Annotated in this window: 49 protein-coding genes, 1 tRNA gene and 9 pseudogenes (1 of these 59 only partly in view); 25 read left to right on the top strand and 34 right to left on the bottom strand. The window is 60.5% G+C overall.

Annotated features, from left to right (window positions below):
- Window positions 1-29 precede the first annotated feature (29 nt).
- The 4 genes from JWR98_RS05685 to minC all read right to left on the bottom strand — a co-directional run bounded on the left by JWR98_RS05685 (window position 30) and on the right by minC (window position 2,770).
- Complete coding sequence (locus tag JWR98_RS05685; RefSeq protein ID WP_205489496.1) at window positions 30-665, bottom strand: RluA family pseudouridine synthase; 636 nt, start codon at window positions 663-665, stop codon at window positions 30-32.
- A 96-nt stretch (window positions 666-761) separates the two neighbouring features.
- A complete protein-coding gene (minE, locus tag JWR98_RS05690; protein WP_003175252.1) occupies window positions 762-1,016 on the bottom strand; it encodes a cell division topological specificity factor MinE in 255 nt (84 codons plus the stop codon).
- Between the two features lie 3 nt (window positions 1,017-1,019).
- Complete coding sequence (gene minD, locus JWR98_RS05695; RefSeq protein WP_003209098.1) at window positions 1,020-1,832, bottom strand: septum site-determining protein MinD; 813 nt, start codon at window positions 1,830-1,832, stop codon at window positions 1,020-1,022.
- A gap of 200 nt (window positions 1,833-2,032) precedes the next feature.
- Window positions 2,033-2,770: a septum site-determining protein MinC gene (gene minC / locus JWR98_RS05700; RefSeq protein WP_078734088.1), complete on the bottom strand. Its 738-nt coding sequence runs from the start codon at window positions 2,768-2,770 to the stop codon at window positions 2,033-2,035.
- Between the two features lie 119 nt (window positions 2,771-2,889).
- Between minC and JWR98_RS05705 the strand changes: the two genes are divergently transcribed.
- Together JWR98_RS05705 and JWR98_RS05710 are read left to right on the top strand one after the other, a co-directional pair.
- The gene (locus tag JWR98_RS05705; RefSeq protein ID WP_205489497.1) at window positions 2,890-3,822 is read left to right on the top strand and encodes a lipid A biosynthesis lauroyl acyltransferase; all 933 of its coding nucleotides are present in this window, start codon (window positions 2,890-2,892) and stop codon (window positions 3,820-3,822) included.
- Window positions 3,823-3,857: 35 nt separating this feature from the next.
- Window positions 3,858-5,005 (top strand): annotated as a pseudogene (locus JWR98_RS05710) (patatin-like phospholipase family protein).
- Between the two features lie 46 nt (window positions 5,006-5,051).
- On the opposite strand, the gene JWR98_RS05715 reads toward JWR98_RS05710, so the two are convergent.
- From JWR98_RS05715 to puuE, 6 genes and pseudogenes are all read right to left on the bottom strand, one after another.
- Window positions 5,052-5,837 carry an outer membrane protein OmpK gene (locus tag JWR98_RS05715; protein ID WP_078734056.1) on the bottom strand — a complete coding sequence of 262 codons (786 nt, stop codon included), beginning with the start codon at window positions 5,835-5,837 and terminating at the stop codon, window positions 5,052-5,054.
- 296 nt (window positions 5,838-6,133) lie between these two features.
- A pseudogene (locus JWR98_RS05720) lies at window positions 6,134-7,412 on the bottom strand (urate hydroxylase PuuD).
- Window positions 7,413-7,463: 51 nt separating this feature from the next.
- Entirely contained in the window at window positions 7,464-7,967 is a 504-nt protein-coding gene (locus tag JWR98_RS05725; protein WP_003175245.1) for an ureidoglycolate lyase, read from the bottom strand.
- 141 nt (window positions 7,968-8,108) lie between these two features.
- The gene (gene alc / locus JWR98_RS05730) at window positions 8,109-9,104 is read right to left on the bottom strand and encodes an allantoicase (RefSeq protein ID WP_078734054.1); all 996 of its coding nucleotides are present in this window, start codon (window positions 9,102-9,104) and stop codon (window positions 8,109-8,111) included.
- Window positions 9,105-9,146: 42 nt separating this feature from the next.
- Complete coding sequence (uraD, locus tag JWR98_RS05735) at window positions 9,147-9,662, bottom strand: 2-oxo-4-hydroxy-4-carboxy-5-ureidoimidazoline decarboxylase (RefSeq protein ID WP_078734053.1); 516 nt, start codon at window positions 9,660-9,662, stop codon at window positions 9,147-9,149.
- Complete coding sequence (puuE, locus tag JWR98_RS05740) at window positions 9,659-10,585, bottom strand: allantoinase PuuE (protein ID WP_078734052.1); 927 nt, start codon at window positions 10,583-10,585, stop codon at window positions 9,659-9,661. Before puuE ends, uraD begins: the two co-directional genes overlap by 4 nt.
- A 384-nt stretch (window positions 10,586-10,969) precedes the next feature.
- Between puuE and uraH the strand changes: the two genes are divergently transcribed.
- The 3 genes from uraH to JWR98_RS29315 all read left to right on the top strand — a co-directional run bounded on the left by uraH (window position 10,970) and on the right by JWR98_RS29315 (window position 13,971).
- Window positions 10,970-11,323 carry a hydroxyisourate hydrolase gene (gene uraH / locus JWR98_RS05745; RefSeq protein ID WP_205489498.1) on the top strand — a complete coding sequence of 118 codons (354 nt, stop codon included), beginning with the start codon at window positions 10,970-10,972 and terminating at the stop codon, window positions 11,321-11,323.
- A gap of 148 nt (window positions 11,324-11,471) precedes the next feature.
- On the top strand, window positions 11,472-12,659 hold the full coding sequence (locus JWR98_RS29310; RefSeq protein ID WP_225908598.1) for a dermonecrotic toxin domain-containing protein: 1,188 nt from the start codon (window positions 11,472-11,474) through the stop codon (window positions 12,657-12,659).
- On the top strand, window positions 12,646-13,971 hold the full coding sequence (locus JWR98_RS29315) for a hypothetical protein (protein ID WP_225908599.1): 1,326 nt from the start codon (window positions 12,646-12,648) through the stop codon (window positions 13,969-13,971). Before JWR98_RS29310 ends, JWR98_RS29315 begins: the two co-directional genes overlap by 14 nt.
- 337 nt (window positions 13,972-14,308) lie before the next feature.
- Here JWR98_RS29315 and JWR98_RS05755 read toward each other — a convergent pair whose 3' ends face one another.
- From JWR98_RS05755 to JWR98_RS05765, 3 genes are all read right to left on the bottom strand, one after another.
- Complete coding sequence (locus tag JWR98_RS05755; protein ID WP_078734050.1) at window positions 14,309-14,947, bottom strand: LysE family translocator; 639 nt, start codon at window positions 14,945-14,947, stop codon at window positions 14,309-14,311.
- A gap of 66 nt (window positions 14,948-15,013) precedes the next feature.
- On the bottom strand, window positions 15,014-16,276 hold the full coding sequence (locus JWR98_RS05760) for an NCS2 family permease (protein WP_225908604.1): 1,263 nt from the start codon (window positions 16,274-16,276) through the stop codon (window positions 15,014-15,016).
- 254 nt (window positions 16,277-16,530) lie between these two features.
- The gene (locus JWR98_RS05765; protein WP_205489499.1) at window positions 16,531-16,965 is read right to left on the bottom strand and encodes a MarR family winged helix-turn-helix transcriptional regulator; all 435 of its coding nucleotides are present in this window, start codon (window positions 16,963-16,965) and stop codon (window positions 16,531-16,533) included.
- 82 nt (window positions 16,966-17,047) lie between these two features.
- Here JWR98_RS05765 and JWR98_RS05770 point away from each other — a divergent pair, with 82 nt between their 5' ends.
- On the top strand, window positions 17,048-18,214 hold the full coding sequence (locus JWR98_RS05770) for an aminotransferase-like domain-containing protein (protein ID WP_078734048.1): 1,167 nt from the start codon (window positions 17,048-17,050) through the stop codon (window positions 18,212-18,214).
- A 10-nt stretch (window positions 18,215-18,224) separates the two neighbouring features.
- Window positions 18,225-18,827: a glutathione S-transferase family protein gene (locus JWR98_RS05775; protein ID WP_078734047.1), complete on the top strand. Its 603-nt coding sequence runs from the start codon at window positions 18,225-18,227 to the stop codon at window positions 18,825-18,827.
- A gap of 9 nt (window positions 18,828-18,836) precedes the next feature.
- On the opposite strand, the gene JWR98_RS05780 is transcribed toward JWR98_RS05775, so the two are convergent.
- Window positions 18,837-19,745, bottom strand: a complete 909-nt coding sequence (locus JWR98_RS05780) for a LysR family transcriptional regulator (protein ID WP_078734046.1) — start codon at window positions 19,743-19,745, stop codon at window positions 18,837-18,839.
- A 125-nt stretch (window positions 19,746-19,870) separates the two neighbouring features.
- Between JWR98_RS05780 and JWR98_RS05785 the strand changes: the two are divergent.
- The 3 genes and pseudogenes from JWR98_RS05785 (at window position 19,871) to JWR98_RS05795 (ending at window position 22,804) form a co-directional block, all read left to right on the top strand.
- Window positions 19,871-21,162 (top strand): annotated as a pseudogene (locus JWR98_RS05785) (CitMHS family transporter).
- A pseudogene (locus JWR98_RS05790) lies at window positions 21,163-22,487 on the top strand (acyclic terpene utilization AtuA family protein). It begins immediately after the preceding pseudogene.
- Window positions 22,484-22,804 (top strand): AtuA-related protein, encoded by a 321-nt coding sequence (locus JWR98_RS05795; protein ID WP_205489500.1) that lies wholly within the window; start codon window positions 22,484-22,486, stop codon window positions 22,802-22,804. Before JWR98_RS05790 ends, JWR98_RS05795 begins: the two are co-directional and overlap by 4 nt.
- Before the next feature lie 43 nt (window positions 22,805-22,847).
- On the opposite strand, the gene JWR98_RS05800 is transcribed toward JWR98_RS05795, so the two are convergent.
- The 7 genes and pseudogenes from JWR98_RS05800 to JWR98_RS05825 all read right to left on the bottom strand — a co-directional run bounded on the left by JWR98_RS05800 (window position 22,848) and on the right by JWR98_RS05825 (window position 27,231).
- On the bottom strand, window positions 22,848-23,219 hold the full coding sequence (locus tag JWR98_RS05800) for a glutathione S-transferase N-terminal domain-containing protein (protein ID WP_078734042.1): 372 nt from the start codon (window positions 23,217-23,219) through the stop codon (window positions 22,848-22,850).
- Window positions 23,220-23,321: 102 nt separating this feature from the next.
- Window positions 23,322-23,867, bottom strand: a complete 546-nt coding sequence (gene folE, locus JWR98_RS05805) for a GTP cyclohydrolase I FolE (protein WP_003175229.1) — start codon at window positions 23,865-23,867, stop codon at window positions 23,322-23,324.
- Between the two features lie 227 nt (window positions 23,868-24,094).
- The gene (locus JWR98_RS29320; RefSeq protein ID WP_341869725.1) at window positions 24,095-24,862 is read right to left on the bottom strand and encodes an MFS transporter; all 768 of its coding nucleotides are present in this window, start codon (window positions 24,860-24,862) and stop codon (window positions 24,095-24,097) included.
- Window positions 24,856-25,305 carry an MFS transporter gene (locus tag JWR98_RS29325; protein ID WP_225908601.1) on the bottom strand — a complete coding sequence of 150 codons (450 nt, stop codon included), beginning with the start codon at window positions 25,303-25,305 and terminating at the stop codon, window positions 24,856-24,858. The genes JWR98_RS29320 and JWR98_RS29325 overlap by 7 nt, the downstream gene beginning before the upstream one ends.
- A gap of 242 nt (window positions 25,306-25,547) precedes the next feature.
- Window positions 25,548-26,104: pseudogene (locus JWR98_RS05815) on the bottom strand (Smr/MutS family protein).
- A 73-nt stretch (window positions 26,105-26,177) separates the two neighbouring features.
- On the bottom strand, window positions 26,178-26,498 hold the full coding sequence (locus tag JWR98_RS05820; protein WP_003175226.1) for a hypothetical protein: 321 nt from the start codon (window positions 26,496-26,498) through the stop codon (window positions 26,178-26,180).
- A 142-nt stretch (window positions 26,499-26,640) separates the two neighbouring features.
- On the bottom strand, window positions 26,641-27,231 hold the full coding sequence (locus JWR98_RS05825) for a cysteine hydrolase family protein (protein ID WP_205489501.1): 591 nt from the start codon (window positions 27,229-27,231) through the stop codon (window positions 26,641-26,643).
- 238 nt (window positions 27,232-27,469) lie between these two features.
- Between JWR98_RS05825 and prmB the strand changes: the two genes are divergently transcribed.
- Complete coding sequence (gene prmB / locus JWR98_RS05830) at window positions 27,470-28,378, top strand: 50S ribosomal protein L3 N(5)-glutamine methyltransferase (RefSeq protein ID WP_078734041.1); 909 nt, start codon at window positions 27,470-27,472, stop codon at window positions 28,376-28,378.
- Between the two features lie 127 nt (window positions 28,379-28,505).
- Window positions 28,506-29,462 carry a DMT family transporter gene (locus JWR98_RS05835; protein WP_078734040.1) on the top strand — a complete coding sequence of 319 codons (957 nt, stop codon included), beginning with the start codon at window positions 28,506-28,508 and terminating at the stop codon, window positions 29,460-29,462.
- Here JWR98_RS05835 and JWR98_RS05840 read toward each other — a convergent pair.
- Complete coding sequence (locus tag JWR98_RS05840; protein WP_078734039.1) at window positions 29,459-30,841, bottom strand: class II fumarate hydratase; 1,383 nt, start codon at window positions 30,839-30,841, stop codon at window positions 29,459-29,461. The two genes, JWR98_RS05835 and JWR98_RS05840, sit on opposite strands and share 4 nt — an antisense overlap.
- 180 nt (window positions 30,842-31,021) lie before the next feature.
- On the opposite strand from JWR98_RS05840, the gene JWR98_RS05845 reads away from it, so the two are divergent.
- From JWR98_RS05845 to JWR98_RS05875, 7 genes and pseudogenes are all read left to right on the top strand, one after another.
- Complete coding sequence (locus tag JWR98_RS05845; RefSeq protein WP_003175221.1) at window positions 31,022-31,540, top strand: DUF2059 domain-containing protein; 519 nt, start codon at window positions 31,022-31,024, stop codon at window positions 31,538-31,540.
- Window positions 31,541-31,546: 6 nt separating this feature from the next.
- On the top strand, window positions 31,547-31,840 hold the full coding sequence (locus JWR98_RS05850; protein ID WP_078734038.1) for a BolA family protein: 294 nt from the start codon (window positions 31,547-31,549) through the stop codon (window positions 31,838-31,840).
- Between the two features lie 197 nt (window positions 31,841-32,037).
- Window positions 32,038-32,979 carry an oxygen-dependent tRNA uridine(34) hydroxylase TrhO gene (gene trhO, locus JWR98_RS05855; protein ID WP_205489502.1) on the top strand — a complete coding sequence of 314 codons (942 nt, stop codon included), beginning with the start codon at window positions 32,038-32,040 and terminating at the stop codon, window positions 32,977-32,979.
- Between the two features lie 3 nt (window positions 32,980-32,982).
- Window positions 32,983-33,618: a DsbA family protein gene (locus JWR98_RS05860; RefSeq protein ID WP_078734036.1), complete on the top strand. Its 636-nt coding sequence runs from the start codon at window positions 32,983-32,985 to the stop codon at window positions 33,616-33,618.
- Window positions 33,611-35,413 (top strand): ABC transporter ATP-binding protein, encoded by a 1,803-nt coding sequence (locus tag JWR98_RS05865; RefSeq protein ID WP_078734035.1) that lies wholly within the window; start codon window positions 33,611-33,613, stop codon window positions 35,411-35,413. The genes JWR98_RS05860 and JWR98_RS05865 overlap by 8 nt, the downstream gene beginning before the upstream one ends.
- A gap of 77 nt (window positions 35,414-35,490) precedes the next feature.
- Window positions 35,491-37,948 (top strand): annotated as a pseudogene (locus JWR98_RS05870) (EAL domain-containing protein).
- Between the two features lie 78 nt (window positions 37,949-38,026).
- Window positions 38,027-38,794, top strand: coding sequence for an iron-containing redox enzyme family protein (locus tag JWR98_RS05875; protein ID WP_225908606.1), 768 nt, complete (start codon window positions 38,027-38,029; stop codon window positions 38,792-38,794).
- 22 nt (window positions 38,795-38,816) lie between these two features.
- Here the strand turns inward: JWR98_RS05875 and JWR98_RS05880 are convergent.
- Window positions 38,817-39,742 (bottom strand): annotated as a pseudogene (locus tag JWR98_RS05880) (GGDEF domain-containing protein).
- 282 nt (window positions 39,743-40,024) lie between these two features.
- On the bottom strand, window positions 40,025-41,167 hold the full coding sequence (gene lldD, locus JWR98_RS05885) for an FMN-dependent L-lactate dehydrogenase LldD (RefSeq protein ID WP_078734031.1): 1,143 nt from the start codon (window positions 41,165-41,167) through the stop codon (window positions 40,025-40,027).
- Window positions 41,168-41,269: 102 nt separating this feature from the next.
- Here lldD and JWR98_RS05890 point away from each other — a divergent pair, with 102 nt between their 5' ends.
- Window positions 41,270-42,166, top strand: a complete 897-nt coding sequence (locus tag JWR98_RS05890; RefSeq protein WP_078734030.1) for a LysR family transcriptional regulator — start codon at window positions 41,270-41,272, stop codon at window positions 42,164-42,166.
- A gap of 59 nt (window positions 42,167-42,225) precedes the next feature.
- Window positions 42,226-42,301: transfer RNA gene (locus JWR98_RS05895), tRNA-Asn, on the top strand.
- A gap of 203 nt (window positions 42,302-42,504) precedes the next feature.
- Here the strand turns inward: JWR98_RS05895 and JWR98_RS05900 are convergent.
- A complete protein-coding gene (locus JWR98_RS05900) occupies window positions 42,505-43,317 on the bottom strand; it encodes a DUF1206 domain-containing protein (protein WP_078734029.1) in 813 nt (270 codons plus the stop codon).
- 194 nt (window positions 43,318-43,511) lie between these two features.
- Between JWR98_RS05900 and JWR98_RS05905 the strand changes: the two are divergent.
- Window positions 43,512-45,364, top strand: a pseudogene (locus tag JWR98_RS05905) (ABC transporter ATP-binding protein).
- Window positions 45,365-45,488: 124 nt separating this feature from the next.
- Window positions 45,489-45,947: an Hsp20 family protein gene (locus tag JWR98_RS05910; RefSeq protein WP_065877722.1), complete on the top strand. Its 459-nt coding sequence runs from the start codon at window positions 45,489-45,491 to the stop codon at window positions 45,945-45,947.
- A gap of 81 nt (window positions 45,948-46,028) precedes the next feature.
- Here the strand turns inward: JWR98_RS05910 and JWR98_RS05915 are convergent, their stop codons facing one another.
- The 4 genes and pseudogenes from JWR98_RS05915 to JWR98_RS05930 form a co-directional block, all read right to left on the bottom strand.
- Window positions 46,029-48,440 (bottom strand): TonB-dependent siderophore receptor, encoded by a 2,412-nt coding sequence (locus JWR98_RS05915; protein ID WP_205489503.1) that lies wholly within the window; start codon window positions 48,438-48,440, stop codon window positions 46,029-46,031.
- 75 nt (window positions 48,441-48,515) lie between these two features.
- The gene (locus tag JWR98_RS05920) at window positions 48,516-49,466 is read right to left on the bottom strand and encodes a FecR family protein (RefSeq protein ID WP_205489504.1); all 951 of its coding nucleotides are present in this window, start codon (window positions 49,464-49,466) and stop codon (window positions 48,516-48,518) included.
- Entirely contained in the window at window positions 49,463-49,984 is a 522-nt protein-coding gene (locus JWR98_RS05925) for a sigma-70 family RNA polymerase sigma factor (protein WP_078734025.1), read from the bottom strand. The genes JWR98_RS05920 and JWR98_RS05925 overlap by 4 nt, the downstream gene beginning before the upstream one ends.
- A gap of 88 nt (window positions 49,985-50,072) precedes the next feature.
- Window positions 50,073-50,306 (bottom strand): annotated as a pseudogene (locus tag JWR98_RS05930) (TetR/AcrR family transcriptional regulator); the annotation flags it as partial.
- Window positions 50,307-50,436: 130 nt separating this feature from the next.
- On the opposite strand from JWR98_RS05930, the gene JWR98_RS05935 reads away from it, so the two are divergent.
- Window positions 50,437-51,234, top strand: coding sequence for a DNA/RNA non-specific endonuclease (locus JWR98_RS05935; RefSeq protein ID WP_078734021.1), 798 nt, complete (start codon window positions 50,437-50,439; stop codon window positions 51,232-51,234).
- A gap of 323 nt (window positions 51,235-51,557) precedes the next feature.
- A complete protein-coding gene (locus JWR98_RS05940) occupies window positions 51,558-52,769 on the top strand; it encodes a YeeE/YedE family protein (RefSeq protein ID WP_078734020.1) in 1,212 nt (403 codons plus the stop codon).
- A 1-nt stretch (window position 52,770) separates the two neighbouring features.
- On the opposite strand, the gene JWR98_RS05945 is transcribed toward JWR98_RS05940, so the two are convergent.
- The 5 genes from JWR98_RS05945 to JWR98_RS29885 all read right to left on the bottom strand — a co-directional run.
- The gene (locus JWR98_RS05945) at window positions 52,771-52,932 is read right to left on the bottom strand and encodes a DUF2986 domain-containing protein (protein WP_078734019.1); all 162 of its coding nucleotides are present in this window, start codon (window positions 52,930-52,932) and stop codon (window positions 52,771-52,773) included.
- A 110-nt stretch (window positions 52,933-53,042) separates the two neighbouring features.
- Window positions 53,043-53,561 carry a DUF2569 domain-containing protein gene (locus tag JWR98_RS05950; protein WP_141063239.1) on the bottom strand — a complete coding sequence of 173 codons (519 nt, stop codon included), beginning with the start codon at window positions 53,559-53,561 and terminating at the stop codon, window positions 53,043-53,045.
- An 83-nt stretch (window positions 53,562-53,644) separates the two neighbouring features.
- Window positions 53,645-54,685: an alpha/beta hydrolase family protein gene (locus tag JWR98_RS05955; RefSeq protein ID WP_205489505.1), complete on the bottom strand. Its 1,041-nt coding sequence runs from the start codon at window positions 54,683-54,685 to the stop codon at window positions 53,645-53,647.
- A gap of 40 nt (window positions 54,686-54,725) precedes the next feature.
- The gene (locus tag JWR98_RS05960; protein WP_078734016.1) at window positions 54,726-55,133 is read right to left on the bottom strand and encodes a hypothetical protein; all 408 of its coding nucleotides are present in this window, start codon (window positions 55,131-55,133) and stop codon (window positions 54,726-54,728) included.
- An 89-nt stretch (window positions 55,134-55,222) separates the two neighbouring features.
- Window positions 55,223-56,307, bottom strand: the 3' portion of a protein-coding gene (locus JWR98_RS29885; RefSeq protein ID WP_205489506.1) for an FIST N-terminal domain-containing protein. It continues 937 nt past the right edge of the window; 1,085 of the gene's 2,022 nt are visible here — the last part of the coding sequence; the start codon falls outside the window, past its right edge; its stop codon occupies window positions 55,223-55,225.

Raw genomic sequence — 56,307 nt, forward strand, 5'->3', positions numbered from 1 at the left:
CCTCCCACATTTTGACGGTATTGCCAATTTTAGAACGGGGCCGGGCACTCGAAGCGCAAGCGCTCGCCGCTTTGCGGATGCGTGAAGCTCAGCATGCTCGCGTGCAGGCACAGCCGCCGCCAGGCGGCCAGGGCTTGGTCATGGGCGTACAGGCCATCACCCAGTAGCGGATGGCCGATGGACAGCATATGCACGCGCAACTGGTGAGAGCGCCCGGTGATCGGCGTCAGCTCGACGCGGCACCAATCGCCGCAACGCTCCAGCACTTTCCAGAAGGTCAGCGCATGCTTGCCGAACTCGTGGTCCACCACATGACGCGGCTTGGTCGGTGGGTCATAGCGCAGGGGCAGGTCGATGCTGCCGCTGTCCAGCGCCGGTTGGCCCCAGGCCAGGGCGGTGTAGGCTTTTTCGGTTTCACGGTCGTGAAACTGGCGCGACAGTTCGCGATGGGTATCGGCGTCCCGCGCCAGCAGGATGATCCCCGAGGTCTCCCAGTCCAGGCGATGGACGATACGGGCTTCGGGGTAGCCGTTTTCCTGCAGGCGGGTGATCAGGCAGTCCTTGTTGTCGTCGGCGCGGCCAGGCACCGAGAGCAACAGAGTCGGCTTGTTCACCACCAGGACAGCGTCGTCCTGATAAAGGATGTGGATATTGGACAGCGGCATTAAACAGCCTCGTAACAAACGCCAACGGCGGCTCGCCCACCCAGTCCCCCGATGAGGGCCAGGGTGAACGAGCCGCCGTGGCGGCCGCCTGTTCGATCAGCGATCAGGCAGGGTGATATTGAGTTCCAGAATCGAGCAGCTGCCGTCATTTTCCAGGGCGACATGCACGTCATCGTTACCGATATTGACGTACTTGCGGATCACCTCGACCAGTTCCTTCTGCAAGGCCGGCAGGTAGTCCGGGGTGCTGCGTTGGCCGCGTTCGTGCGCCACGATGATCTGTAGACGCTCTTTCGCGACCGATGCGGTGCTTGGTTTTTTGTTGGCGCGAAAGAAGTCGAGAAATTTCATTGTTTAGTTGCCTCCAAAGATACGCTCGAAGAATCCCTTCTTCTTTACATCGAGGAAGCGATGTTCCACGGTCTTGCCCAGCAGGCGATCAACAGCATCGCTGTACGCCTGGCCGGCGTCGCTCTGGTCGTCAAGAATCACTGGCACGCCCTGGTTGGACGCCTTCAGCACAGCCTGGGATTCCGGGATCACGCCCAGCAGGGTCACCGCGAGGATTTCCTTGACGTCTTCAACGCCGAGCATTTCGCCGTTGCTGACGCGCTCGGGGTTGTAGCGGGTGAGCAGCAGGTGTTCCTTGATCGGGTCTTCGCCTTTCTCGGCGCGCTGGGATTTGCTGGCCAAAAGGCCGAGCATGCGGTCCGAGTCACGTACCGAGGAAACTTCCGGGTTGGTCACCACGATGGCTTCATCGGCGAAGTACATCGCCAGGTGAGCACCGGTTTCGATACCGGCCGGGGAGTCGCACACCACGTATTCGAAGGTTTCCTTCAGTTCGGCGAGGACCTTGCCTACGCCTTCCTTGGTCAACGCATCCTTGTCACGGGTCTGGCTGGCAGCCAGCACGTACAGGTTCTCAAGGCGCTTGTCCTTGATCAGGGCCTGTTGCAGGTTGGCTTCGCCGTTCACCACGTTGACGAAGTCATACACCACGCGACGTTCGCAGCCCATGATCAGGTCGAGGTTACGCAAACCGACGTCGAAGTCGACGATGACTGTCTTGTGGCCGCGCAGAGCGAGGCCGGTACCGATAGCGGCGCTGGTGGTGGTCTTACCCACACCACCCTTGCCGGATGTAACCACGAGAATCTTGGCCAAGGTGTTTCACCCCTAAGGAAAAAGGACTTTTCAGCCCCTGAAAAACATCTCTTGGAACTCGCTGCAGGCGGACAGCCCTTGTAGGAAAAAGATGTGGCTTCCACGGGGAAACGCCAACTTCCAATTATTCCTACGCAAGTCTTGCCGGTTTCGCTGTGCTATCAGAGTCTAGAGATGCTTGGAAAATGCGGCAGTATCCGTTAAAGCCGGGTGATGTTCAACACATCGCCCGACAGGCTGACCTGCACCCCGGCTCCCCACAGCGGATCACGGCGCAAATCTTCGGAAACCTTGTACCGGCCTGCGATGGACACCAGCTCAGCGGTCAACTGCTGACAAAAAATACGCGCCTTGGTATCACCCTTGATGCCGGCGAGTGCACGTCCGCGCATCGGGCCGTATACATGGATATTGCCATCGGCGAGAAGTTCCGCGCCGGGGCTGACCGAGGAGATCACCACCAGGTCGCTGCCTTCGGCGTAAATCTGCTGCCCGCCGCGTACGGGCGTGGTGATGATCTTTGTAGGCTTGATCGTCGGCTCTGGTGGTTTTTCCGGTTTTTTCTTCACTTCGTCGACTAACGGTTCAAGCGGACGCTCGCGCGCACCGGACGGCGGCAGTACTGGCAGTTCAATGGCGATGGCTGCGGCGATGTCTTCGATACGGCTGGCGCGGATGGCCAGGGTGCGCAGGCCATGGGAGCGGCACACGCGCATCAGGCCGGGCAGATCGATAGCGCCCTGGCCGGCGGGGAGTTTGTCCAGGGCCAGTACCAGCGGGGCATTGTTGAAGAAGTTCGGCGCCAGGGCGACCTTGGCGGCCAGTTGGCGGTCCAGGGCATCCAGGTCGTTGCGGGCCAGTTCCAGCACGGTGATGGCGAGCATGCTGCCTTTCAGCTGGAACACGGGATCTTGGTCTAGCGGTTCGGTTTGGCTCATGGTCGGCATAAAGCGGCTTGTCACGAAAAGTGTCGAGACTTATAACGAGAACACTCACCCGCCGCAAGTCGAGTCGAACCGTTGTAGAATGCGCGGCCCTGTCTTTACCGGAATCTGTAATGGATCGCCCGCGTTTTCGAGCTGTATTTCTTCACCCGCGTTTCTGGCTATTGTGGCTGGGGCTCGGCCTGTTGTGGCTGGTCACTCGGTTGCCGTACCGTGCGCTGCGTGCCATTGGTCGGTTGCTGGGCGCGGGGATGTACCGTGTCGCCGGCGAACGTCGCCGCATCGCCGCGCGCAACCTGGAACTGTGCTTCCCGGAAAAAACCGCCAAAGAGCGTAAGCACCTGCTCAAGCAGAACTTTGCCTCCACCGGCATCGCCTTCTTTGAAATGGCCATGAGCTGGTGGTGGTCGCGCCAGCGCCTGGCGCGCCTGGCCCATGTCGAAGGCCTTGAACACCTCAAGCAGGCGCAACTGGACGGCAAGGGCGTGATCCTCATGGCCCTGCACTTCACCACCCTGGAAATCGGCGCGGCGCTGCTCGGGCAGAAGCACACCATTGATGGTATGTACCGTGAGCACGGCAACCCGCTGTTCGACTTTATCCAGCGCCGTGGGCGCGAGCGCCACAACCTTGATTCCCTGGCCATCGAGCGCGAAGACGTCCGCGGTATGCTCAAGTTGCTGCGCGCCGGCCGTGCCATCTGGTATGCGCCGGACCAGGACTACGGCGCCAAGCAAAGCGTGTTCGTGCCGCTGTTCGGCATCCAGGCCGCCACGGTCACCGCCACCAGCAAGTTCGCCAAGTTGGGCAAGGCCTTGGTGGTGCCGTTCACCCAGGAGCGCCTGGCCGATGGCAGCGGTTACCGCCTGGTCATCCACCCGCCGTTGAGCGATTTTCCCGGTGAAAGCGATGAGGCGGACTGCCTGCGCATCAACCAATGGGTTGAAGCCGCCGTGCGCGAATGCCCCGAGCAATACCTGTGGACGCACCGGCGCTTCAAGAGCCGGCCACCGGGTGAACCCAAGCTGTACGAAAAACGCCGCTGATCAGTCAGATCTTTCCCCCTTTATGGAGTGACGCAATGCGCCCAGCTGAACCGGTTACAGGCTTGATTCTTTCCGGCGGCGGGGCGCGAGCGGCGTATCAGGTGGGGGTATTGGCGGCGATTGCCGAATTGTTGCCGCCGGGGGCACCGAATCCTTTTCCGGTGATCGTCGGTACCTCGGCGGGCGCGATCAACGCGGTGAGCCTGGCCAGCGGTGCAATGGACTTCACGGCGGCCGTGCAACGGCTTACCGCCTTCTGGCAGGGCTTTCGCAGCCATCTGGTGTTGCGCAGCGACTGGCCAGGGGTGGTTCGCCAGGCGAGTCGCTTCCTGATCCACAGCCTGTTGGGCCTGGGTCGGCAGTTCCCAGTGGCGCTGCTCAACAGTTCGCCGCTGCGCGATTTGCTGCAGGACAAACTGCAGCTGGCGGGTATCGACGAGGCGATCCGGCAACGGCACCTGCATGCGGTAGCGGTGACCGCGTTCGGCTACGAGTCCGGGCAAGCGGTGACCTTCTACCAAGGTCGCGGCACCCTCGACGCGTGGCTGCGTCACCGGCGTATCGGCGTCCCCACCCAACTGACGGTTGAACACCTGCTGGCCAGTTCCGCGATCCCGTTGCTGTTTGCCCCGGTGAAGCTTGACGAGGAATACTTCGGCGACGCGCCGTGCGTCAATCGGCGCCAATCAGCCCGGCCCTGCACCTGGGCGCCAGCCGCGTGCTGGTGGTGGGGGTCAGCGGCAACCCAAGGGGCAACGAGCCGGCGATACAACGCACCTACACCGGCCAGCAACCGACCCTGGCACAGATCGGTGGGCACATGCTCAACAGCACGTTCATCGACAGCCTGGAAAGTGACATTGAGTTGCTGGAGCGCTTGAACCAGTTCAGCCATTTGCAGCCGGCCGACAGCGCAGCCCGTGGCCTGGCACCGGTGGAGGTGCTGGTGATCGCACCCAGCCAGCCGATCGATGAAATCGCGGCGCGCCATCGCCAGGAATTGCCGGCGGCGTTGCGTTTGTTCCTGCGTGGGCCGGGAGCGACCAAGACGAGCGGGGCGGGGGTGTTGAGTTACTTGTTGTTCGAGGCAGGCTATTGCAGCGAGTTGATCGAGCTGGGACGCAGTGATGCGTTGGCCAAGCGTGAGGAAATCACACGGTTCTTAGGTCTACCGACGACCTGAATGTGGGAGGGAGCACGCTCCCTCCCACATTGGTTTGCAGTGGACCTTAGAAGTGATACTTGACCAGGAAACTCGCCGTGTCCTGCGTCGTCTTGAATGCGCCCGAATCTTCGATCCCGTATTTGTTCTTCCAGTAGTCGTATTCAAAACCGACATACAGCTGCTTATCGCCCCAATGCAGCGCCTTGCCCAAGTCGTATTTGACCTGTGGGTTGAAGTGCAGGTTGGCGTGATAAGTGCCACGGGCGTTCTTGTCGTTGTCCACCACCCAGTCCATGAAACCGTCGATCAACACATCGGAGTTGCCCACGGGCAGGGTGTACGACCACACCGGGGTGATCTGCCACACGCCGTCGCCGGGGCGGTTGCCTTCGGTCTGGCGCTGGTAGAAGTTCAATTGGAAGTAGTCGAAGCCCGGGATGTTCAAATCGAATGCCGGACCCAGCAGATAGGACTCGTTATCGCCCTCGCCGAATTCGTAAGTGAAGGCCAGCAACACATCCTTGATCGGGCCGAAGGACAGGTCCTTGTCGAGAATCTTGCCGAATGACAACCGTGGACTGAACTCGCCGTAGTAAGTATTCGGGCCGACGTTGCCGTCTTCCTTGCCGTTGTAAAAGATGCGGTCGAGGAAGAAGAAGTTGTCGCCGTACTTCCACGCATCGGCGTGTTCGAACGTGACGGTCTGCTGGATCTGCGGGTTGACGGTAAAGCTCTTGCCCCACAGGTAGGTCAGGCTGTTGTTCTGCCACTGCAACATGTCACCGGCCACGGCCTGGCCGCCGGCCAGCAGTGATCCTGCCAACACCAGGCTTTTGAACATAGGTTTCATTCGGTTGCTCCCGAGCTAAAGTTTTATGTTTTTTTTAATCTGGCGCTCTAGGTGTGGCGCCTTTGGATTCGCTGAAAAACTCGTCTGATTGGTCAGCTTTGTGGCTACAGCAAAAGCCGCGCCAAGGCGATAAAACCACCGTCGATTCAAGCGGGCGCGGAGAATACTGGCTCCCACGTCCGGGCTCAAGTGCGCCGTTACAGCGCGCACAGGGCGACAATGGGGCATGCTTCAGGTGTGGGGGGAGCACGTCGAATCGTCGTGCCGCCCCTCCCACAGGGAGTTGTGTGAATCAGTTAGTTGGTATGTGCGCCCTGATTGATCCAGGTACCAATCAAGTCCCGCTCCTGCTGGGTCATCTGGGTGATGTTGCCCAACGGCATGATCTGGCTGGCCACGGCCTGCGCTTGAATGCGCGCCGCCTGCTGCTGGATCTGCGCCGGGGTGTCGAACATCACGCCGGCTGGCGCGGTGCTGAACAGCGGGCTGGTCGGTTTGGCCGAGTGGCACACCGCACAGCGTTCCTGGATCACCCCGTGCACCTTGTCGAAATCAATCGTCGCCTGGGCGGGCGCCGGTGCAGCTTCAGCAGCCGGCGCCGCGGGTTTCAAACCACCGCCCAATGCGGTTTCCGGCAGTGGCTGGTACTCGATGGCCGCCGTGCTTGGCTATCGGCTCTGCCGGCCTGGGCCCGGTGACGTACGCCAGGCTGATCATCGCCAACGCGCCCACGGGTAAGGTCCACGCATACTTCTGGCTGTTGTGGCGCGTGTTGAAGTAGTGCCGCACCAACACCGCCGCCACCGCGATACCGGCCAGGATCAGCCAGTTGTATTGGCTGCCGTAGGTGCTCGGGAAGTGGTTGCTGATCATGATGAACAGCACCGGCAAGGTGAAGTAGTTGTTGTGGCGTGAACGCAGCAAACCCTTGGCCGGCAGGGCCGGGTCGGGCGTGCGGTTTTCGGCGATGGCCGCCACCAGCGCGCGCTGCGCCGGCATGATGATGCGGAACACGTTGCCCACCATGATCGTGCCGATCACCGCACCCACGTGCAGGTAGGCGCCACGGCCGCTGAACACCTTGCTGAAGCCGTAGGCCGCCGCAATCAACAGCACGAACAGGATGAAACCGAGCAGGGCGGGGCGCTTGCCCAGGGCCGAGTCGCAGAGGAAGGAGTAGATGAACCAGCCGGCGAACAGTGAGCCGATGCCCAGCAACACGCCTTCGGTGCCGCTGAGCGTGCTGCCGGGGGCGAGCAGGTACAGCGTCGGGTTGAGGTAGAACACCACGCACAGCAGCGCGACGCCCGACATCCAGGTGAAATAGGCTTCCCATTTGAACCAGTGCAGGTTGTCCGGCATCGTCGGCGGGGCCAGCTTGTATTTTTCCAGGTGGTAGATACCGCCACCGTGGATCGCCCACAAGTCACCGGCCAGGCCGCTCTTGGGGTTGACGCGATTAAGGTTGTTTTCCAGCCAGACAAAGTAGAAAGAAGCGCCGATCCAGGCGACGCCGGTGATCATGTGAACCCAGCGCACGCTCAGGTTCAGCCATTCCAACAGATGTGCTTCCACAGTCTTTACCTCTCGCCTGTCACCCTTGTTGTCGGGTGATCCGGCCTTCTCTTATTGGTGGGGGGCGAGGATCAACCGCTCATCCTCTTCAAAAAAATGCTCATCGCAGTTATTGCCTGTGCCACTGCGATCAACCACCAGGAAGTCATCCCGCTTTTCGATCGTCAGCACCGGGTGGTGCCAGACGCCGCGATGGTAATTGATGCCCTGCCTGCCGTTGGTAACGAAGGCGCGGACCAAGCCCGATACAGGTGCATCGCCAAGTGGCGCGACCACGATCAGAAAGGGGTTGCCGAGCAGCGGAATGAAGGCCTGGCTGCCCAGCGGGTGTCTCTCCAGCATGCACACGGTCAGCGGCATATCCAGCGCGTCGGCGCGAAAGATGCTGATGATGGCGTGGTCTTCAGGCTGTGCTGTTTCGACGGTCGCCAGTTTGTGAAAACGCATGGTCGACCCGTTGTTGATCATGAAGTGATCGCTGCCGTCGGTTTCGATAACGTCGCCGAATGGAGCGAAGGCTTCTTTGGTCAGGGGTTCGATCATCAGTGTGCGCATGGCTGTCTCTTATCCGAATGCTGTGTTGTTTGCTTTTGTGGCGAGGGCGCTTGCTCCCGCTGGGCTGCGTAGCGGCCCTGAAATCCTGGGAGCGCTTCGCACTCCAGCGCGAGCAAGCGCCCTCGCCACAGGGGTCATCGCTTATTTCGCTACTTTGCCCAGGACACGCAGGCGACTCACACCGCCATCCGGGAACACATTCAAGCGGATGTGGGTGATCGGCCCCAGCGCCTTGATCTGCTCGGCGAAGGTGTGTTCGGCGTGCATTTCCAGTTTCTGTGCCGGCAGCAGTTCGCGCCAGAACAGTGACTGGGTTTCGATCTGGCTGTCGGTACCGCCCTTGACGAAGGCGCCCTGGATCGAGCAAGTGTCTGGGTAGTTGCCCTTGAAGTGCAGGGTGTCGACGACGATCTTTTCGATCTCGCCCGGGTGGCCCAGCGCGACGATTACCCAGTCATTGCCAGGCGTACGACGACGCGCGGTTTCCCAGCCGTCACCCATGTTGATGCCACGGCCCGGGTTGAGGATGTTGCTCATGCGCCCGAAGTGTTCATCGGAGCAGGCCAGCGCACGACCGCCGTTCAGAGCGGCCGCCAGGTCGACCTGTTCGTTGTCGCCCACCGAAGACCAGTCGCGGAACGGCACGCCGTACACACGCAGACGGGCCACGCCGCCATCCGGGTAGATATTGAAGCGCAGGTGGCTGAACGCCTGGTCGTTGCTGATCTCGTGGTAGTGGTGGCTGTTGCCTTGCAGCTCGACGGCCGACAGCACTTCGGTCCACTGGGTGTTTTCGTCCGGCTCGCCCGAAGCCAGGAAGCAGGCTTCCAGGGAGGCCGACGGCGGGAAGTTGCCGGTGAAGAATGAAGTGTCGATGTCCACGCCCTTGATTCGGCCCGGTACGCCCAGTTGGATCACCGCGCTGTCGTAGCCTTCGAAACGCTTGCGGCGCGATTCCCAGCCGTCCATCCACTTGCCGTTGTCGTCGAAAACACCCTCCTTCCACACGGCCGGGGTCGGCTGGAACAGGCGGTTGGCGTCGGCGAACCAGTCATCGGTCACCGAAAGAATCTTGGTGCCCAGGCGGGCGTCGGCCAGGTTGACGAACTTTTCGAAAGGTACTGCGTAAGCTTTCATTCTTCTTGTCTGCCTTAAAGAGAGTGGCTGGGGATGGACTGCTTAGAGGGTCAATAAACGGAACAACGCGATCTTGTTGATCTCGTCCAGCGCGCACTTGAACTCGGCGTCTGCAGTGTTGTGAATGCGCGTTTCGAACGCGGCAAGGATCTGGTGCCGGTTGCTGCCTTTTACCGCCATGATGAAGGGAAACTTGAACTTGGCCTTGTAGGCATCGTTCAGCTCGGTGAAGCGCGAGAACTCGTCGCGCGTGCATTGGTGAATCCCCGCGCCAGCCTGTTCATCGGTGCTGGCTTGGGTCAGTTGGCCCTGGACGGCGGCACGGCCTGCCAGGTCCGGGTGAGCGTTGATCAACGCCAGTTGACTGGCATGATCGGCACTCAACAGGATGTCGCTCATGCGCTGGTGCAGGGTTTCGATCTGGTCGATCGAGGTGTCCTGGCCCAGGTCGAAGGCCTTTTCGGCCACCCAGGGCGAATGTTCGTAGATATCGGCAAAGGCGGCGACAAACGCGTCGCGGCTCAGGGTCGAGGGTTTCAGGGTGTGGAACGCCGTCATTTCGCCGCTCCCGTGCAGGGGTGGGTTGCGTGCCAGTGGCGGGCAATATCGACACGACGGGTGAACCACACCTGTTCGTGGCTTTTGGCGTATTCGATAAAGCGCTTCAGCGACGCCAAGCGGGCAGGGCGGCCGATCAGGCGGCAATGCAGGCCGATGGAGAGCATCTTCGGCGCCTCGGCCCCTTCGGCATAAAGCACGTCGAAGGCGTCCTTGAGGTACTCGAAAAAGTCATCGCCTTTATTGAAACCCTGCACCTGGGTAAAGCGCATGTCATTGGTGTCCAGGGTATAGGGGATCACCAGGTGCGGTTTGCCGGTGGGGGTGTTGGGTTCCCAGTAGGGCAGGTCATCGTCGTAGGTGTCGCAGTCATACAGGAAACCGCCTTCTTCCATCACCAGCCGCCGCGTATTGGGGCCGGTGCGCCCGGTGTACCAACCCAGCGGGCGCTCGCCGGTCAGTTCGGTGAGGATGCGGATGGCCTCGAGCATGTGCTCGCGTTCCTGGGCCTCGTCCATGTACTGATAGTCGATCCAGCGGTAACCGTGGCTGCAGATCTCGTGACCGGCCTGGACCATGGCGCGGATCACCTCCGGATGGCGCTGGGCGGCCATGGCCACTGCGAAGACGGTCAGCGGGATGTCGAATGCCTTGAACAGCTTGAGGATGCGCCACACGCCGGCACGGCTGCCGTATTCGTACAGCGACTCCATGCTCATGTTGCGTTCGCCCTGCAAGGGCTGGGCCGAGACCATTTCCGAAAGGAAGGCTTCGGACTCTTTGTCGCCATGCAAAATGTTGCGCTCGCCGCCTTCTTCGTAGTTGAGTACGAACGACAGCGCGATGCGTGCCTTGCCCGGCCAGTGGGGGTGAGGAGGGTTACTGCCGTAACCGATCAGGTCGCGTGGGTAGTCAGCGCTCACTGCAGTCTTCCTTCTTGTGCGTGGTAGCAAGTGTGTGGCGGCCGGCGCGAAGACCTGGTGGCGTCACAGCGATGGGCTGATTGTATACAACTTGCCGGTCACTTTGTAAGCCTGTATTTCTGCATTTTTTCCAGCCCACCGTCATCGCTTAGCGTTGCAAGAAACTTGCCCAACTGGTCAATAAATGGATGAAAGGTCTTTTAAAAGCAAGGCTCAATAAGTATCTGTTGCAAGGAGGGAGGTTCAAAGGCTCGCGCAAAAGTTTGTGATTTTTATTGTGTACAATTTTTATTAAAAGTGTCTTAATCGGCCCATCACCGGCTTTTCATGCACCTGCAAAGGTGCGGCCTATCTTCACTCGACTCAATAAGGGAGCCCGGATTCATGGGACGACTGACCACACACGTACTGGATGCGGCTCACGGCTGCCCCGGCAGCGCCATCCAGGTTGAACTGTACCGCGTCGAAGGCACGCGGCTGGAACTCGTCGCCACGGCCCTGACCAACAGCGACGGCCGTTGCGATGCGCCGCTGCTGCAAGGTGTCGACTACTGCAGCGGCGTCTATCAGTTGCAGTTCAGCGCCGGCGATTACTACCGTGCCCGTGGTGTGCAGTTGCCCGAACCGGCTTTCCTGGATGTGGTGGTGCTGCGCTTCGGCATCAGTGCCGAGCAAGATCACTATCACGTTCCTCTGCTGATTTCGCCCTACAGCTACTCGACCTACCGAGGCAGCTGAGTCATCACCGCGCCCCCCAAAGCTCTTCGTTGGTTTTTCGCCCGCCCACACTGCGGGCTTTTTTTGTCTGTTGCCGGTTCAACTATCTAACGCCTGTTGTCCCTCTGCGCTGCCTAGGCTCGCTGTTTTGTTGAAGGAGGACAACACAGTGGCCCCAGCTATCGAACCTTCCATCGCCGTGTCGCCCGTCGACACTGACGACGTGGACGACGATCCGCAGGCTGCCGCCGAGGTTCAGTCAACGGCCATTCGCCAAGCACTCACGCTGCGGATCAATAGGGCGTCGTACCCCAGTCGCTTGATCAATCAGATCGCACTTGCCGACCGTCGCAGTGCCGACGCCACGCAGGTGCTTGCCCGCTGGCTGGCGCGCTCGCCAAAAATACTGCGGGTGATCCGCGTCGAACTGTACAAGGCCTTCGAACTTGACCCGGACAGCCTGTTGTTCACCGAGCCTGTGCGGCCAGGCGTGCCGACAAAGGTCGACAGCTTGACGGACCGCGCCTTGTTGCTGCTGGTGCTGCCGTCGGTGCCGATCAATATCAATCAATTCACCACGCTGAGCGTAAAGGGCGACCCTGCGCGCCGGTTACCCTACACGCCGTTGGAGGCGCTGCAACGGGTGATCGCGCTGAAGCTGCTCGACCGGCTGGGCGGCGCGGTCAGCGATTATTGGAATACCTTGGCCGCCGGCTCCTGGCTCACCCGTCAGGAGCGCTGGGCCGAATTGCACGCCGGACACTTCGCCGACCGGGCGTTTGTGGCGTGGCAATTGGATGAGCTGTCTCAGGCGGGAATGGCGCTGCTGCAGGCATTGATCGACGCACCCAGCGTCGCGGATCGCCAGCGCGCGGGCGGCGACTGGGCGAGCGTGCGCGCATGCCCTTTGTTGTGGCCCGGTCAGGCTCGGGTGGCGATTCCGGGTGCACTGCATGTTTATCGTGAAGTCGATCCCGCTGAGGCGCCGCATGTGATCTACCTGCCGGGTATGGCGCGCAATTTCTATGAATACCGCTCATTTGCCGGTCTTCAGCAGGGCCTGGTGACGCTGACGTCAGCGCCGTCGTTCGATGAACTCTGGCAGTGCATGCCTGTGAAGCGTCGCCATGAGTTGAGTCGGTCCACACCCGCGACGCCGACCTCTTGCGTATTTCGCGGCGCGCTGATCACCGGCGATGCCCTGGCGCTGAGTGCGCGCGCATTGCTGGACGGGCAGTGGAACAATGAACTGACCTGTGCCCTCATGATCAACCTGGCCCATGTGTATTCCCCCACGCGGCCGCGGCCTGCGCCGCTGAAGGCCGTGCCTTTTCTGACCCTCGGTGACGCCAGATGAAGTCGAGCGGCAAACCCGCGAACAGATGGCCGGTGATCCGCACAGTTGGCTGGCGCTGGTGCCCACGTCCCAGGTCAACGCGTTGGCGCTGCTTTACCGGGCGACCGTGCTCGATCTTCTACGGCGTACCCAGGCCGCCAGCCGTTCGCGCACAGCCCTGGAACAGTATCGAACCCGTCGCCTCAGGGAGCAGAGCGCTACGCGACGAGGGCCGTTGGTGGGTTTTTTTTCTCCGCTGTTCGGCATGGTCAACGATGTTTACGAACTGCTGCTCGCAGCGCGCCGCTATCACCGTTTCGGCGACCCCCGCGACGCGGTCGATGTGGCGTTCCTGAGTGTGTTCCTGGCGGCCGATTTGTTGATGAACGCGCTACCCGTGCCCAAAGCCGGCGTTGCAGCGGCGCGTGGGGTGCGTCGCTCACTGGGGGCTGCGTTGGGGCGTATACGCCGCTTGCAGTTGACGCCGCAATCGCAGTTTTCCGGGGCAGTATCTGCAGCTTCGCTCAAATCCCTGGAGCGTTTCGGGATCAAGGGTGTCCCCGAAGGTTCGGTGGCTTTGAAAGGACCCGGCAACAAGGGCGTCTATGTAAAAAATGGCGAGTCATTCGTGGCGGACGACACACACCATTACCCGGTGTATCGGCGTGAAAACGAACAGTGGTTGCGCTTGAAAAATGCGCAGTCGCCGGGGGAGAACGAATTGATTCTGCAGATCCATCAGCCCAGGGAGTGGTTGCTGGGGGCGGATGCACCTCAGCCGGGGCCGAGTTCGGGCGTGCTCAATCCCTGGCGTGCGCCTCGTTCGCCTTCACCGGACTGGCAGCCTCCCAGGCAATACGCGCAGACCGAAGCATTGATTCGGGGGTCGTCCACCACGTCCAGTCACTGGCACGCATGGCGCACTCAAATTCGTGCGGATGAGCAGTGGAGTGCCCCGACGCTAGGCGTGGTTCGTCTTACTTCGGCTTCCCAAGGCACTGCCCGCGATGTGCTGCGCATTGGCATGAACTATGGAAGCGTGCTGGATCCAAGGACCCGCTTCTACAGATTGCTGTCCCCGGGCGATCACGCCCCGTTGAACCGTATCGCGTTTATCACCCGGGAGGAGCCGATGGCTATGTCAGCCCGTAGCACCCTAGAACGTTGGACAAGCACTGCGCTTGATGAGCAGCCTATGCCGGTATCACACACACCGGCGGGTGAGTGGCAAGTGCACGCGCCACTGTTTAACCGGCCCTTGGAGGTACCTGCAGCTGGCTTTCCCAGCCATGACTCCCAACAGCCGCAGGTTTGCCGTTGCCAGAATGATTAAATTGGCGGCAGGCCCTGACCACACGGCAACGGCCAGCCTACTGTGTACGACTTTCGGGTACTGCGTAGTTCGACGCGGACTCACGAATCAATCGTGATTTCTCGTCAGTCCGACAGGGTTTACTACCTGTTATACCAATGGCTTGACGGGCCGAGTATCGAGTTGGGGCGGAGACTTTCGGATGATTGGATTACCGTCGCCATGAGACAGCATCGACGTATGCCTGTGATGGATACGGTCCAACTGCAGATGCAAACGCAGCAGTTGGGCCGGATCGTGGCGGGCATCCAGTGGTCCACCGGGCTCTCCCTCTCAAGGCCGCCCACCGTCTATTTCATTAAAGTGGGCCTCTGACCTTCATCAACGACGCCACACCGGCGCAGCCGAACAACCCGGCACTGATGCGGTTGAACCAGCTCTGGCCCGCTCCGCTGCGCAGATACCGCGCAGCGCCATGGGCGCCCAGGCCATAGGCCAGCTTGCACAGCAGATCGAGCAGGCTCCAGGTCGCGATCATCACCAGCAGTTGCGGAAAAAACGGCTGTTGGCTATCGAGAAACTGCGGCAGAAAGGCGGCAAAAAACAGAATGTCCTTGGGGTTGCTGGCGCCCAGCACGAAGGCCCGACCGAACAATGCGCGAAAACGTGGCACGGCCGGTGTCTGTGGGACTTCGGCACCCTGAGACGGTTGCCGCGATTGCTGCCAGCTCTGCCAGGCGAGGTAGAACAGGTACAGCGCGCCGACGATCTTCAGCGCACTGAACAGTTGTTCGGACGCCAGCAACAACGCGCCCAAGCCGAGGGCCGAAGCACTCAACAGGCAGATCGAGGCAAACACGCCCCCGAGAAACGCCGGGTACGAACGGCGCAGGCCGTAGTTGAGGCTGTTGCTGATCATCAGCAACGACAACGGGCCGGGGATCAGGATCACGATCAAGGCGGCGCCACTGAACAGCAGCCAGGTTTCAGTCGTCATTTCATTGCTCCAGTCTTCAGCGCCAGGCTTCAAGCTGTCAGTCAACGCTTGTCGCTGGCCGCCGTTTTATAAAAATACAAACTTGGCGATAAAGATCGCGCACAGCACCCACAGGCTGACCGAAATTTCGCGGTATTTGCCGGTGCCGGCCTTGAGGGCCACGTAGGTGATAAACCCCAGCGCGATACCATCGGCGACCGAAAATGTCAGCGGCATCATGATCGCCGTGACGATCGCCGGAATGCTGTCGGTGGCTTCATCCCAGTTGATATGCGCCAGGCTCGCCATCATCAGCATCGCCACGTAAATCAAGGCGCCGGCGGTAGCATAGGCAGGAATCATACCCGCCAGCGGTGCAAAGAACATGGCGGCCACAAACAGCACGCCCACGGTCACGGCGGTCAAACCGGTGCGCCCACCCGCGGCTACCCCGGCGGCACTTTCCACGTAGCTGGTCACCGGCGGTACGCCGACCATGGCGCCGAATACGCTGGAGGCGCTGTCGGCCTTCAAGGCGCGGGACAGGTTGTGGATCTTGCCGTCGGCGTTGACCAGGCCGGCGCGCTGCGCGACGCCCATCAGGGTGCCGGCGGTGTCGAACATGTGCACGAACAGGAAGGCGAACACCACGCTGATCATGCTCACATTGAACACGCCCATCACGTCCATCGCCATCCAGGTTGGCGCCAGGCTCGGTGGCGTGGCGAGGATGCCGTGGTAATGCACCAGGTCCAGGCCCCAACCGGCGGCGGTCACGGCGATGATGCTGATCAGGATCGCGCCGAATACGCGGTGGTAGCTGAGGATCGCGATCAGTAAAAAGCAGATGGCCGCCAGCAGCGGTGCGGGTTCATGCAGCGAACCGAGCTTGATCAAGGTCGCCGGGCTGTCGACGATGATGCCGGCGGTTTTCAGGCCGATCACGCCAAGAAACAGCCCCACACCCGCACCCATGGCATGGCGCAGGCTCACCGGGATGCTGTTGAGCAGCCACTCGCGGATACGCGACAGCGTGAGAATCATGAACAGCACGCCCGAGATGAACACCGCGCCCAGTGCGGTCTCCCAGGTGTAACCCATGGTGCCGACCACGGTGTAGGTGAAAAACGCATTCAGCCCCATGCCCGGCGCCAGGCCCACCGGCCAGTTGGCGTACAGCCCCATCAACAGGCAGCCCAGCGCGGCGGCGATGCAGGTGGCGACAAAGGCCGCGCCATGATCGATGCCAGCGTCGGCCATGATGTTGGGGTTGACGAAGATGATGTAGGCCATGGTGATGAAGGTGGTGAGGCCGGCGATCAGCTCGGTCTTCACTGTGGTGCCATGCATGCGCAGTTTGAACAGGCGTTCCAGCCAGCCGCCTTGCGGTGCGGGGAGGTCGAGCGTTGGGGCTTCGGATTTGCGGCTATCCACAGCGAGTACTCCTCAAGCATTTTATTGTTATGGCCAGCGCGCGGGGCGCTGTGAGGTACTGGCGGGTTTGTTGACTAAAAGGTCAGGAACTCGCACGAAGCGAATTATGCTTTTGTATACAAATAAAGCAAATAATGTTTTTCATTATGTACTCAGAACTCGATGAAAGGCTAATTCACCCCACTCAGTGCCTGGTTGACCGCCAACCATCCGGCCACCGCCTCTTCCCCGGCTTCGCTGAACGCACGCTGCAAGAGCTTCACCTGTTCACGGCGCAACGACTGCTCGAAGCGCCGCCCTTCGTCGGTCAACTCCAGCAGGCGTTTACGCTTGTCGGTCTCGGACGCAACGCTGTCCACCAGGTGCATTTCCTGCAATTGGCGCAGCGGCATATTCAGCGCCTGCTTGCTCACGCCCAGCAATTGCAACAGCTCTTTGACGCTTGAGGCCGGGTAGCGCGCGATAAAAAACACAATGCGTTGGTGCACCCGGCTCAAGCCCCGGCGTTCGAGCATTTCGTCGGCCTTGGCGGTAAACGCCTGGTAGCCGAAGAAGAACGCTTCCATGGCTCGTTGCTGGCTGGTCTGATTTTTAAGGTCAAGCATATTGACGTATCCGCTCAAGTCGTCGTAATTTCGGTCAACCAGTTTGACGTATTTCCCACAACCTTTGCCAGCGGTGACCTCCATGGCTTTCTCTGAACGTGTTACGCGCCTCAAAAGCTCCCTGATCCGTGAAATCCTCGCGGCAGCCCAGCGCCCGGAAGTGATGTCGTTCGCCGGCGGCCTGCCGGCCGAAGCCATGTTGCCGGCGTTGAACTGGGACGACATGCCACTGAACATCGGCCAATACGGCATGAGCGAAGGCGAGCCGCAATTGCGCGAACTGCTCGCCGCGCAAGCCCGCGCCCTGGGCGTGCCGTGCCAGGCCAGCCAGGTGCTGGTGGTCAGCGGTTCCCAGCAAACCCTCGACCTGGCGGCCAAGCTGTATATCGATAAGGGCACGCAAATCCTGCTGGAAGGTCCGACCTACCTGGCCGCGTTGCAGATCTTCCAACTGTTCGGCGCCGAGTGTCTCACCGTGCAGTTGGAAGCCGACGGCCCGGACCTGGCCGCGTTGCGCGCCAACCTCGAGCGCCACCATCCGGCCTTCATCTACCTGATCCCGACCTTCCAGAACCCATCGGCCGTGCGCTACAGCGAAGCCAAGCGTGACGCCGTGGCGGCCCTGCTCGATGAGTTCGGCGTGACCCTGATCGAAGACGAACCCTACCGTGAACTGACCTTCGACGGCGGCAGCGCACGGCCGATCGTCAGCCGCTTGCACAAGGCCAGCTGGATCTACACCGGCACCGTTTCCAAAACCCTGTTGCCCGGCCTGCGCGTCGGCTACCTGATCGCCAGCCCGGATCTGTTCCCGCACCTGCTCAAGCTCAAGCAATCGGCGGACCTGCACACCAACCGTGTGGGCCAGTGGCAGGCGATGCAGTGGATCGGTACCGAGCGCTATCAGCAACACCTGGTCCAACTGCGCAGCTTTTACCGTGAGCGCCGCGATGATTTCCAGGCTGCGCTCGAACGTCACTTTGGCGATCTGGCCGACTGGCAAGTGCCCCAGGGTGGATTATTCTTCTGGCTGACCTTGAAACAGCCGGTGGATACCCGCACTTTATTGCCCCAAGCGCTGGAGCAGAACGTGGCGTTCATGCCCGGTGAACCGTTCTTCTCCGAGCCGGACCAACACCTGGGCTCGTTGCGCCTCAATTTCAGCCATATCGACCCGGCCCGCCTGGATGAAGGTCTCTCGCGCCTGGCCGGCGTGGTCCGTCAAGCACAGCACGCGCAAGCGGCATAAGGGGAGCCCCATGTACAAGGTTTATGGCGATTACCGTTCGGGCAACTGCTACAAGGTCAAATTGATGCTCAACCTTTTGGGCATACCGTATGAATGGGTGAATGTCGACATTCTCAACGGCGACACCCAGACCGCTGAGTTCCTGGCCAAGAACCCCAACGGCAAGATCCCCGTGCTGGAACTGGAAGACGGCACCTGCCTGTGGGAATCCAATGCGATCCTCAACTTCCTCGCCGATGGCAGCGAATTCTTGCCGACGGAGCCGCGGTTGCGTACGCAAGTGCTGCAATGGCAGTTCTTCGAGCAATACAGCCACGAGCCGTATATTGCGGTAGCGCGGTTTATCCAGTTTTACCTGAACATGCCCGAGGATCGCCTTGAGGAATATAAAACCACCCACAAGGGCGGCTACAAGGCGCTGAGGGTGATGGAGCGTCAGCTGCAGGCCACGCCGTACCTGGTGGGCGAGCAGTATTCGATTGCCGATATCGCGTTGTATGCCTACACCCATGTGGCGCATGAAGGCGGCTTTGACCTGGCGCTTTACCCGGCTGTGCAGGCGTGGTTGCAGCGGGTAGCCAGTCATCCCAAGCATGTGGCAATGCTCGACTGACTCACTCGGTCAAAAATGTGGGAGGGGCGGTGGTGTGTCAGACAGTTGGTCATTCAATAGATCAAAACACTGCCGCGCCGCCGGGCTCAGCCCCATGCCGCTACGACTGATCAGACCGATCTCACGGTTCACGCCGGGATGATCGATGTGGATGCGCTTCAACCCCTCCAGGCTGTCCGCCGCCGACTCCGGCAGCACGCTGATGCCCAAGCCCTGGCGCACCAATGCCAGCACCGTCGACATGTAGTTGGCCTCCATTCCTGCGTTCATCGTCAGCCGTGTTTCGTCAAACAAAGCGTCCACCTGCTCGCGCACACTGCTGTCGCGTCCGGTCAGGATGATCGGCTGGTCCGCCAGTTGCTCCAGGGTCAACCGGCGGTGGTGGGTGAGGGGATGCCCCAGCGGCACGAACGCACACAGTCGGTCATTCAGCACCGGCACGAAATCCAGCCCATGGCTCAGCCGCGCGCGTACGCCGATGCCGAAGTCCACCGCGCCCTCGCGCACCTGGGCATGGATACGGTGCGCGACCAGGTCGTGCAAACGCACTTCAATCCCGGCAAAACGCTCGCGAAACAGACGCAAGGCCGGCGGCAGGGCGCCCGCGCACACTGAGGGCAGGGCGGCGAGGGTGACCACGCCGCGGCGCAAGGCCGCGAGGTCGCGCGAGCCGGTGACGATGTTGTCCAGGTCCAGCAGCAGCTTTTCCATGGGGCCACGCGCCTCCTGGCCGGCGGCGGTGATGCTCACATGGCGCGGGCTGCGGTCGAGCAGGGCGACACCCAGCCAATCCTCCAGCTGCTGCACCTGCACGGTGAGGGCCGAGGGTGACAGGTGCAGTTCGTTGGCGGCCTTGGTGAAGCTGCCGGTGCGGGCTACGGCAAGAAAGGCCTGAATGTGCTGGATAGAATTCTTCATAGCAATCGCTTCATTTTGTTTTTCCGAACGTGCCGGTCTGAATATTCCAATTTACAAAGACTAACCCGCTTCCAATACTCCAGGGAAAACAATAACCGGCCAAAAAGGCCGCTCTGGAGTAACCCATGCTCGCTACCCTGGGTGTCATCACCATTCTGTGCCTGCTCGCTGCCGTCATGAGCAAACGCCTCTCGCCACTGGTGGCCCTGATCGCCTTGCCGATCATCGCTGCGCTGCTTGGTGGGTTCGGCCTGCAAACCAGTGCCTTCATCATTACCGGTATCAAGAACGTCGCCCCAGTGGTGGGCATGTTTGTGTTTGCGATCCTGTTTTTCGGGATCATGACCGATGCCGGCATGCTCGACCCCATCATTGATCGTATCCTGCGCACGGTTGGCACGCGTCCTACACGCATCGTCGTCGGCACCGCGACCCTGGCGCTGCTGGTGCACCTGGACGGTTCCGGGGCGGTGACCTTCCTGGTGACGGTGCCGGCGATGCTGCCGTTGTATACGCGGCTGGGCATCGACAAACGCATCCTCGCCTGTGTCTGCGCGATGGCCGCCGGGGTCAACTTCCTGCCCTGGACCGGGCCGGTGCTGCGCTCGTCGGCGGCGCTGCATGTGCCGGTGGCCGACCTGTTCCAGCCGCTGATCCCGGTGCAGATCGTTGGGCTGATCTTTGTCTTCGCCTGCGCCTGGTGGCTTGGCCACCGTGAAGAAAAACGCCTGGGCCTGGGGGCCGGCTCCAGCGTGGAGGCGGTGCCGCAACGGGTGCTCAGCGATGACGACGTCAAGCTGCGTCGCCCACGGCTGTTCTGGGTCAACCTGATCCTCACCGTGCTGGTGATGGTGGTGATGATCGCCGGCTGGTCGACCCGGTGGTGATGTTCATGCTCGGTACCGTGGTGGCGCTGTGCATCAACTACCCGAACGTCGACGCCCAGCGCGCGCGCATCGATGCCCATGCCAAAACCGCCCTGACCATGGCCAGCATCCTGCTCGCCGCCGGGGTGTTCACCGGCATCATGCAAGGCACCGGCATGCTCAAGGCGATTGCCGAAGTGGCGGTGGCGCAGATTCCCGCCGGCCACGGCAAGCTGATCCCTGCAGTGGTGGGCTTTATCTCCATGCCGCTGAGCATGCTGTTTGATCCCGATTCCTACTATTTCGGCGTGATGCCGGTGATCGCCGAAGTTGGCAAGGCCCTGGGTGTCGATCCGCTGCAAGTGGCCCAGGCTTCGCTGCTGGGCGTGCACACCACCGGGTTCCCGGTCAGCCCGCTGACCCCCGCGACCTTCCTGTTGGTGGGCCTGTGCAAGATCGAATTGGCCGATCACCAGCGCTTCACCATTCCGTTTCTCTTTGCCGCGTCGGTGTTGATGACCCTGACGGCATTGCTCCTGGGAGTGATTTAAATGAAAACCTTGCGCATCGGTTCCGGCGCCGGCTACTCCGGCGACCGTATTGAACCTGCCGTGGAACTGGCCGAACAGGGTGAGCTGGATTACCTAGTGTTCGAATGCCTGGCCGAACGCACCATCGCCTTGGCGCAGCAGGCACGTATCAGCGATCCACAGGGGGGGTATGACCCTCTGCTCACCGAGCGCATGCAACGTGTGTTGCCTTACGTCGGCCGCCGTGAAGGGCACCGTCGCCTGCGGGTGATCACCAATATGGGCGCGGCCAACCCTGTGGCGGCAGGCATTGAAGTGCGGCGGATCGCCAGTGCGCTGGGCCTTGAACTCAAGGTGATGGCCGTGGTGGGCGATGACGTGTTGGACGTCCTGCGCCCCGAGCAGGTCTTGGATAACGGCCAGACTGTGGGCGCCTTGGGTAAACGGATAATTTCCGCGAACGCCTACCTGGGCGTCGACGGCATCCTGGCGGCCCTGCGCGCCGACGCGACGTGGTGATCACCGGGCGCGTGGCCGACCCGTCATTGTTCCTGGCGCCGCAGATGTTCGAGTTCGGCTGGGCGCCGGACGACTGGCAGCGCCTGGGGCGCGGCACGCTGGTGGGGCATTTGCTGGAGTGTGCGGGGCAGGTCAGCGGGGGGTATTTCGCCGATCCAGGTTTCAAGGATGTGGACGACCTGGCGCGGCTGGGCTTTCCGCTGGCTGAAATCGATGCGGAGGGCGAAGCCTTGATCACCAAGGTGGCGGGCTCCGGCGGGCGGGTCAGCCGCGCGACCTGTACCGAACAATTGATCTACGAAGTGCATGACCCGGCGGCGTACCTCACGCCGGACGTCACTGCGGACTTTTCCCAGGTGGGGTTTGTCGAGCAGGGCTTTGATCGCGTGCGTGTCCAGGGCGCAACGGGGCGCGCGCGGCCTGAGCAACTGAAGGTCAGTGTCGGTTATCTGGACGGCTGGATCGGCGAAGGGCAAATGTCCTACGGCGGCCCCGGCGCTGTCGCACGGGCACAGCTGGCGCGGGATGTTGTCCTTAAACGATTGGAGTTGATGGGCGTGAAGATGCAGGACGTGCGCGCCGAGTTGATCGGCATGGATGCGCTGCATGGCCCGCGCAGCAGTATCGAGCCCTGGGAAGTGCGTCTGCGCGTCGCTGCACGCTGTGAAGAACGCAGCGAGGCCGTGCGGGTCGGCAATGAAGTGGAGACCCTTTACACCAATGGCCCGTCCGGCGGCGGCGGTGCCAGCAAGAGCGTGCGGCAGGTGGTGGCGGTGGCGTCGTTGCTGCTGGCGCGTGACGCGGTCAACCCGAGGATCGAAGCATGAAGCTGCATAACCTGGCCCATTCCCGTACCGGGGACAAGGGCGACACCTCGAACATTTCGATCATTGCCTATCGCGCCGAGGATTACCCGCTGCTGTGCGACCAGCTCACGGCTGAGCGCGTTGCCGAGTTTTTTGCGGGACTGCTGGAACCGGGTGCGGCGCCGGTGCGGCGTTATGAACTGCCGAATGTACACGCGCTGAACTTCGTGCTGCCGGGGATATTGCGCGGCGGCGTAACCCGCTCGCTGGCGCTGGATGCGCATGGCAAGTGCCTGGGCTCGGCACTGTTGGATCTGGACTTGGCAGTATCAAACTAAATGTGGGAGGGGGCTTGCCCCCACATTGGATTGCACAAGTCTGTCAGACCGCGGCAAACCGCTTGTTCAGGTAATCGATGATCACCTTGGAGTCGTACATCCAGGTGGTCTGGCCATTCTCTTCGATACGCAGGCACGGGACCTTGATCTTGCCGCCTTGCTCCAGCAGGGTCTGGCGATCCTGCTCGTTATTTTTCGCGTCCTTGAGCGCCACCGGCACATTCAGGCGGTGCAGGGTGCGGCGGGTCTTCACGCAGAACGGGCAGGCGTGGAACTGATACAGGGTCAGGCCCTTGGCTGCGTCATTGACCTGCGCTTGCTGTTCGGCGGGGCGCTGCTGTTTACGTGGGCGGGTCAGGAAGTCGCCCGCGATGATGACGTGGCCGAGACCGACTCGAAGTGCTTTGACGAACATGGCTGAAAGCCTCTTGCCCATGAAGAAGGGGTCGCAGCTTACCTGAATTTTGCAGGCGAAAAAAAACCGGCGATGAACGCCGGTTTTTTCCTGCTTGGCCTGTTACTTGATCAGGCTGAGGAATTCGCTGCGGGTCGCCGCGTTTTCGCGGAACTCACCCAGCATCACCGACGTGATCATCGACGAATTCTGCTTCTCCACACCGCGCATCATCATGCACATGTGCTTGGCCTCGATCACCACGGCCACGCCCAGGGCGCCGGTCACTTGCAGTACCGCGTCGGCGATCTGGCGGCTGAGGTTTTCCTGAATCTGCAGGCGGCGCGCGTACATGTCGACAATCCGCGCCACCTTCGACAGGCCCAGCACTTTGCCGCTCGGGATATACGCAACATGGGCCTTGCCGATAAACGGCAGCAGGTGGTGTTCGCACAGCGAGTAGAGCTCGATGTCCTTGACCAGCACCATTTCGCTGTTGTCGGAGCTGAACAAGGCACCGTTGGTGACTTCTTCGAGTGTCTGTTCATAGCCGCGGCAGAGATACTGCATCGCCTTGGCGGCGCGCTTTGGCGTGTCAAGCAGGCCCTCGCGGGAGACGTCCTCGCCGAGTTGGCCGAGGATCGCAGTGTAGTTTTGTTCCAATGTCACAGGACGGTTTCCGTATGGGTTTCAGAGCGGTACGGTGTGTGCCTGTACCAATGTGAAGCGTTGTTTCAGCGCGGATGACCCGTTGTGCGCTGACGATTGGCGCACATAGTAGCGTAGGTAGGTCGTCAGGTGTATTGCTGGGCGAAGCTGACGCTCAACACGAGCGCTGTAACCCAGAATTCGAGGCTTCCTCGGCTGTGGGTCTGTGACTACCTCGTTACGCTAACCTATGGTTTGTACGCGTGCCGCCTGTGAATATAAAAACAGACCGCAATTGACATGAGTGCAGTTAAAAATGCCATGCATGCAGCGACTACAAAAGGAGCCGGGCGGCCGGCTGCGGCTATTAACGCCGTTCCTAAAGACGGTCCGGTGATAACGCATAAGATTTGGATGCTTCTAAAAGACATGGATATCCTTCCGATATTGTCAGGCGGGCATAGCTGTTGAAGGATTATGTGTGAGGCTATTATTAGCATCTCATAGCCAAATCCGTTCACAAACCACACCACCGGATAGAGATGGTTTCTGCCGGGAACCTGGAAAAATACCAATACCGCAGTCAGTACTAATGCAATGGAAAAAATAATTAATGCATTTGACCGAAGCAGGATCTCATCCCTATCGTGTAATTTGAACTTTATCAGCAATGCCGCACCTATCGCGCCTGCGGCGGTTGATGAAATGATTACTGAAAAACTGACGGGGGGCAAATCTTCATTGGCTAGAAAGGATGCCAAATGAGGGTCGTAAATTCCTAAAGCCAGCGAAGTGAGTAAAGAATACAAAAAGCCAATGCGCAGTTGAAAGGGCAAAGAATTAAATATAGAGAATCCTCTCAATATGTCACGATATAGCGAAAGAATTTTTGTAGAGGAATATTTAGGTTGTGTCTGGATCACTGAACAAATAGACATCAGGAGCGGAAGGCTTGCAAACACGGCGGCGGCCGACAAAAAGAATACATCCTTAGGTGACAGTATTACCGTTAACATGCCTGCAAGTAATGGCGCGAAAATTTTGGAAAATTGATCGGCGAGACTTGCGCAACTAAAAAAGATTTGCGCTCTTCAGCGATAATTAATTGCCGAGCCGTAATGGTAATCGAAGGGAAGTAAACCAGGTTGGAGATGCCTTTCAAAATAACAAATAGCAAAAAGATCTGAAGGTTTGGAGAGAGTGCCAGCGCTACAGTAGATGTTGCGCGAAGCAGGGCACCCGATACGAGTGTTTTTCTTACGTCATGTCGATCTATTAGTGTTCCTACGATAGGCCCTAGAAACAACATTGGAGCGCCCAAGCAAAATGCCAGGACAGCTATCGATGAAGGAGAGGCATTCCATAGATACACAGGTATAGTGAAAATCAGAAAAATATCAAGCCAAAGTGACAGGCTGGACAGTGCTTGTACGAAAATAAGTTTACTTGAAGTATTCATTGTTACGGTCTGATTTTAAAAAGACGTGTCTTCTACAGTTAAAAGCTTCATGCAGCGGTTCTCTGAATTATTGTGTTCGCAGGGTCGCGATACACTTAACCGTATGAGGGGATGTTGTGGATGTCAATTTGAAATCTTGGCTTTCGCTGTATTTTAGTTGAGCTTGTGTAAGTCTTGCTTGGAGATGCCGGATTGTTCTGGTTTGGCTTTCCTACGTTTCGTAAATCCGCCTTCTGCCAGATTTACTCATCCCGCCCTTCCATCATCGTCCGCTTGAGCATCACATACACCGCCCCCGCGCCGCCGTGGCGGGCCTGGCAGGAGGTGAAGCCAAGTACCTGGGCATGCTGGCGCAGCCAGGTATTGACGTGGCTCTTGATCATCGGCCGCTTGCCGTCCAGCCGCACGGCCTTGCCGTGGGTGACGCGCACGCAGCGGATTTCGAACTTGGTGGCTTCGGCGAGAAAGGCCCACAGAGTTTCCCGGGCTTTTTCCACGGTCATGCCGTGCAGGTCGAGGCTGCCTTCGAAGGGGATCTGGCCGGCTTGAGTTTGCGCATCTGGCTTTCCTGCACACCGTCGCGGGCCCACATCAGTTCGTCTTCGGGGCCGACATCGATCACGAACTGGTCCGACAGGCCATCCACGGTGGTGGCGTCGGTGCGCACGGTCGCGGCCTGGCGCAGTTTGGCAATCTGTGCCCGGTCGGCCTTGGGTTTGCCGGTGTCGGCGCGGTCGTGCTTGATCGGCTTGACGCCGCGCAGCTCGTTTTTGAACAGGGAAAAGTCGTCGTCTTGCATGGTGGCCTCCGCGAAGGGCGGCAGTTTACCTAATTCGCGGCAGCCGGGCGCAGGAAACGCTATCCAGGCGCCATCAGTCGTGCTTTTTCATCAAGTGCGAAGCGATGTTCAGGGACAGCGGCTGGCGCATTTTCCGACGGCTACGTCGCCATAACCACACACCTGTCCACAGCACCAACAGGCCGATCCCCAACAGGAGGGCCGAACCGCCCGGGCTGGCATTCAGCTCACCAAGGGCTGGTGAATGACCAAACAAACCGGCGCCACCAGCGCCGGCCAACAACAGACCTACAATCGCCAGCAGCGCGGCAATGCCTGCCACCAGGCGCAGACGCCAATTGCTCGGGCCCTTGGGGCGCAAGCGACGAGCGTCAAAACCATCGGATATCTTCATTCCGACCTTTCCTCCAGGGTATCGGCCCTTCGACCGGAAGATACACAGGTTGTTCCGGTAGCCGGGGCAAATGCGCCAAATGAGGTGGTTTTGTGGATGAGCGGAGCAATAAACATTGCCGCACCGCTCATCCGAAGGACGATCAGATCAGGTCTTTGGTCAGCGCGAGGGTGGCGAAGTTGTCGGCCATGATCGCCATTTCGGTCTGCTGCACGTGCTCGGCGCTCAGGATGCCGCCTTTGTAAGGCAGGTCGCGGGTGGCGCAGGCGTCTTCCACCAGGGTGCAGCGAAAGCCCAGGTTTTTGGCGGCGCGCACCGTGGTGCTGACGCTGGAGTGGCTCATGAAGCCGCACACGATCAGGTCCAGGGAGCCGAGGTCCTGCAGGTGTTTTTCCAGGCCGGTGCCGTGGAAGGCGCTCGGCAGCAGCTTGCCGATGATGGTTTCGTCACGTTCAGGCTCAAGGCCGGGAATGAACTCGCCACGTTCGCCCTGGGGATCAAACAGGCCACCGACGGTGCCCAAGTGGCGCACATGCACGATCGGGCGTCCGGCGTTGCGCGCCGCAGCCACCAGTTGCTTGATACGGGCAACCGCCGCGTCCATGCCCGAAAGGGCGAGTGGGCCGCTGAGGTATTCCTTTTGGGCGTCGATGATCACGAGGGTCGCATGGGCAAGGTTGGCTGCTGCGTAACCGCGACCGCTGAGTTGAAACATCGTCTTTGGAACGGACATTCTGGGGCTCCTGTGAGGGGGGCTTTTGCGACATTGTCCACTGGCTGAGCGCTTCTGTGAATCGCTACTATCGTAAGGTACGCCGTTGCTGGCGTGCAGCCCTGTCAAGAGGCGGCCTCGTTTAAGCCGATGATGGCAATTTGGATGAAATCCGACGTGCGGCGAGGGGATTTTCGTACGTCGTCGGTACAGGCGAAGGCTGTTAGAATCGCCAGTCGTTTTTTCCAGGAGTCTGCCAGTGATCACTTCCCGCCTGCGCACTTTGCGCGACCATATCCGTTGGGCTGTCAGCCGTTTCCACGGGGAGGACCTGTTTTTTGGCCATGGCACCGACAATGCCTGGGACGAAGCCCGGCAATTGGTGCTCGGTGCTGTGCATCTGCCGTGGGAAATTGCCGACAGCTATCTAGATTGCAACCTCGAAGAAGAGGAGATTTCCCACGTTCAACGTTTGCTGCACCGACGTATTCATGAGCGCGTGCCGACGGCTTACCTGTTAGGCGAAGCGTGGTTCTGCGGCATGTCGTTTATCGTCGATAAACGCGTGCTGATCCCGCGGTCGCCAATTGGCGAACTGATCGAAAACCGCTTCGAGCCCTGGTTGGCCCAGCCGCCGGCACGCATTCTGGACCTGTGCACCGGCTCCGGCTGCATCGGCATCGCCTGCGCCTATGAGTTCCAGGACGCCGAAGTGGTGCTGGGCGACCTGTCCTTCGAAGCCCTTGAAGTGGCCAACCAGAACATCGAGCGCCATGGCGCGGATGAGCGCGTGTACACCGTGCAGGGCGACGGTTTTGACGGTCTGCCGGGCCAGCGTTTCGACCTGATCGTGTCCAACCCGCCGTATGTGGATGCCGAGGATTTCGCCGACATGCCGGACGAATACCAGCATGAACCGGAACTGGGCCTGGCCTGCGGTGATGACGGCTTGAACCTGGTGCGCCGCATGCTTGCCGAAGCGGCGGACCATCTGACCGAGAAAGGTTTGCTGATTGTCGAAGTGGGCAACAGCCAGGTGCACGTCGAGGCGCTTTACCCGGAGGTGGACTTCGCCTGGCTGGAGTTCCAGCGGGGAGGGCATGGGGTGTTCATGTTGACGGCCGAGCAGTGCCGCCAGCATCAGGCGCTGTTTGCCGCCCGGATCTGATGGCTGGCGCAGGCAAGCCGGCAGCTCTCATGATTAATCTGTGGTGTGTCGAAAAAATCACTCGCCAAGGCACCCCTGGGTCCCCCTAGAATGCCAGTTCCTTCATCGCTGGTCTTTCGGGGCACTCATGCACATCTCTTCCGGCCGCTGGGTCTATGGTTTTTGCCTGACCCTGCTGACCGCGCTGCTCTGGGGCATTCTGCCGGTCAAGCTCAAACAGGTGTTGCAGGTGATGGACCCGATCACCGTGACCTGGTTTCGCCTGACCGTGGCCGGCAGTTGCCTGTTTATTTACCTTGCGGCCACCCGGCGTTTGCCCAGTCGCAAGGTGCTCGGCCCCAGGGGTGGCTGGCTGGTGGCGATGGCCGTATGCGGCCTGGTGGGCAATTACGTCTTGTACCTGGTGGGTCTTAAAACCCTCAGCGCCGGCACCGCACAGTTGGTGATCCAGATGGGCCCCATCTTCCTGATGGTTGCCAGTGTCTTTGTGTTCAAGGAGCGTTTCAGCCTGGGGCAGGTGATCGGACTGGTGGTGCTGATCATTGGTTTTGGCCTGTTCTTCAACCAGCGCCTGGTCGAACTGCTGACTTCCTTCGGTGCCTACACCGCTGGCGTACTCACCGTGCTGCTCGCCACGTCGGTCTGGGTGTTCTATGCCCTGGGCCAGAAGCAATTGCTCACGGTGTGGAATTCGCTGCAAGTGATGATGGTGATCTACCTGAGCTGCGCCTTGTTGCTCACACCGTGGGCGCATCCGCTGGAGGCGCTGCAACTGAGCCCGCTGCAAGGCTGGCTGTTGCTGGCGTGTTGTATGAATACCCTGGTGGCCTACGGCGCATTTGCCGAAGCGCTGGCCCATTGGGAGGCTTCGCGGGTGAGCGCGACCCTGGCCCTCACGCCTTTGGTAACCTTTGTGGCGGTGGCCCTGGCGGCCTGGTTGTGGCCACATGACGTACAGGCCGAAGACATCAACGCGTTGGGGTATTTCGGCGCGTTTGTGGTGGTGCTGGGCTCGGCGGCCGTGGCGTTGGCGCCCTCGCTGCTCGCCGGGCTCAAGGCCCGGCGGCTGCGTGTGACGGCTTAGTTGCCCAGCATGTCCTGCGGGCGTACCCACTGATCGAATTGCTCGTCCGTGAGGTAGCCCAGCTCCAGTGCCGCGTCGCGTAGTGTCAGCCCTTCGGCGTAGGCTTTCTTGGCAATCTGTGCCGCTTTGTCGTAGCCGATATGCGGGTTAAGTGCCGTCACCAGCATCAGTCCGCGCTCCAGGTGCGCAGCCATTTGCTCGGCGTCGGGCTCAAGGCCGGCGATGCAGTGTTCCTGGAAGTTGTTGCAGCCGTCGGCCAGCAGGCGGATCGATTCCAGCAGGTTGTGGATGATCACCGGTTTGTACACGTTCAACTGCAAGTGGCCTTGGCTGGCGGCCATGCCGATGGTCACGTCGTTGCCCAGTACCTGGCAGGCCAGCATCGACAGCGCTTCGCACTGGGTGGGGTTGACCTTGCCCGGCATGATCGAGCTGCCTGGTTCGTTGGCCGGCAGCTTCACTTCCGCCAGGCCGGCGCGCGGGCCAGAGCCCAGCAAGCGCAAGTCATTGGCGATTTTCATCAGGGCCACAGCCAGGGTTTTCAGCGCGCCATGCAGCGTCACCAGCGGCTCGTGGCCGGAGAGGGCGGCGAATTTATTGGGAGCCGTCACAAAGGGCAGGCCGGAGAGGGCCGCCAACTCGGAGGCAATCGCCTCGCCAAAACCATGCGGCGCATTGAGCCCGGTGCCGACCGCCGTACCGCCCTGGGCCAGTTCGCACACGGCGGGCAGGGCGCTGCGAATGGCGCGTTCGGCGTAATCGAGTTGGGCGATGAAGGCCGACACTTCCTGGCCGAAGGTGATCGGTGTCGCATCCATCATGTGGGTGCGCCCGGTCTTTACCAGCTTCATGTGCCGAGCGGCCAGCTCGGCCAAACCGCCGGACAGCGTGGCGATCGCCGGTAACAAGCGTTGATGCACTGCCTGCACGGCCGCGATGCTCATGGCCGTAGGGAAGCAATCGTTGGAACTTTGGGAACGGTTCACATGGTCGTTGGGGTGTACCGGGCTCTTGCCGCCCCGTTCGTTGCCCGCCAACTCGTTGGCGCGGCCGGCGATCACCTCGTTGGCATTCATGTTGCTCTGGGTGCCGCTGCCGGTCTGCCATACCACCAGTGGGAACTGGTCGTCGTGCTGGCCGTCGAGTACTTCGTCGGCGGCCTGTTCGATCAGGCGGGCGATGTCGGCGGGCAGGTCGCCATTACGGTCGTTGACCCGTGCGGCGGCCTTTTTGATCAGAGCCAGGGCGTGCAGCACCGCGAGCGGCATGCGTTGCTCACCGATGGCGAAATTCACCAGCGAGCGTTGGGTCTGGGCGCCCCAGTAAGCTTCGTCCGGGACTTCCACTTCTCCCAGGCTGTCGGTTTCGATACGGCTCATCGGGCACACTCCTTAATGTTCGTTTGCGCAGTTTAGGCCGTGATCGGCCGGGTGGGTTCCCTAAAAGACTTTTCATCGGGCAATCCGCGCCCGACAAGGCTCGGGGTTGAGCCGCGAGGTTTTTTAGGCGCAGAATGGGCGCCCTTGGGGTCTTACCTCGCCAGCTAGAAAGGAAACTCGATGACTCGTCTTCGTGCCATCTGTACCGCGGTTGCTCTGGTGTGCGCCAGCGGCCAGGTTTTTGCCGATACCGCCAGCCACAACGCCAGTGCCGAAGCCTTCCTGACCCTGGCCCATGCCGACAAGCTGGGTACCCCGGTGTACATGCAAGTGCAACAAATGTTCGCCCAGCGCTTCGAACAGACCAAGGCGCCTGCCGCCAAGCAGTCGGTACTCGACAGCTACCAGGCCAAGGCCAACGCCGCCCTGGACCAGGCCATCGGTTGGCCGAAGCTCAAGCCGGACATGGTCAAGCTCTACACCACCAATTTCAGCGAATCCGAGCTCAAGGACCTGGTTGCTTTCTACCAGTCGCCGCTGGGCAAGAAAGTCCTGGAAAAAATGCCGCAGCTGACCCAGCAATCGGCCCAGATGACCCAGGCCAAGCTGGAAAGCGCCGTGCCGGTGGTCAACAAACTGTTGGAAGACATGACCAACGAACTGGCGCCGAAAGCCGCCGCACCGGCCAAGAAGAAGTAAGCAGCAATGACCATGCAACAGCGTATCGAAACGGCACTCGCCGCCCTGAGCCCGGATCACTTGAGCGTGCTGGATGAAAGCCACATGCACAGCCGCGGGTTGCAGACCCACTTCAAGGCCGTGCTGGTCAGCCGGCAGTTCGAGGGGCTCAACCGCGTCAAGCGTCACCAGAAGGTCTATGCGACCCTGGGCGACCTGATGAGCGAGTTTCATGCGCTGGCGTTGCATACCTACACGCCCGAAGAATGGGCGACAATCGACGCAGCCCCGGCTTCGCCGACCTGCGCCGGAGGGCACTGACAGCAGTTGCAAGCTTCAAGTTTCAAGCTGCAAGATTGAAGCGCGCTTGCCTCTGCGTTTTTGTTAGAATCCCCACGCGCCGCCTAGTCGGCGCGTTTTTTTTGCTTTCGTTTTTACTTGCAGCTTGCAGCTTGAAACTCGCAACTGCCCCAATCCGGTTCACCCCTTACGAGGGTAGCCACCTGGAGAGAACACCCATGACTCAACCGATTGTCGTGGCGGCACTGTATAAGTTCGTCACCCTCGAAGATTACGTCGCCCTGCGCGAGCCCTTGCTGCAGGCGATGGTCGACAATGGCATCAAAGGCACCTTGCTGATCGCCGAAGAAGGCATCAACGGCACCGTGTCCGGCAGCCGCGAAGGCATCGATGGCCTGATGGCCTGGCTGAAGAACGACCCACGCATGGTCGACATCGACCATAAAGAATCGTACTGCGACGACCAGCCGTTCTACCGCACCAAGGTCAAGCTCAAGAAAGAGATCGTGACCCTGGGTGTCGAGGGCGTGGACCCGAATAAAAAGGTTGGCACCTACGTCGAGCCCAAGGACTGGAACGCGCTGATCAGCGACCCCGAAGTACTGTTGATCGACACGCGCAACGACTACGAAGTGTCGATCGGCACATTTGAAGGCGCAATCGACCCGCAAACCACCAGCTTTCGCGAATTTCCCGACTACATCAAAGCCCACTTCGACCCGAGCAAGCACAAGAAAGTCGCCATGTTCTGCACTGGCGGCATCCGTTGTGAGAAAGCCTCGAGCTATATGCTCAGCGAAGGCTTCGATGAGGTCTACCACCTTAAAGGCGGGATCCTGAAGTACCTCGAAGAGGTGCCTCAGGAAGAAACCAAGTGGCAAGGCGACTGCTTTGTTTTTGACAATCGCGTGACCGTGCGCCACGACTTGAGCGAAGGCGACTACGATCAATGTCATGCCTGCCGCACACCCGTAAGCGTAGAAGACCGCGCATCCGAGCACTACGTGGCCGGCATCAGTTGCCCGCATTGCTGGGATAAGCTGCCGGAGAAAACCCGTCGCAGCGCCATCGACCGGCAAAAGCAGATTGAACTGGCCAAGGCCCGCAATATGCCGCACCCGATTGGCTTCAACTACAAGCAAACCCCTTCCGAGGTCTGACCCATGTCCGCGCGCCTGCTCTATGTAATGGACCCGATGTGTTCCTGGTGCTGGGGCTTTGCCCCGGTGGCGCAGGCGTTAGTCGAGCAGGCCCAGGCCGCCGGCGTAGACGTGCACCTGGTGGTGGGCGGTTTGCGCACCGGCAGCGGCGCGGCACTGGAACCGACCACGCGGCGCTATATCCTGGAGCATTGGCAGGCCGTCACCGAAGCCACTGGCCAGCCGTTCAAGCGCGAGGGCGCGTTGCCCGACGGGTTTGTCTATGACACCGAGCCGGCGTGCCGCGCCATTGTCACCGCGCGCAACCTGGCGCCGGATTGCGCATGGAAACTGCTGGGGCTGATCCAGCATGCGTTTTATGTCGAGGGCCGCGACGTGACCCTCGCCAGCGTGCTGGTGGAGTTGGCCGAGCAGGCGGGCATCCCGCGCATCGAGTTTGCCGGCGAATTCGACCGTGCCGAACAGCATGCCGCGACGGCCGCCGATTTCACGTGGGTGCAGGATCTGGGCATCGCCGGGTTTCCGACCCTGCTCGCCGAACGCAAGGGCCAGTTGGCCTTGTTGACCAATGGTTACCAGCCGCTGGCCGAGCTGTCGCCTTTATTGGGCCGATGGCTGGAGCGAGCCGCCTGTGTATGAACCGAACAAACGCACCGATCGCCTGACCTGGGCGGAAATTCGCCGGCTGGCCCTGCGTCACAGGAAATCCCTGTGGATCGCCAATGGCGTCGCCGTGCTGGCGACCCTGTGCAGTGTGCCTATCCCGTTGTTGTTGCCACTGCTGGTGGACGAGGTGCTGCTGGGCCGTGGCGATGCCGCGCTCAAGGTGATGAACCACGCGTTGCCCCTGGGTTGGCAGAAAGCCGCCGGTTACATCGGCCTGATGCTGCTGGTGACGTTATGCCTGCGCTGCGGCGCGCTGGTGTTCAACGTCGTGCAGGCGCGGCTGTTTGCGCGCCTGGCCAAGGACATTGTGTACCGCATCCGCGTACGCCTGATCGAGCGGCTCAAGCGCATCTCGCTCGGCGAATACGAAAGCCTGGGCAGCGGTACTGTTACCACGCACCTGGTCACCGACCTGGACACCCTGGACAAGTTCGTCGGCGAAACCCTCAGCCGTTTCCTGGTGGCCATGCTGACCCTGGTCGGCACCTCGGCGATTCTGGTGTGGATGCATTGGCAACTGGCGTTGCTGATCCTGCTGTTCAACCCACTGGTGATCTACGCCACGGTCCAGTTGGGCAAGCGCGTCAAGCACCTCAAGAAGTTGGAAAACGACAGCACCTCGCGCTTCACCCAGGCACTGACCGAAACCCTCGACGCTATCCAGGAAGTGCGCGCCGGCAATCGCCAGGGTTTCTTTCTCGGGCGCCTGGGCCAGCGCGCTCAGGAAGTGCGTGACTATGCGATCCACTCGCAGTGGAAAACCGACGCTTCCAGCCGTGCCAGCGGGTTGCTGTTCCAATTCGGTATCGACATCTTCCGTGCGGCGGCAATGCTCACGGTGCTGTTTTCCGACCTGTCCATCGGCCAGATGCTCGCGGTGTTCAGTTACCTGTGGTTCATGATCGGCCCGGTGGAGCAATTGTTGAACCTGCAATACGCCTACTACGCCGCGGGCGGGGCGCTGACGCGGATCAACGAGTTGCTGGCGCGCGCCGACGAACCGCAATACCCCGGCGGCGCCGACCCGTTCACCGGGCATGAAACCGTCGGCATCGAAGTGCGCGGCCTGAACTTTGGCTATGGTGAGGACCTGGTGCTCAACCAGCTGAACCTGGCGATCGCGCCCGGCGAGAAAGTGGCGATTGTCGGCGCCAGCGGCGGCGGCAAAAGCACCCTGGTGCAATTGTTGCTCGGGCTCTACACCCCACAGGCCGGCAGTATTCGGTTCGGTGGTGCGACTCAGCAGGAGATCGGCCTGGAAACCATCCGCGAACAGGTCGCGGTGGTGCTGCAGCACCCGGCACTGTTCAACGACACCGTGCGCGCCAACCTGACCATGGGCCGCGAGCGCAGTGATCAAGCCTGTTGGCAGGCGTTGGAAATTGCCCAGCTGGATGCTACCGTCAGGGCATTGCCCCTGGGGTTGGACAGCGTGGTGGGGCGTTCCGGGGTGCGCTTTTCCGGCGGGCAGCGTCAACGGTTGGCGATTGCGCGCATGGTACTGGCCGAGCCGAAGGTGGTGATCCTCGATGAAGCCACGTCCGCCTTGGACGCCGCGACGGAGTACAACCTGCATCAGGCGCTGGCGCGGTTTCTCAGCGGCCGTACTACACTGATCATTGCTCACCGTTTGTCGGCGGTAAAACAAGCTGATCGAGTTTTAGTGTTCGACGGTGGTCACATTGCCGAGGACGGTGATCATCAACAGTTGATCGCAGACGGAGGCCTGTACGCCAAGCTTTATGGGCACTTGCAGCAAGTACGTTGATGTTGATATAGCCTGGGCTGTGCTTTTGAAAGTAGGTGTTTGCGTGCGTATCCAGCTGTGCATGTGCAAGGGACTTCATGAAGCAAAAGCGGACTCTCGGAACGCCTCGACTACTCGGCATTGTGTGGCCCTTTATCGCCGTGGTGCTGTTCCAGGCATTGTTGGGCTGTGTCAGTCTCTACGTACTCTCGGCGGTGCGTGGCTACGTGGCGGGCGAAAGCCTGTGGTCCAAGGGCCAGAAGGACGCCATCTACTACCTGACGCTCTACGCCGATAATCGCGACCAGACCACCTACCTCAAATACCAGCAGGCCATTGCCGTGCCCCAGGGCGGGCATGAACTGCGCGTTGCCCTGGATCGCCCCATCCCGGACCTTGGCGCCGCGCGCCTGGGTATCCTAAAGGGCGGTAACCACCCCGATGACGTGTCCAGCCTGATCTGGCTGTACCTCAACTTCCGTCATTTCAGTTACCTGGAAAAAGCCATCGAGCTGTGGACCGTAGGCGATGGTTACCTGGTGCAATTGGATACCCTCGCTCAGGAAATGCACAGCGCGATCCAGCGCGACCAGGTCAGCGCCAACGATGTAAAGCAATGGAAGACGCATATCACCGCGATCAACGAGGGCGTGACACCGGCGGCCAAAGCCTTCAGCGATGCGTTGGGCGAAGGCTCGCGCATGATCCTGCGGTTGCTGTTGATCACCAACCTGGCGACGGCCCTGGGCCTGATCGTGCTGGCGCTGCTGCGTACGCGCAAGTTGCTGGCTCAGCGCCATGCGTTTGCCGAGGCCTTGAAAGACGAGAAGGAGCGGGCACAGATCACCCTGGAGTCGATTGGCGACGGGGTGATCACCACGACGTCGATGGCGCCATTACCTATATGAACCCCGCCGCCGAGGCACTGACCCACTGGAAATCGGTTCAGGCTCAAGGCTTGCCCTTGGCAGCCTTGTTCAACCTGCTGGACGACGATGCCCAGCCCGACGGGTTGACGCTGATCGAACACATCGTCAAAGGCCGGCTGCGTGGTGGCAGTGAGCATTCCAAAACCATCCAGCGCGTGGACGGCAGCACGGTCTCGGTGACGCTCGTCGCGCCCCGATCCGTAGCGCCGGCAAGGTCAGTGGTGCCGTGCTGGTACTGCATGACATGACCCAGGAGCGCCAATATATTGCCAACCTGTCGTGGCAGGCGACGCATGACGCGCTGACGGGCCTGGCCAACCGCCGAGAATTCGAATATCGCCTGGAGCAGGTGCTGAATCCGGCCCGGCATCAGGGCGAGCGGCATGCGTTGATGTTTCTCGACCTGGATCAGTTCAAACTGGTCAACGACACCTGCGGTCATGCGGCGGGCGACGAGTTGTTGCGTCATATCTGCGCGCTGTTGCAATCGGACTTGCGCGAAGGTGACACCCTGGCGCGCCTGGGAGGTGACGAGTTCGGTATCCTGCTGGAAAATTGTCCGGCCCCCACGGCGGAAAAAATCGCCGAGAGCCTGCGCCATACCGTGCAAAGCCTGCATTTTGTGTGGAAAGGTCGACCGTTCATGACCACGGTGAGCATCGGCCTGGTGCATATCTCCAATACCCCGACCACGCTCGAAAGCTCGCTGCGTGCAGCCGATATGGCGTGCTACATGGCCAAGGAGAAGGGGCGCAACCGTGTGCAGGTCTACCATTCCGACGATTCCGAGCTGTCCGTGCGTTTCGGCGAGATGGCCTGGGTGCAGCGCTTGCACATGGCGTTGGAGGAAAACCGGTTTTGCCTGTACGCCCAGGAAATCGCGTCCTTGGGTCACACCGAAGCTGGCAGTGGGCATATTGAAATCCTGCTGCGCCTGCACGATGAGGCCGGCCGAATTATCCTGCCCGACAGTTTTATCCCGGCGGCTGAACGTTATGGCCTGATGACGTCGCTGGATCGCTGGGTGGTCGAGAACGTGTTCAAGATCATCGCGCGTTGCATGCATGAGCGACCGGCCCGGCCTATGGCGATGTGTGCGATTAATCTGTCAGGTATAACCATTGGCGATGACGATTTTCTCGGCTTTTTACGAGACAAATTCAACAGTTACCGCATACCTCCGGAAATGATTTGTTTTGAAATAACCGAGACAAGCGCTATTGCGAATTTAGGCAGCGCCATTCGATTTATTAATGAACTCAAGGCCTTAGGCTGCCATTTTTCCCTCGACGATTTTTGCGCCGGAATGTCCTCATTCGCGTATCTGAAACATTTACCTGTAGACTTCCTGAAGATCGATGGAAGTTTCGTAAAGGATATGCTGGACGACCCGATTAACCGCGCGATGGTCGAAGTGATCAACCACATCGGCCACGTCATGGGTAAGCGCACAATTGCCGAGTTTGTTGAAACCCCGCAAATCGAACAGGCGTTATTTGAGATTGGCGTGGATTACGCTCAGGGCTACCTGATTGAACGACCGCAATTGTTTACCTTTGATAGCTTGCAGTGTCGACCTGTGCGGCCGCAGCCTCTGCTGTTCAAGGCGCCCGGCACATTCCGCTGAAACATTTGCTGGTCTGTACAATCACACTTAAAAAGGAGCCTTACAGTGATCGACACATTCAACAGAACCGGCCCGCTTATGGAAGCATCGAGTTACCCCGCCTGGGCGCAGCATTTGATCCAGGCCTGTAGCGAGAGCAAGCGCCGCGTTGTCGAACACGAACTGTATCAGCGCATGCGCGACAACACGCTCAGTGCCAGGACCATGCGCCACTACCTGATCGGTGGCTGGCCTGTGGTCGAGCAGTTTGCCTTGTACATGGCACAGAATCTCACCAAGACCAAATTTGCCCGCCATCCGGGCGAGGACATGGCGCGACGTTGGCTGATGCGCAATATTCGGGTGGAACTCAACCACGCCGACTATTGGGTGCATTGGGCGCGCGCTCACGGTGTCAGCCTGGCCGAGCTGCAAGCACAGGACGTACCGCCGGAACTGCATGCGCTGAGTCATTGGTGCTGGCATACCAGTTCGGCCGATTCGCTGATCGTCGCGATTGCGGCGACCAACTATGCGATCGAGGGGGCAACCGGGGAGTGGTCCGCGGTGGTGTGCTCCACCGGTGTCTACGCGGCGGCGTTCCCCGAGGAAGAGCGCAAGCGTGCAATGAAGTGGCTGAAGATGCATGCCCAGTATGACGATGCCCATCCGTGGGAAGCCCTGGAAATCATCTGCACCCTTGCGGGGATGAGCCCGAGCAAAACCCTGCAGGAAGAGCTGCGCCAGGCCGTGTGCAAGAGCTATGACTACATGTACCTGTTCCTGGAAAGCTGTATGCGCCTGGAGAAAGAACAAGCGCCTGTGGTAACGCGTGAGCGCCCGCTGCGCGTGGCCAGCGAGGCCTGATGTGACGATGGCGGTGGCGGGGTCAGCCCGCCATCGCCAGGCGATTGCGCCTTCGCGCTTGGCCACGTACAAGGCGTTGTCGGCACGGCGTAACAGGCTCTCGGCCGATTCGGCCGCCAGCAAGGTCGAGCAACCCAGGCTCACCGTCAACGCTATCCGCTCACCCTCGGCCCAGTAATCCTGGGTATGCGCCGCTTGGCGCAGGCGTTCGCCGACCATTGCCGCCGCTTCCCGGCTGGTGTTGGACAGCAGGATCAGAAACTCTTCCCCGCCGAACCGAAATACCATGTCCACATTGCGCAACTGGCTCTTGATCGCTGTGGCGACGGTGCGCAACACGTTATCGCCTGCGGCGTGACCATAGGTGTCATTGATGTTCTTGAAGTGGTCGATGTCCAGCATCAACAGCGACAGCGGGCTCAGGTGGCGCCGCGCCATATCGATTTCCCGTTGCAGCGTCTGGTCCATCGCAACGCGATTGCCGGTTTCGGTCAATGGGTCACGCAGGGCACTGCGGGTGGCGGCGCGGTAAAGCAAGGCGTTGCGCATCGGGTAGAGCAAGGTCGCGAGCAACAATTCGAGATGGCTGAGTTCTTCTTCTGTCAGGCGTTGGTTGCGGCGGAAGATCAGCTCACCCAAATGCTCGCCTTCATGGCTCAGGCTGTAGCTTACCGAGTGGTGGCCGCGCTGGCCGAGTTCCAGGCGCAGATCGCTGGTGATATGACGGTAATGGAGGGCGTCCAGCGGCACCAGGCGTTGGACCTCCCGGAAAAACACGGCCAGGATGCGCTCAGGCTCCAGGCTTGTCTGTAATTGCTGTCCCAACTGCTGGCGAAGTTGTGTGGCGGTGGTTGGACGGTGAGGGATCGCCGCCGGTTGGCCAAAGCCCAGGCGTTGTAATTTTGCGCTGTCGAAGTCGATTGCGTGAGTCTGGGTAGGTGTTTTCATAAACAATCGGCCCTCTGAGCACATGAGTGTCTTACAGGCTCGATGGGTGTGGCGGGTACCAAGCGTCTTACTGTTCCCTCAGTTCCATAAAACATTAGAAACAGTTTAGACCGCTTTGTAACGGGTTATAACCCCAAGGCACCGCCATACGTCTTGTCATCGCTTAACCTGCTTGAACAGTGTTAGAGCGAGATTCATGCCAAATCGTTTCGAATAAAAAACACCTTATAAATCAATCGACCGTTTTTAAATTAAACAATGGTCGGGCAATACCGACGTCAGTTATTTGGCTGTTTGGACCAGTGTGGTGTGATCAATCTGATCAATTGATGTCACACCGGTCAGCGTCATTGCCACGCGCATTTCCTTGGCAAAGATATCCAGCAAGTTCTCCACGCCGCGTTGGCCGTCGGCGGCCAGTGCGTAGGAGGGCGCTCGGCCCAGCAGGCAGGCTTTGGCGCCCAGGGCGAGCATGCGCACCACGTCCAGCCCGGAACGAATGCCGGAGTCCACCAATACCGCCAGGTCATCACCCACCGCCTCGGCGATCGGCGGCAACGCCTTCGCGGTGGACAGCACGCCATCCAGTTGCCGGCCGCCATGGTTGGACACCACGATGCCATCGGCGCCGAAACTCACCGCGTCCTTGGCATCCTGGGGATCGAGAATGCCCTTGATGATCATCGGGCCTTTCCAGAATTCGCGGATCCACTCCAGGTCCTTCCAACTGATCGATGGGTCGAAGTTGTTCGCCAGCCAGCCGATATAGTCTGCCAGGTGGGTAGGTTTGCCGAGGTATTTGGAGATATTGCCCAAGTCGTGCGGGCGCCCCATCAAGCCCACATCGAACGCCCATTGCGGCTTGGTGATAGCTTGCAGCATGCGCCGCTGCGCCGCGTAAGGACCGGACATCCCCGAATGAGCATCGCGGTAGCGCGCGCCAGGCGTGGGCATGTCCACGGTAAACACCAACGTGGTCACGCCGGCGGCCTGGGCGCGTTCCAGCGCATTGCGCATGAAACCGCGGTCCTTGAGCACATACAACTGGAACCAGATCGACTGTGGGCTTTGCGAAGCCACTTCTTCAATCGGGCACACCGAAACCGTTGACAGGCAAAACGCAATGCCTTGGGCCGCCGCCGCCTTCGCCGCTTGCACTTCGCCACGTCGCGCGTACATGCCGGTCAGGCCCACCGGGCTGAGAACCACTGGCATGGCGAGTTCCTGACCGAACAAGGTGGTCTTGAGGCTCAGGTTGTCGACATTGCGCAGGATGCGCTGGCGCAGGCTGATATCGGCCAGGTCCGAACTGTTCGCACGCAAGGTGTGTTCGGCGTAGGCACCGCCATCGATGTAGTCGAACAGGAAGCGCGGCAGCTTACGCTGGGCGGCGGCGCGGTAATCGGCGGCGGACGAAATAATCATGGATGGGGTCTCGGCAGGGCAAGGGTGGCTCAAAGATAGGCAAATATCTGGCATGATAAAAACAACTTTTATCACTAGCATCCAGTCGCCAAGGGAATACCGATGAACCTGCGGACATTATTGGCCTTTGTCGAAGTGGTGCGCCAGGGTGGTTTCTCCCAGGCGGCCGAAGTGGTGTCGTTGACTCAATCCTCGGTGAGCAAGGCCGTCAAGACCCTGGAGGATGAACTGGGTACGCCGCTGCTCAATCGTCTCGGTCACCGTAACGAACTGACAGCTGCCGGCGAAATTACCTACCGGCGTGCCCTGGTATTGCTTGCCGAACAGAATGATCTGTTCGCCGAGATCAACGAACTGCGCGGCTTGAAGCGCGGCGTGTTGCGTATCGGACTGCCGCCGGTGGGCTGTGGCGTGCTGTTTGCGCCGATGTTCGCCACTTACCGCAGCCGCTACCCGGATATCGAGATCGAACTGACCGAGTACGGCAGCAAAAAACTGCGCGAATGCCTGGAAGCGGGGGAGGTTGACCTGGCGGCGCTGTTGTTGCCGACGGATGAAGGCTTTGATTACCAGCCGGTGCGCAACGAACCACTGATGGCCGTGCTGCCCATGAGCCACCCTCTTGCCCGGCGCCCGCGGATCGATTTCACCGACCTGGCGGATTCGCCCTTCATCCTTTTCGAAGCCGGCTTTGCGCTCAACGCCAAGATCCTCGCCGCCTGCGAGCGCAAGGGCGTCAGCCCGCGAGTCACCGCCCGCAGCGGGCAAATCGACTTTATCGTTGACCTGGTGTCGGCCGGGCTCGGCGTTGCCTTTCTGCCCCGCATGCTGGCCCACAAGCACCAACACGCAGGTATCGCCCTGATCCCCCTGGACGAGCCCCACACCGACTGGCACATCGCCCTGGCCTGGCGCGCCAGCGCACACCTGCCACCGGCCGCACTGGCCTGGCTGGAGCTGGCCAAGGAGCAGCTGCTTCCAACCAGTCATCCGGCTTGAACGGTAAAATGCCGAAGGGTGCTTGACTTATCCTTTTTAATCAGTAACATACGGCGCATTCCGCGATAGCTCAGTTGGTAGAGCAAATGACTGTTAATCATTGGGTCCCTGGTTCGAGTCCAGGTCGTGGAGCCAGATAGGGAAAAGCCTGCAGCGATGCAGGTTTTTTTTTGCTTGGGATTTGACTCAGCACAAAGACGTACAGCGTAATTTGCAAATGTCGAACAAGTGCCGTGTTGGAACCGTTGACCAGATCAACCGAGAGCTGCTCTATTCCCCCGCGCGCGAGCTGAATCGTTACGTGAACCGAACTGGCTTCTTCAGTGATTGCTGGCGCCCTACGGTCTCGGTATTCCTGGCACGTCCATGTTGATTTTGCGCCAGAAGGCTTCAGAGAAGCTGTAAACCGAGAACGCAATCAGCCCTAATGCCATCACCATCAAAATCAACCAACCAGCGGGTAGATTTTGGAGCGCGTTCAGTGCTTCCTTCATACCAGGTGGATCCATCGCTTTATAAGTGGAACCGCTGATTGCCAACAGCACCGCAATCTCTAGAAAAACCACCCCACGGGCAACCAGGCCGAATCGGGACACGGGACGGACGTACTGCATGACGTCTTCATCGGCCTCAAAATATTTCTCGAACGACGCCTTCCCACCCTTGATGATGTGAGCAATCCCTACGCCCAGCGGAACGAGCGCGATCAGGTACACCATCACATTCGAGTGATCCCAAGACAAGACATGCGCCAGCCAGTCTTTAGCCTGCCCACCGGAATCACTCGAACGTCTAATGCCGCTGATGAGCAGGCCCAATGCAAAGAGCGCCAGAGCGCCATTGACCACACCGCCCGCCAACAGACCCGCGCGAATCACCAGGCCTTTGAGCTCTTTGCCGTGATGATCGACATCACGCGTTGCTTGCAGGATGCGCCAAGCCGCAAATGCGAGCAGACCCGCCACCACAAGCCCCACTAGAAAATAGCCAAATGGTTGGCTTAGCAGTGCTTCCAGGCTCTTGTGACTGTCTTTCGGTTTCGTCGAATCCCGCGCTGCCAGCAATGCGAAGATACCGATGATCAAATAAAGCATTCCCCGGGCGGCATAGCCTCCCCGAGCAAGTATCACTAGGCTATTTTGCGCGGACATTCGATATATTCCGGAATTCTGATAAAGGAGCAGACCCCTCTTGCTGGGCTGGGTTCTATTTTCAAGTCGAAGACTGTGATGTGTGATCCAAAACGCTTTCGGCAGTCGGGTCTGCCTACACATCCCCCTCGCAAAACCCTCAACGCCGCCGTTAAATGCCAGAATCTCTCAACTGGATTGTTTTGGAGAGCTCCATGCTTGGCCTATTTGAACGACGGCTCGACCCTTTCCCGCCCGACGAAGCACCGCCGCCGCCTGAGGGGCTGGCGCGGTTCCTGTGGGCCTGCACACGCGGTGCGCGCGGTTATGTCCTCGCGCTTGCCTTGCTCAGTGCCGTTGTGTCGATCTACGAAGCCTGGCTGTTTTCTTTTCTCGGGCAAGTGGTGGACCTGCTGTCGACCTGGCAGGCCGGCGGCGAAGCGGCCGGGCAGGAAAGTCGGGTGTTGTGGGGCATTGGCATCGTACTGGTGACGAGTATCGGGTTGGTGGCGTTGCGTACGATGGTGCAGCATCAGGTATTGGCGATTAACCTGCCGTTGCGCCTGCGCTGGGATTTTCACCGGCTGATGCTGCGACAAAGCCTTTCGTTTTTCTCCGATGAATTTTCTGGCCGGGTCACGACCAAGGTGATGCAGACCGCGCTGTCCGTGCGCGAGGTATTGTTCACCCTGATCGAGATCGCCCCCGGCATCGGTGTTTACTTCATCGCGATCATCACACTGGCCGGCGGTTTCGATCCCAAGCTGATGCTGCCGTTCATTGCGTGGCTGGCGTTGTTCGGCCTTGCCATGGGGTACTTCGTGCCGCGTCTTGGCAAGGTCGGCCAGGAGCAGGCCAATGCGCGCTCGTCGATGACCGGGCGCATCTCGGATGCCTACACCAACATCACCACGGTGAAGCTGTTCTCCCACTCCAAACGTGAAGCCCATTTCGCCCGCGCGGCGATGGAGGATTTCAAGCAGACCGGCTTTCGCCAGATGCGCCTGGTCAGCCAATTCGAGATCGTCAACCAGGCGCTGGTGGTCGGGTTGATCATGGGCGCAGGCGGTTATGCCCTGTGGATGTGGCACCAGGGCGAAGTCGCACCGGTGCCGTGGCGGCGATCATTGCCATGGCGTTGCGCATCAACGGCATGTCGCACTGGATCATGTGGCAGATGACCGCCTTGTTCGAGAACATCGGCACAGTGCAGGACGGTATGGAAACCCTGGCCCGCGGCCCCAAGGTACAGGATGCGCCGGATGCCGGCGTGCTGGTGACCACGGGCGGTGCGGTGACCTTCGACAACGTGAGTTTCAATTACAACGGCGAACGCCAGGTGCTCGACGGCCTGAGCCTGAGCATTCGCCCAGGCGAAAAGATCGGGCTGGTGGGGCGCTCCGGCGCCGGGAAATCCACGCTCATCAACCTGCTGTTGCGCTTCTATGACGTGGACAAGGGCGCGATTTATATCGATGGGCAAAACATCGCGCACGTCACCCAGGACAGCCTGCGCAGCGCCATCGGCATGGTCACTCAGGACACGTCCCTGCTGCACCGCTCCATTGGCGACAACATCGCCTATGGCCGCCCCGATGCGACCGACGAACAGATCCGCCGCGCCGCCGCCAATGCCCAGGCCGATGGGTTCATCAGCCAACTGAGCGACAAGCAAGGCCATAGCGGCTACGACACCCTGGTGGGCGAGCGCGGTATCAAGCTGTCGGGCGGCCAGCGGCAACGCGTCGCGATTGCGCGGGTCATGCTCAAAAATGCGCCGATCCTGCTGTTGGACGAGGCTACCAGCGCGCTGGACTCGGAAGTCGAAGTCGCCATCCAGGAAAGCCTCGATGACATGATGCAAGGCAAGACCGTGATCGCCATTGCCCATCGGTTGTCGACGATTGCGGCCATGGACAGGCTGATCGTCATGGACAACGGCTGCATCATCGAACAAGGCACCCACACTGAACTGCTGGCGAGAAACGGGGTGTATGCGCGGCTGTGGCATCACCAAAGTGGCGGGTTTCTGGGGGAGGATCAGGGCGTGGCGGAGACCGCGGAGTAGCCCTCTAGAAAATTTTTTGGGTGCGCCGCTTGAAATTTTTTCCCCTGAACCTACTTAGGTTTTACGCGATGCCGAATCCGGGTCGCGTATCAAATCACTTGGAGAAAACTCAGGAGATTTTGCAATGGCTACTACGCTTTCTTTGGCCCCACTGTTCCGTCATTCCGTAGGCTTTGACCGGTTCAACGACCTTTTCGAATCGGCGCTTCGCAGCGAGGCCGGTACCACGTATCCCCCTCACAACGTCGAAAAGCACGGCGACGATCATTACCGGATCGTCATCGCGGCTGCCGGCCTGGTGGAGGATGACCTGGAGATCCAGGTGGAGAAAGGTGTGTTGACCGTCGCCGGCGGCAAGCGTGAACACGATGAAAACATCACCTACCTGCACCAGGGGATCGCCCAGCGCGCGTTCCGCCTGTCGTTCCGTCTGGTCGACCACATCGAAGTGCAGGGCGCGCAGCTGTCCAACGGCTTGCTGAGCATTGATCTGCTCAGGGTTGTACCGGAGGAAGCGAAGCCCAAGCGCATCGCGATTGGGGGGGCGGCCAAGGCTGAGGTGAAATCCATCAGCGAGCAGTAATGCCGCGATGAATAAAGGCGCTCTTCGGAGCGCCTTTATTATTTGGGCTATTGATGATTAACGGTGTTTGCGCCAGCCCGATTACCAGCGGTAGGTCAACGAACTGACCAGTTGCCGCTCATCGCCATACCGGCAAATCGCAAACTCGCAGTAGGTATAGCGCTTGTTGGTGACGTTGTTGGCATTGACCGCGACCTCCCAATGTTCGTCGATCTCATAACTGGCACGGGCGTCATACAGGGTGTAGGCGGGCATCGCGGAGGGCACGCCGGAGGCCTGGGTCGTGCCCTTGTAGCGCGCACCGCCGCCGATGCGCAGTTGCGGTACGCCTAGTGCCGCCAGGCGGTAGTCGGCCCAGAGCGCGGCTTGGTGGTAGGGCGTGTCTTCACTGCGTTGGCCGATTTCGCTGGCGATATCGCTTTGTGTGATACGCGCGTCGATGTAGGCGTAGGACGCGATCAGGCTGAGGTTGGGCGTGACTTCGGTCTTGGCTTCCAGTTCCAAACCACGCGAGCGCACCTCGCCGACCTGCACCGAGAAGTTGATATCGGTGCGGTCCTGGCTCAGCACGTTGCGCTGCTCCAACTGGTAAACCGCCGCACTCAACAGCGTGGCGCTGCCTTCGGGCTGATAGCGGATACCGATTTCATATTGCTTGCCTTCGGTCGGAACAAAGCTCGCCCCCGCCTTATCTGTGCCGGCCACCGGAAAGAACGACTCGCTGTAGCTGATATAGGGCGCCAGGCCATTGTCGGCCTTGTACACCAGGCCGGCACGCCAGGTGGTGGCTTCATCGCTTTTGCCGCTGTCGGCCCCGTTGCGGAACAGTTCGGTATGCTGGTCGGCCCAGTCGTGACGGCCGCCGAGCAGCAGGATCCAGTGTTCGTCGAACTTGATCTGGTCCTGGAAATAAATGCCTTTTTGCAGGGTGTCGATCTGCGAGCCACGGTCGGTGGCGGGGTTTGTGTTGACCACCACTGGCTGGCCATATTGATAGGTCGCCAGGTTCAACGACGGCGCATTGCCGCGAAAGTTATGCGAGTCGTAGGTGGTGTCGTAGCCATCGAAGCCCAGCAGGAAGGTGTGCTGCCAATCGCCGAACTGCCATGTGCTTTCGATGTTGGTGTCGCTGGCCAGGCCCCGTGAGCGTTCTTCGCGGTCGCTGTATTGACGGCGCAGCAGGCCGGTGGTCTGCGCGGTGGCGATGTTGTTGCCGGCGGTGTTGACCTGCAGGTAACGCCAGGTCACGTCCGACTGGTAGTAACGCAATTTGTGGTTGATGCGCGTGTGCTCATCGAAACGGTGCTCGAACTCGTAGCCCAGCGCCGACATCTCGCCGTTCATTTCGTCGTAGTCCGGTTCGCCGATAAAGTCATGGCGGCCGATCTGGAACCGGCCGCTGCCCACGCCCTTGGTCAGTTGATAGGGCAGGGGCGCGGAGAAGCCGGTTTCGGTCTTCTGGTAGAACGACAGCAGCGTCAGTGAGGTGTCGTCGTCGGGCCGCCAGGTCAGGGCCGGCGCGACATAGACCTTGTCGTTCCGGATATGGTCGGCGGCGGTGTCGCTCTTGCGGTCGAGCAGGGTCAGGCGGTAGCTCAAGGTTTCGCTGTCGCCTAACGGGCCAGTGAAGTCGGCGGACAGTTGCTTGCGGTTATTCTGCCCGGCCTGCAGGTTGAGTTCATGGTAATGCGTCTGACTGGGGCGTTTGCTCACGGTGTTGATCAACCCGCCGGGCGACAGTTGCCCGTACAGCACCGACGCCGCGCCACGAATCACTTCGGCGCGCTCCAGGCCATAGGGTTCCTGCACGCCGTCGTACGAGTTGTTCTGCAGGCGCAAGCCATCGCGCAGCGAGCCACCGGTGGCCGACTCTACATCGAAACCGCGAATGCGGAAGCGGTCCGAGGTGCGGTTGAAACTGGTCGGCTGGCTGGTAAAACCCGGCGTCAGGTCGAGGGTTTGCGAGAGGGTTTCCGATTGCCGGTCGCGGATCTCGTCACTGGTGACCACCGACAGCGATTGCGGGGTTTCGATGATCGGCGTGTCGGTCTTGGTCGCGCTCAGGTTGCGCGTGGCCACGTAGCCTTTGAGGTGCTCGGCGCTGCGCTCTTCGGTGAGGCCCGTGATCGACGTCGGCCCCAGTTCCAGCGAGCCGCTGGTGTTGACCGGCACCAGCACATAGCCGTTGGCGCCTTGTACCGCCTGCAAGCCAGTGCCGCTCAGCAGTTGGGCAAAGCCCTGGTTGATCGGGAAGTCACCGCGCAGGCCGGCGGTGCTCAAACCGGCGACCGTGTTGCTGTCGAACAGTAACGCCACGTGGGCCTGCTGCGCAAACAGGTTCAGCGCCGGACCGAGCGGCCCTGCGGCGATGGCATAACGCGCCGCCTCTTGCGCGGTCGCCGGGCCGCACAGGCCCAGGCTCAGCGCAGCAAGGCTGGCCAGGTTGATCGCCAGGGCGAGGGGCAGGGGAGAACGCTTGAAGTGGCGCGGCATGGAAGATATTCCTGTGATTGAGGTGCTTTCTTCCTTGACGGGGCAGTGCCCAAAAGCGGAACCCGGCATGCGGGATTATTTTTCGTGGCGCTCAATCTGCAACCACAACGGGCTGAACGAACGGATGCGCACTGGCAGCCCATCGGCAATCAATTGCAGGGCGCGGCGCGGGTTATCCAAGGGCAAAACAGCGGACACGCGCAGATCGCCCAGTTGCTCGCGATCGAATTGCACATGGCCGCCGTATTGGCGTGACAGCTCGTCGAGTACCTCAGGTAACGGTCGGTCCTGGATCACCAACTGATGGTGTTGCCACGCGTCGTTCGTGGTGCGCGGGTCCACGGTGCCCAGGCGTTTCACCGCGTTCGGCGTGATGCTCGCCTGCTCGCCTGCGTGGATATTCACGGTGTCGTGATGGCCGGCGTCGGACGCTGCGACCGTTGATTCAAGCATCGTCAGCAGCGTGCCCGATGCTTCGCGTTTGACCGTGAAACGCGTGCCGAGGGCGCGCATCTGGCCGTCGTCGGTCACCACCACAAACGGCCTCGTGGCATCGTGGGCCACTTGCACCAGGATTTCACCACGCAGCAAGCGCACCTGGCGCTGCTGGCGATCGTAGGTCAGGTCCACCGCGCTGTTGCCGCTGAGGATCAGTTGCGAGCCGTCGTCCAGGTTGACCCGCTGCCACTGCGCTGGCGCGGTGCGCTGGTCGGCCAACAGGTAGCTCGGCGGGTAGGCCCGCAGCGCCAGGGCCACCGGCAATGCCAGCAACAGGCCCAGCAGCACCCGGCCGGCCGGGTTGCGCCGACGTACCCGGGCAGCTTCCAGTGCGGCCTGGACCGGCGCCTGCTGCGGGCGCAACGCCTGCAAGCGCCCGACAAACCCTTGCAAGCGCTCGAACGCCGCCGCGTGCCGAGGATCGGCGGCCTTCCAGCGTTCGAACTGCTGTTGCTCGCGCGCGCTGAGGTGGCCTTCGTTTAGGCGAATCACCCAGTTGGCGGCCTGTTGGTCGAGGTCGGTGCTCATACGTCCAGCGCGTGGTGGCAGTGCAGCAAGGCATTCATCAGATGCTTGCGCACCATGCGCTCGGAGATCCCCAGGCGGCTGGCGATCTCGCGTTGGCGCAGGCCTTCGAGGAAATACAGCAGGAACGCCTGCCGTGCATTCAGGGCCAGGCCGTCGAGCACGAAGGCGATCTGCTCCAGCGCTTGGAGGGTAGCCAGGATCTGTTCCGGTGACTGCTGGCACTGCTCCATCATCTCGATGGTCAGCGCCAGTTCTCGCAGGTAGGTGTCTTCCAACTGACGGCGGCGCGCGCGGTCGATGATCAGGTGGCGCGCCGTGGTCGTCAGGAACGCTCGCGGTTCGCGAATGGCGCCCAATGCGTCGCGTGAAGCGAGGATTCGCATAAAGGTATCGTGGGAAAGATCCGCAGCGTTATGCGGGCAACCGAGCTTTTTTCTCAGCCAGCCGAACAACCAGCCATGGTGCTCGGTGTAGAGCACATGGACGGCCTGGTTCAAGGAAAGGTCGCTGGCCGACATGGAAGGTTAAGTCTGCGGATAAGAATTATTCGCAAGATTAGCGGTGTGCCATCAACGAAAGCAAGCGTGGCCAGCACTGATTGTGTATTTAAGCCTTCGGGTGAGATAGCGCAGGCGTGATGGACGCGGCAACATCCCACGTCAGCAGGAGTTGGCTGATCGCCGCGTCGATGGTTGCGTGCGGCACGCCATCGCGGGCCAGTATCGAAACGCCCTGCAAGAAACTATCGAACACCGTCGCCATTACCGTCGCCTGGGTCTCTGCTGGCAGCTGGCCCAGGCGCACCGCCCGCTCCACACATGCCACGATCCCCGCCCGCGTTAAAAAGCCCCCAGGCGTATCGGGAACTGCTGGCCGAGGCCGCGTGGAATTCGATCCGGCAGGCGCCGCACTAAAGTGCGATGTGAGGGTCCATAGGTCCCGCTCAATCCTCACGATAAGATTTAAAAACATGCACTTACGCAAGATTGCTGTTGGGCTGTCGGCCCTTGTCCTGCTATCCACCGGGGCACATGCCCAGGGCGCGATGGACCTTTACTCCAGCCAGGAACAACGCCTTTCGTTCGACAGCTGCGCCGATATTTTCCCCGCCGCCACACCGATCAAAACCGCCACCGTCCCCGCCAGCATGAAACCGCTGGCGCTATGTTCCGACCATTTTGCCGTGTTGTATTCGCAAACCAGCAAGACGCCGCTGCTGGTGGTCGAGCGTCTGAATGCCCGTCAGTTAAAAGACGCTAAAGGCGAAGAGCGCACCAACCATTTCTACGCCGACCCGCGCATCCCCAAGGCGGGGCGCGCGGAGTTGAGCGACTACCACGGCCAGCACCCGGCCATGGACCGTGGCCACCAATCCCCGGCCGCCGACGCACCCGACGCCAAGGCCATGGCCCAGTCTTTTGCGCTGTCGAACATGGTGCCCCAGGACCCCACCAACAATCGCAAGATCTGGAGCAAGGTCGAGGCCGACGTGCGCAAATTCGCCGTGCGCGCCGGCGGCGATGTGTATGTGTTTACCGGGCCGTTGTTCGATGCGGGCTACGGCACCATCGGCGATAACCAGGTTTGGGTGCCGACGCGGCTGTTCAAACTGGTGTACGACGCGTCGTCCAAACGGGCCTGGGCGTATGTGCTGCCCAACGCCGAAACACGCATTCAACGGCCGATGGATTACGCCACCTTTGTGAAAACCACCGGGCTCAAGTTGCTGGGCAATCTTCCGGTGTCGGGGTCGGTGGGGCGCGGCTAACGGCGGGGGGGACAGTGGCTGTTTTGATTACCTGGGCCACCGCTTTCGCAGCCTCTGCGTAATGCCAGTCAGTTAAGAAGTTGAAATGGGTAAAAAGTGACCTGTGGCGAGGGAGCTTGCTCCCGCTGGGCGGCGAAGCGGCCCCGCTCTTTGTCTACAAAGAATGGGACTGCTGCGCAGTCCAACGGGAGCAAGCTCCCTCGCCACAGGTACAGTGTTCGCCTTTAACTGACTGGCATTCAGCCTTGCGGGGGCTCGAAGCTCCCGCTTCACTCTATACTCCCTCCCTCGCACCCATCCCTTCAAACCAAGCGAGATTCGCCATGAGCACCTCCCTTCCTCTGACCCCCACGCGCAAGCCTCTTGCACCGTGGCTGGCCTTAATCATCCTGGTGCTGGGCGCCATGTTCCTGCAAACCAGCGTCGGCCCGCGCCAAGTGTTGTTGCTGGCGGTCGGCGCCGCATTGGGCCTTACGCTCTATCACGCCGCGTTTGGCTTCACCTCGGCCTGGCGCGTGTTCATCAACGAGCGCCGCGGCGCCGGTTTGCGCGCGCAGATGGTGATGCTTGCGCTAGCAGTCCTGTTGTTTTTCCCCGCCCTTGGCGCCGGCACCTTGTTCGGGCAACCGGTGACCGGGCTGGTGGCGCCGGCCGGAGTGTCGGTGGTATTTGGCGCGTTTATTTTCGGCATCGGCATGCAGTTGGGCGGCGGTTGCGCGTCGGGCACGTTGTTCACCGTAGGCGGTGGTAATGCGCGCATGCTGGTGACACTGTTGTTCTTCATTTGCGGTTCGCTGATCGCCACTCACCACGTGGACTGGTGGTTTGCACTGCCTGCGTTCCCGGCGGTGTCCATCGTCAAAAGCTTCGGCGTGCTGCCGGCCTTGCTCGTCAGCCTGGCCATGTTCGCGCTCATCGCCGCCGTTACCGTGCGCCTGGAAAAGCGCCGTCACGGCCAGCTTGAAGAAGGCGTGCACAGCGAACACCAGGGCCTGCGCCGTTTCCTGCGCGGCCCGTGGCCATTGGTATGGGGCGCGATTGGCTTGGCGCTGCTCAACTACGCCACCCTGGCCCTGGCCGGGCGCCCATGGGGCATTACCTCAGCGTTCGCGTTGTGGGGCGCCAAAGTGGCGAGTGGTTTGGGTGTCGACGTCAGCGCCTGGGCGTTCTGGCAGATGCCTGGCAATGCCAAGGCCCTGGCCGCGCCAGTGTGGGAAGACATCACCAGCGTCATGGACATTGGCATCGTCCTCGGCGCGCTGCTGGCCGCCGGCCTGGCCGGGCGTTTCGCCCCCAGCCTGAAAATCCCGACCCGCTCGCTGATCGCAGCGGTGATCGGCGGCCTGCTGCTCGGCTACGGCTCGCGCCTGGCGTACGGCTGCAACATCGGCGCGTATTTCAGCGGCATCGCCTCCGGCAGCCTGCACGGCTGGGTGTGGCTGGTGGCGGCGTTTATCGGCAACGGCGTGGGCGTGCGCCTGCGGCCGTTTTTCTTTGCGGGGGAACGGCGCCAGGTGGGGTTGAGCGGTTGCTGAGTCAGCTTTGCGAAGAAAGGTCGGGTGCTTGAGCGGCTTCGGCCGCGAGCTTTTCGCGGTCGGCTTTGCTGATGTACTTGTCCTTGCTTTTCGGGGCCAATTTGGCGCTGGCCTTTTTGGCTTTGGCCTTGAAGAGTTGCTGGAGTTTTTTCTGGCGGTTCATGGGGGGGCACCTGGTGTGTAATCGTGCGGATCATACCAGCTTGAAAACCCTGGTCGTTGCGCCCGCCGACAATCGCGTCGGCAGACTCACGCCGGTAGAATTTCCAAGGGTTAAACGGCGGCGTTGCCGCGAGTGTTCGCCACCACTGGGCGATGCTTTACAAACGTCGCCTTTACCCTTTTGGACACCAGCATGTAAGGCACCCACACAAACACGCCGATAAGCACCCGTATCATCTCTTTGGTTGTGTCGTAGTCGAAGATGGGCTCATTGACCAGCACAAACGAGGACACCCAGGCATCAAGCGGAACAAAAACAGCCCATGCAACGAGCGCGGCGATATAGAGTCTGGGGAATAAGTAATGCTTTGTAAAAAAGAGATAAGTCAGGTAAATGGAGAAGGACCCCATTATTGAATTGTAGAGGGCTTCCGAAATCAGAAACGGCGCCCAAAGCGCGTTATATAGATGCGTACCCGGCGTTGTCAGCGCAGTGAAGGAGCCATCCGTGAATATCGGGTAATACACCGCAATGACGCTATAGGAGAAGCGGGCAACCGTTAACACCAAGCCTATTCCAATCAATATGAGCCAGCCTCGCAGTCCTCTTGGATGCTTGCTTTCTTGCATGTTTCGCTCCGTAAATAACCTACATAATGAATCAACAGTGACGCGCATGCTTGCTCGATATCGCCCCCGAGTTTGACGCCAGGTCAATTCACATAGGACTTCGCCAAAAACTCAGTCATCAACTGCACCACCTGCTGCTGAATGATTGACCGCGCCCGAGCCCCCTCACCGTCCCGACAAATCATCCCGTCTCCCGGCGAATCCTCTTCAATCAGCGCCATGCCCCCCGGCTTGCAGATCGCCATAAAACTGAAGTGGGTCGCATCGCCAATCTCCACATACCGCGTCGTCGCTTTCGGCATGCGCCTCACCATATCGGCAGACTCCAGTTCCGGCGCCATGTCCTCCGTCGGCACACCGCCCGCAATCACCAACACCGGCACCGACAGCGCCGCCAGGCTGGCATCGGTAAAACCGCGCGACAGGCCCAGGTCCAGCGACACAACGGCTGTTACCCGCGGATCGCTCAAATCCGCCGCCAGTTGCGCCTTACCGGCGGGCGTGGCGGCGGGGTTCATCTGTTTATAGCCAATGCAACCGCCCAACTTCGGGTGCACGCCGCAGTCCCGGGCAAACAAATCGGGATCAAACCGCGCACCGGCGATTTCCATCACTGTCCAGCCGCCGATGGAATGGCCCACTGCCGCAATCCGCCCCTTCGCCACCGCGCCAAATGGCTGGGGCCGCGCAAGCACCGCATCGATGGCGCGGCTCAGGTCCTTGGGCCGTTGCCACAACTGCGCGGCAGCGGCGGGGCTGCGGTCCTTGCTGGTGGTGCCCGGATGGTTGACCGCCGCCACGATATAACCCCGGCGGGCCAACGCACTGGCCAGCCACACCTGGTTGCCCCAATTGCCGCCATAGCCGTGGGACAGCACCACCAGCGGATGCTCGCCCCCAGCCGGCGCCGCACCGGGCACGGCGAGAGCGCCGATGAACACCGCGTTATCGGCAATCAGCTCAGGTGTGGCAGTCGTGACGGCGGGGTACCAGACAGCCATTTGCAGCGCACGCTGGTTGTGCGGGTCGGGCAGGGTGACGGTTTGGAAGCCGATGGCAGGTTCATTCGCAAAGCAAGGCAGTGCCAGGCAAAGCAGTAGCAGCGCACAGAAAGCCGTTTTCATTGTGTCTATCGTCCATGATGAGTTCGAAACCGCAGCCGTATCAGGGTAATGCGTAACCTTCGTAATCCAGCGCGATCGTATCGTTTTTCGGGTAACTCACATACACCACTACGGCATCACTGTTGTCGACCAGCGCGTAGGGCCATTTACCGTTGGCCTTGCGCATATCCTCATAAAACGGCAGGAAAAAATCCTTGGTCTGACCACGCGGGTCGTAGGGCGCCTGCACCTGGAAAATCGGATAGTGCCCGCCGTTGCAGAGCTGGATGCGTTCAAGCTGGAAGTGGTTTTTTTCCAGCAGCGTGCGGGTGGGGTGCTGCCAGGTGGCAAGGTCGACGTCATGGCAGTCCTTGGCCGTGTCGCTGTAGAGCGTGGTGTTTTCCAACGCGGGCAACGCGTAGGCCAAGGTCGGCAGCGACAACAGCATTAAGGCGAAAAGGCGCGGCATGGCGGCGGTCCGGGAGGAGGGGAGCCGGATTGTAAATCTATTTTCCGGTCCCGGGACCTATTGTTCTTTTGTGGAGAGCGGCATCCGTCTTAGGCATGCGTCAACCCGGTCAAGGTATCCGCAATTGTCTTGGTGCGCTGCGCCGTGCCCTCCGTTGCGTGGCTGGACGCCTCCAGCGCATCGAGCATTTCGCGCAGCGCGCCCACGCCCGTGGACTGGTCTTCGATTTGCTGGGCCACCCGCTGGATCTCGCCCGACAGCACGTCGATGTCCACGCCAATTTCCGCCGCGTTCTTGCGCGTGATCTCCGCCAGCTTGCGCACCTCATCCGCCACCACCGCAAAGCCGCGCCCCAGGTCGCCGGCACGCGCGGCTTCAATGGCCGCATTGAGCGCCAGCAAATTGGTCTGCCCGGCGATCTGCTGGATCACCTGCACAATCGACTGGATACGCAAACTCGAACCGGCCAGCGTCCGCGCGCCCTCCACCGCATCCCCCGCCTGGCTGGACAGCGCCTCAACCGTGGCCCCGGCCTGGGCCGACACACTGTTTTGCCGGTCGATGGTGCCCACCAGCTCATCCATTGAGGCGTGCAACTCGCCGGAGTAATGCTTGAGCTGCGCAGCAATGTCTTCCTGCTGACGCTCGGCCTGGGCCAACACCACGCCCAAGTCCGCCAGGCCCTCGAACACCGGCAGGATATTGCTGTCCAGCCCACGGGTATTCAGGGTGTTGGAGAAGTCATTGTTCTTGAACGCGGTAATCTGCTTGACCACCACATGGTTCAACCCAGCCAGCTTCTTCACCTGGCGGCGTAGGAAAAACGCCTTGAACTCGCCGTAATGGGCGATGAAATTGTCCACGTACTCATCACTGAAACTCGAGCCCTTGGCCACCCTGAAGAAGAAAATCGCCGTCAGCGTCTGGTTCAGGTTCAACCCCAGAATCTCCCCGAAGGTCGAAAAACCCGCCAACGGCACATCGCCAAACGTGCCGGCCATGCTGCCCAACTCGGCGCCATTGTTCAGCCGGCGTAAGATGCAGTCATTCAAAATACCCGCCAGTGGCTGGCCACCCTTGCCGCGCAGAAACTGCTCATAATCCAAACGCGTCGCCTCGCGCAACGGCGTACGCCGCACCATCACCAACTCCTCGCCCGGCGCCACGTCACAAA

The sequence above is a fragment of the Pseudomonas lactucae genome (assembly GCF_016937615.1).
GTDB classification, from domain to species: Bacteria; Pseudomonadota; Gammaproteobacteria; order Pseudomonadales; family Pseudomonadaceae; genus Aquipseudomonas; species Aquipseudomonas lactucae.

Bases quoted from the DNA above. Each gene is read 5' to 3' on its own strand.
- JWR98_RS05960 (WP_078734016.1), bottom strand. From the start codon at position 55,133: ATGCCGCGCCTTTTCGCCTTAATGCTGTTGTCGCTGCCGACCTTGGCC.
- JWR98_RS05835 (WP_078734040.1), top strand. From the start codon at position 28,506: ATGCACATCTCTTCCGGCCGCTGGGTCTATGGTTTTTGCCTGACCCTG.
- JWR98_RS05955 (WP_205489505.1), bottom strand. From the start codon at position 54,685: ATGAAAACGGCTTTCTGTGCGCTGCTACTGCTTTGCCTGGCACTGCCT.
- JWR98_RS05935 (WP_078734021.1), top strand. From the start codon at position 50,437: ATGCACTTACGCAAGATTGCTGTTGGGCTGTCGGCCCTTGTCCTGCTA.
- JWR98_RS05840 (WP_078734039.1), bottom strand. From the start codon at position 30,841: ATGAGCCGTATCGAAACCGACAGCCTGGGAGAAGTGGAAGTCCCGGAC.
- JWR98_RS05825 (WP_205489501.1), bottom strand. From the start codon at position 27,231: ATGTCCGTTCCAAAGACGATGTTTCAACTCAGCGGTCGCGGTTACGCA.
- JWR98_RS05725 (WP_003175245.1), bottom strand. From the start codon at position 7,967: ATGCGCACACTGATGATCGAACCCCTGACCAAAGAAGCCTTCGCTCCA.
- JWR98_RS05875 (WP_225908606.1), top strand. From the start codon at position 38,027: ATGGAAGCATCGAGTTACCCCGCCTGGGCGCAGCATTTGATCCAGGCC.
- trhO (WP_205489502.1), top strand. From the start codon at position 32,038: ATGACTCAACCGATTGTCGTGGCGGCACTGTATAAGTTCGTCACCCTC.
- JWR98_RS05715 (WP_078734056.1), bottom strand. From the start codon at position 5,837: ATGAAACCTATGTTCAAAAGCCTGGTGTTGGCAGGATCACTGCTGGCC.
- JWR98_RS05820 (WP_003175226.1), bottom strand. From the start codon at position 26,498: ATGAAGATATCCGATGGTTTTGACGCTCGTCGCTTGCGCCCCAAGGGC.
- JWR98_RS05890 (WP_078734030.1), top strand. From the start codon at position 41,270: ATGAACCTGCGGACATTATTGGCCTTTGTCGAAGTGGTGCGCCAGGGT.
- JWR98_RS05950 (WP_141063239.1), bottom strand. From the start codon at position 53,561: ATGCAAGAAAGCAAGCATCCAAGAGGACTGCGAGGCTGGCTCATATTG.
- minC (WP_078734088.1), bottom strand. From the start codon at position 2,770: ATGAGCCAAACCGAACCGCTAGACCAAGATCCCGTGTTCCAGCTGAAA.
- JWR98_RS05760 (WP_225908604.1), bottom strand. From the start codon at position 16,276: ATGCATGGCACCACAGTGAAGACCGAGCTGATCGCCGGCCTCACCACC.
- JWR98_RS05765 (WP_205489499.1), bottom strand. From the start codon at position 16,965: ATGCTTGACCTTAAAAATCAGACCAGCCAGCAACGAGCCATGGAAGCG.
- JWR98_RS05795 (WP_205489500.1), top strand. From the start codon at position 22,484: ATGAAGCTGCATAACCTGGCCCATTCCCGTACCGGGGACAAGGGCGAC.
- JWR98_RS05770 (WP_078734048.1), top strand. From the start codon at position 17,048: ATGGCTTTCTCTGAACGTGTTACGCGCCTCAAAAGCTCCCTGATCCGT.
- lldD (WP_078734031.1), bottom strand. From the start codon at position 41,167: ATGATTATTTCGTCCGCCGCCGATTACCGCGCCGCCGCCCAGCGTAAG.
- JWR98_RS05845 (WP_003175221.1), top strand. From the start codon at position 31,022: ATGACTCGTCTTCGTGCCATCTGTACCGCGGTTGCTCTGGTGTGCGCC.
- JWR98_RS05755 (WP_078734050.1), bottom strand. From the start codon at position 14,947: ATGACGACTGAAACCTGGCTGCTGTTCAGTGGCGCCGCCTTGATCGTG.
- uraH (WP_205489498.1), top strand. From the start codon at position 10,970: ATGGGACGACTGACCACACACGTACTGGATGCGGCTCACGGCTGCCCC.
- uraD (WP_078734053.1), bottom strand. From the start codon at position 9,662: ATGACGGCGTTCCACACCCTGAAACCCTCGACCCTGAGCCGCGACGCG.
- JWR98_RS05920 (WP_205489504.1), bottom strand. From the start codon at position 49,466: ATGAGCACCGACCTCGACCAACAGGCCGCCAACTGGGTGATTCGCCTA.
- JWR98_RS05780 (WP_078734046.1), bottom strand. From the start codon at position 19,745: ATGAAGAATTCTATCCAGCACATTCAGGCCTTTCTTGCCGTAGCCCGC.
- alc (WP_078734054.1), bottom strand. From the start codon at position 9,104: ATGAAAGCTTACGCAGTACCTTTCGAAAAGTTCGTCAACCTGGCCGAC.
- JWR98_RS05910 (WP_065877722.1), top strand. From the start codon at position 45,489: ATGGCTACTACGCTTTCTTTGGCCCCACTGTTCCGTCATTCCGTAGGC.
- JWR98_RS05775 (WP_078734047.1), top strand. From the start codon at position 18,225: ATGTACAAGGTTTATGGCGATTACCGTTCGGGCAACTGCTACAAGGTC.
- JWR98_RS05940 (WP_078734020.1), top strand. From the start codon at position 51,558: ATGAGCACCTCCCTTCCTCTGACCCCCACGCGCAAGCCTCTTGCACCG.
- minE (WP_003175252.1), bottom strand. From the start codon at position 1,016: ATGAAATTTCTCGACTTCTTTCGCGCCAACAAAAAACCAAGCACCGCA.
- JWR98_RS05850 (WP_078734038.1), top strand. From the start codon at position 31,547: ATGACCATGCAACAGCGTATCGAAACGGCACTCGCCGCCCTGAGCCCG.
- JWR98_RS05860 (WP_078734036.1), top strand. From the start codon at position 32,983: ATGTCCGCGCGCCTGCTCTATGTAATGGACCCGATGTGTTCCTGGTGC.
- JWR98_RS05945 (WP_078734019.1), bottom strand. From the start codon at position 52,932: ATGAACCGCCAGAAAAAACTCCAGCAACTCTTCAAGGCCAAAGCCAAA.
- JWR98_RS05705 (WP_205489497.1), top strand. From the start codon at position 2,890: ATGGATCGCCCGCGTTTTCGAGCTGTATTTCTTCACCCGCGTTTCTGG.
- JWR98_RS05685 (WP_205489496.1), bottom strand. From the start codon at position 665: ATGCCGCTGTCCAATATCCACATCCTTTATCAGGACGACGCTGTCCTG.
- JWR98_RS05925 (WP_078734025.1), bottom strand. From the start codon at position 49,984: ATGTCGGCCAGCGACCTTTCCTTGAACCAGGCCGTCCATGTGCTCTAC.
- JWR98_RS05800 (WP_078734042.1), bottom strand. From the start codon at position 23,219: ATGTTCGTCAAAGCACTTCGAGTCGGTCTCGGCCACGTCATCATCGCG.
- JWR98_RS29320 (WP_341869725.1), bottom strand. From the start codon at position 24,862: ATGTTAACGGTAATACTGTCACCTAAGGATGTATTCTTTTTGTCGGCC.
- JWR98_RS05900 (WP_078734029.1), bottom strand. From the start codon at position 43,317: ATGTCCGCGCAAAATAGCCTAGTGATACTTGCTCGGGGAGGCTATGCC.
- JWR98_RS05915 (WP_205489503.1), bottom strand. From the start codon at position 48,440: ATGCCGCGCCACTTCAAGCGTTCTCCCCTGCCCCTCGCCCTGGCGATC.
- JWR98_RS29325 (WP_225908601.1), bottom strand. From the start codon at position 25,305: ATGAATACTTCAAGTAAACTTATTTTCGTACAAGCACTGTCCAGCCTG.